The following is a 49,754-nucleotide window of genomic DNA, read 5'->3' as shown; positions in this document are numbered from 1 at the left end:
TTCCCCCGCAGTTGAAACTCAAAATCCGACTGTTTCGGAAATTCCTAATTCCGAGACGACTTCGGCTGAGACAGAAACCGAAAATTCCCCCGCCGTTGAAGAGAAAAATCCGACTGTTTCGGAAATTCCTAATTCCGAGACGACTTCGGCTGAGACAGAAACCGAAAATTCCCCCGCAGTAGAAGAGAAAAATCCGACTGTTTCGGAAATTCCCAATTCCGAGACGACTTCGGCTGAAACAGAAATCGAAAATTCCCCCGCAGTAGAAGACAAACAGCCGACTGTTTCCGAAATCCCCAATTCCCAGACTAATTCGACTGAAACAACAACCGAAAATTCCCCAGCGACAGAAACTCAAAACCCGACTGTTTCCGAAATTCCCAATTTCCCAACAAATCCTGTTGAGACAGAAATCGACTTCATCACAGGTGACAAAATCGAAACACCCGTCTTTTTCCAACCCGACAAACCAGAAATACCCGCAATACCCGCAGAATCTACAGACATTCTAACTGGGGAAAGTGAAAACATCTCCCCAACTCTTATCGATACCCCCGAAATTGCCAGCGAAACTGCTGAAAATTTCCCGCTAATTTCTCCGGAAGAAATTTCCCAACTGTGGGAAAGCCTCAACAGCATATTCGCCCAACAATTCCCTCTCATTCCCGAAACAGAATCCAGCCAAAATCATCAACCATCCGCATCAGAATATATAGTTACCGACGCCCAAACTATTATTCCCGAAATTGCCGTCACTGAAAATCATCACTCGCAACAATCGGAAAATATCACCGCCGACAGCGACAATCAGCCACCAACCACCATCGATGAATATGTAAACCCCGACTTCGACTCCGAAAACATCACAATTACTCCCGAAATACCATCCGAGGAAAACAATCAGCCAGACAATTCACTTCATATCATCGCCGACTCCGAAATCGCAACTGCAACTGACAGCGACTCCGAAACAACCATCAACGAATACACAATCACCGACACAGAAACCCAACCAGAAATAACCCCCAACCTCCCCCAACAAAACCAACCATTAATCGGAATCATCGACACCGGCTTTGTCGCCAACAATCCCAACATCGACTACAGCCAAATCATCCTCGGAAAAGACTTAATCGAGGGCGACAACAATCCCCTACTCCAACCAAATCAAGAAAACCAACACGGCGACGCAATTTTAGACATTATTAACGACTCCAGCAATCAAAGCGACACCAAAAAATCGACTCCGATTTGGTTAGGACGAGCAACTGGCAGCGGCAACTGGCATCAATCCCTGATAGAATTTGTAGACGCAGCCATTGCCTCAAAACAACCCAACGCCGTCGTCAACCTCAGCTTCGACTTAACCCAAATCAATCCCGACGGCACACAAACCACACGCTACCAACTCACACCAGAAGAAAAATCAGCACTTAAATACGCTCAGGACAACAACATCCTGATTGTAGCAGCGGCCGGTAATGAAGGAACTCTCATCTCTGCCCTCGGACAAGCCTCAACAGAATTCGACAACATCATCACCGTCGGCGCATCCGACAACAACCGCAGCGCCTATTCCAGCTACGGATTCGGCTTAGATATCCTAGCACCAACAAACACTCAAAAAACCGCAGAACAGTCAACAACCGAAACAAAACAAGGCACATCAATAGCAGCAGCCTTCGTCACAAACACCATCTCCCAAATGTGGGCAGCCAACCCATCACTGAACCGCCAACAAATCAAAAACATCCTCCTAAAAACAGCCAGCGACATCGACGTACCAGGATCGGACGAAAGAACAGGATACGGAATCTTAAATCCCCAATTAGCAATTGCTACCGCCACAGAAACAATCCCCGCAATACCAGTATTAGCAGCCACCAAACAATTGACAAAATCGCTGATTGATGCCGATGCAAATGTCAGTAACTCTCCGAATAGTACAGCCAAACCCTCAGAAAGACCGACCGCAACCAACGCCCCAGGCACACCAAAAACTACCAGCACCTCAACCGGAGACTACAACTCTGGCACCAGCTCCTATACCACAGAATTAGCGCCATATACAACTACCTCTACCAGTAGTTCCAACGGCACAACCACCACAAACACTCAAACTAATAGCAACTTCTCAAACACCGAATCAAGCTGGGATCAAAACGCCGTCAACACCAACAGCAAGAGCAACTCTTTTAACGAATACACCAGCGATTCCAGCACAAATGCTGCTACCTACACCAGCAAAAACTTTTCCCAAAACTCAGTCGAAAACACAAATCAATCGCAGCAAAACTACAGCCGAGTTAAATACGAAGGCACTCGCAACGACCAAAGCTCATATCTTCAAAAATCCCGCTCTTCTAGCAATTATACCAGTCCCGAACAAACTACAAACACCACTGCCGACAGTTACCGAAACAGTTTTTCCCAATCAGAAAGTCAATACGGAACCGACTATGCAATGAATAACGGCAACCGCCAAGACGATTGGGGTTCAAAATCAACTTCAAACACTCACTATACTAGCAGCACCGGAAGTTCTCTCAACAACAGTTCAACTCAAATTCAAGGCAAAGCCGATTGGACGAATAGCAGCAATGGTAATAGTTCCATCAACACTCACAGCGGGGAAGAAAGCCAAGTAAATCGCTCGAACTATGAGAGTAGCAGTAGCAGCGGTTTTTACAAAAATGGCAACAGCATCGACAACTATTCAGTAATCAATTCAACTTGGGACAACACTACAACTGACGGCAAAACAGTCGGCAGCAACAGCCGCGATACTTATTCAGAAGCCAATAGTAATTATCACAGCAGTTACGATGACGGCCCGTCAAAAAATACCAGCAATCAATCCACTTACACCGTCAATCAATCTCAAGAAACCAACAGCAGCAACGGCCCCTTATACTGGCACAACAACCGCAATAACAATTATTCTGTAAGTCAAGGGAATGACACGCAAAGTTACAAAAACGGGCCGTCAACTAGCAGCCACAATCGGGATACTTATTCTCTCAGCAAGTCGAACTCTTCCAGCAGCAACAGTGAGGGCCAAGTCAGTTCTAATTCCGAACTTGAAAATTATTCAGAAAATAATGCTCAGTGGGAGAGCGAGTATAAGGCTGATACTTATACTACTCAAAGCAACAGCGATGAATCGACAATAACCGCTAGCAAAAGTAACAGCAGCACCTCGGGCAGTAATTCCACCTCATCTAACAGTAGCGACACCTCCCGTACTTGGAATTCACAGACAGTCACAACTTATAAAGATGGCCAAAGAACAGAAAATGGCAGTTCGAGTTACGAGAAATGGTCGAGTGAAAGCAGTTACGATAGTAACGGCGTAGCTAGTTCGGTGTCCAAGTATTCTAGCTGGAGTTCAAGTTACAGCAAGTATTATTTTAAGGGAGGTTACAGTTGGACGGAAACTGTGAGCGGTTACGATTCGGAATCGGTGACGAAAGAGGGTGTTTCGACGAGTAATGGCAGCAGTTGGAGTTGGACTCGCAGCGGGACTGAGTATGATGATGGCAGGAATAGTTGGAGTGAAAGTTGGTCGAAGTCTAGTTGGGAAGATGGCGAGTATTTGCCGGGTGAATATGAGGTGACGGGGGGGTCATTTGACCCAGAAGGAACTGGGACGCAGACGAATAATTTGCCTGAATTTGGGGAGGCGCCGCGGTTGAATAAGGCGCCGAAACAACAGGTGCCGGTGGATTTTCAGAAGCCTCCCAAGCCTAGTGATGATATTTGGCGGCTACCGAGTGTTATTCTGATTAAAGAGCCTGAGTTTAAAAAGGTTTTTGGTAGTAGTGGTTCTGATTCCCCTTCAGGTGAGAGTGGGAATGATTATTTAGCTAATAATCCGTCTGGTGGTTCTGGTGCTCCTGGTGGAAAATTACCTGAAAACAAACGTTCTGCACTGGCAGAAGTTATTCAACAATTGTTGAATTTTTTTAGACCTCTTGGGATGTTTGTTGCTGGCGCAGTATATCAGTATCTACGTAATATCGGAGATTCAACTAAATGGTTATTCCAGGTCTTCAACCCTTACTGGGATGGACAGGAACAAGATGTGGAACGAGGGCTTAAAGGGCTTCCCGACTACAATTATTTTTGGTGGGGACAACGGTTAGGAGATGGGGCAGCAATTGTCACAGGAATTTTGGAAATCATAGCAGGCGGTGGTGCTGCCGCTGGAGGTGGATTTTTATGTATAGCAGGATTCACTTGCATCGGAGGTGCTCCGGCCATAGTAGCAGGTGCAGCTTTGGGACTACACGGAACAACTACGTTGGCCGCTGGTGTAAGAAATATAGTTCAGGAACTTGGAGTATTATATTCTCAAGGAACAGGCGGTACAGGGAGTCAACTTTACCAAAAGATGACAACACCTCAATTGGAGAAAGCCCGAAACTCCTATCAAGACCTAATCCAAGAACACGAGAAAAAGCTCAATGACTACATAGCAAATCCCGATGCTTATGATAACGATGGCAGGCTTAAAAACGCACCAAATCCACAAATAAGGCAACAAATTATACAGGGGCGTATTAATGCACTTCAAAAACAAATCAAGAAGCAAAGAGATGAGTTAATCAAAATAGAACAAGAACTTAATCGCAGATAGAGAGGATAAATCGATGAATGTGACGGTTGGTGAACTACGGATATTGTTTGATAAACTCATGAATAAAATGGAACAAGAGGGCATTCTATCATTAGATATTAATGATATAGATTACTATTGGATAGTTTCGTCTGATGAATGGACAAACTTTGAAACTGATGTTAGTCTAGATGTAGGTTCACTGATAGATGATTGGAAAAGCCTGCAAAAAGTTATATCCGAAGAACATATCCCCACATATGTTGATTTCGATCGCCTCGCCTCAATATTAAGAGCTGTAGCGGAGACGATTGTCCCACTAAAAGAGGGATAATATGACAAGCTCAAATAATCGACGTGGCGGGCGATTAGTTTTGTTCGATCGAATGATTATCAATAGTTTTACACCCTCCGGGCGATCGCACACCGGGTACAATTTCCTTTGAGTCGATCAACTTTACAAGCTAGTTGTTTTGTGCGATCGAATGATTGTTGATAGTTTTACACCCCTCGGACGATCGCACATCGCCCGTACAATTTCCTCTGAGTCGATCGCCCCATCTGATTGAACAAACGGGCGTTCTCACTTTTGTACAGGCCTCCGGATCGATCGTGCAGGCGAGCGATCGGCTTGAAAAAGCTGTTGTACGTGCGATCGTATCCTCTGATTTTTGTGTCACATCCTTCAGGGGAAATCGGTACGCAGCCCTGTCTGGCCTGCGATCGACACGGCACTAATTCTTGGATGAACACGGATCTCCCCCCAATCTAGGATACAACGAGGCAAGAAAACCCGCCCTAGCTTGTAAACTAGGGATAACAGAATACGCAGGAAAGATTTATGCCGTCGGAAAACCAAGACTTGCTCAAAACTCAAACACCTAGTCCAAAGTTGCCGGTTCCCTCAGAAATTTTATTGAGCTTGGTCGCCTTACCCATGCTGGGCGGGCTGGTGGTGGCTAAAGCTGCTGCTGAGTTTGTTGCGTCGATCGGCGTTGAAAGCGAAGAAGTCTTTCGGGGTTCGCGCCTTCCCGTACTCAACTTTCCTCAATCACAGGATTAGAAAGCCCAAGGAAGGATGCTGCTGCTAGAAGTTAAATTTTTTGACCCCGCCCAAAAACGGATACCAGCCCGCGACTTCTGTCTTGGAGAGATAAAAATTTTCGACCCTAGTTCAACTTCCCAGATTCATCTTGGGAGTAAATCTAAAATCGTTCGACTTAGCGCGACTCGACGCTCGCGCTCGCCGAACGTCTCACGCCGATCGTCTAAAATCTAAAATCGCAAGTAAAGTGATATGAAAGCTTGACAATAAGTACAATCCGTGCTGTAAGAATTAATCTTTCCTTATACTTTGTACATAAGTGCCTTCTACTTTCTACGTTGCAAAAAGAGTCTCAAATTTGACTGCAAACAAAAGTGTTTTAGGCGAAACTAAACCATACAATTTTCTTGACACCCGCAGCTATTGAGGAACAGCCCGATGAGTTCAGTCCTCCAGTCTTCAGAACAGGCTATTGATGCAACATCTATTTCCCATTCTCCCGCTTACTCAAAATCAGACCTGTTTCTGCGAAATCGCCTCAAAGTTGTAGAGGACTTGTGGGAATCGGTGCTGCGACAGGAGTGCGGACAGGAATTGGTGGATTTGCTCCAACAAATGCGATCGGTCAATTCCGCCGAGGGACAAGCCACTCACTTTCGCGAGTCGAATGTCGTACAGCTAATCGAAAAGCTCGACCTCAACGCCGCCATCCGCGCCGCTAGGGCTTTTGCACTGTATTTCCAGTTGATCAACATTGTCGAACAGCACTACGAACAGCGAGACCAACAGCTAGCTTACGCTAGCAGCAACGATGCTGGTGGGCGGATGTTTTCTAAGCTGCCAGGACAAGCAACTGATGCCCCCGATCGCCCCCGCCACCGGGAAGGCCCAGTCCCCGCCCAAATGGCTCCTCGCGGTGCAGACAGCGGCGAGACGATCGCCCGAGATGCGGGAACTTTTCACCAACTGTTCCCGATGCTGCTGCGCTTGAACGTACCCAGCCAGCAAATCCAGCGCTTGATCGATCAGTTAGACATCCGCTTGGTATTTACAGCTCACCCGACGGAAATTGTTCGCCACACGATCCGCACCAAACAGCGACGAATGGCGAAGATTCTCCAACAGCTAGACCAAGTTGACGAGAAATTTCAGGTGATCGGAACCGACTCTCAAAGCCCCTACCCGGTGTCTTGCTGGGAAGCAGCCGCTCTCCAAGAGCAACTGATGGAAGAAATTCGCCTCTGGTGGCGCACTGACGAACTGCACCAGTTCAAGCCGACTGTACTTGACGAGGTGGAGTACACTCTCCACTACTTCGAGGAAGTTCTGTTTGATGCTATTCCCGAACTCTACCACCGCTTAAAGCAAGCTTTGCACGCTTCTTACCCTTATCTGAAACCGCCTAGTTACAATTTTTGCAAGTTCGGTTCTTGGGTGGGATCGGACAGGGACGGCAATCCTTCGGTGACTCCGAAAGTTACTTGGCAAACTGCTTGCTATCAGCGCCACTTGGTGCTAGAGAAGTACATCAGCGCGGTGAAACGGCTAAACGAACTTTTGAGTTTGTCGCTGCACTGGAGCGATGTGCTGCCGGAATTGCTGGAATCTCTCGATCGCGACAAATCGGAATTCCCGGAGGTTTACGAGCAGTGGGCAATCCGCTACCGCCAAGAACCTTATCGGTTGAAGCTGGCCTACGTGCTGCAGCGGCTGGAAAATACGCGCGATCGTAATTGGCGGCTCTACAAAGGAGACGAATTGCAGCGGGAACGCGAAGCTTTGTCGGAACATCCCGGAATGACCGGCCTTTATCGATCGGGGGCTGAGTTTTTAGCCGAACTCAAGCTCATCGAACACAATTTAGTGGAAACAGGTTTGAGCTGTCGGGACTTGGAAAATCTGCTCTGCCAAGTAGAAATTTACGGGTTTAATTTGGCTTACCTAGATATTCGCCAAGAGTCAACAGTACACTCGGACGCTTTAAGGGAAATTGCTGAATACTTGCAAATTTTGCCCAAGCCTTACAATCAAATGTCGGAATGCGATCGCATTATTTGGCTGGCAACGGAACTGCAAACTCGCCGCCCTTTAATTCCAGCAGAATTGCCCTTTTCTCCCAAAACTTGCGAGACGATCAATACCTTCCGAATATTGCGGCAAATGCAGCAGGAGTTTGGCTCGGAAATTTGCCAAACTTACGTCATCAGCATGAGCCACGATGTCAGCGATTTGCTGGCGGTTTTGCTGTTAGCAAAAGAAGCGGGACTTTACGATCCGGCAACAGGAATTAGCAACATTCAAGTAGTTCCCCTGTTTGAAACGGTGGAAGATTTGAAAAAAGCGCCGGAAGTAATGCAAAAAATCTTTGATCTGCCGCTTTATCGAGCTTTGCTAGCAGGAGGATACGCGCAGGAACTAGCGGTAAAAAACGCCGAAAATCTCAAATGCCCCATCGAAAATCTCAAATTGCAAGAGGTAATGCTGGGCTATTCGGACAGCAATAAAGATTCTGGTTTCCTCAGCAGCAATTGGGAAATCCACAAAGCTCAAAAGGCTTTGCAAATGGTTGCGGAAAAACACGGTGTGGAGTTGCGAATTTTTCACGGCAGAGGCGGTTCTGTAGGGCGCGGTGGTGGGCCTGCTTACAAGGCAATTTTGGCTCAGCCTGGAAAGAGTATTAACGGGCGAATTAAGATTACTGAACAAGGCGAGGTTTTGGCTTCTAAATATTCTTTGCCGGAGTTGGCGCTTTACAATTTGGAAACTGTGGCGGCGGCGGTAATTCAAGCGAGTTTGCTGCACACTGGTTTTGATGGCATCGACCCTTGGAATGAGATTATGGAGGAGTTGTCGGTGAAATCGCGATCGCACTACCGCAATTTAATCTACGAACAGCCGGATTTAGTTGATTTCTTCCACCAAGTTACCCCGATTCAAGAAATCAGCCAGTTGCAAATTAGTTCTCGCCCGGCCCGTCGCGGTGGCAAAAAAGACATCAGCGGTTTGCGAGCAATTCCGTGGGTGTTTAGCTGGACTCAAAGCCGCTTTTTGCTGCCTTCTTGGTACGGTGTCGGTACAGCTTTGCAAGAGTTTTTGCTGGAGGAACCGGAAGAACACATGAAACTTTTGCAGTATTTTTACTTGAAATGGCCGTTTTTTAGAATGGTAATTTCTAAGGTGGAAATGACTTTATCTAAGGTGGATTTGCAGATTGCAGAACACTACGTGCAGGAGTTAGCTTTGCCAGCGGACAGGGAGCGTTTTAAGGCTTTATTCGATCAAATTGCTGCCGAATTTCACTTGATTCGCGATTTGGTTTTAACGATTACCGGACACCAACGTTTGTTGGACGAAGATCCATCGCTGCAGCGATCGGTGCAGTTGCGAAATGCGACGATTGTGCCTTTGGGTTTGTTGCAGGTTTCGCTGCTGAAACGCTTGCGGCAGCATGGTAGTGGCGGGGTTCCGGGGGTGATTCACTCGCGTTACAGCAAGGGTGAATTGTTGCGGGGAGCTCTGCTGACGATTAATGGAATTGCTGCGGGGATGCGGAATACCGGCTAGGCAAATAGTTTTGAGTTGTGAATTAGTGGTAAGGTGCGCGATAGAGCACCTTGCTACTGTTAGTTTCAGAATTCGGGCGATCGCCCATTGTATAGCAATCCTCGCATCATTTGTGTAATTATTGTAGGGGCAAACCCCCCGTGGTTGCCCCCATGAGACCGGGGTAGGCACTCTTAACACTACCCCTACATCTTTTTACGACTCCTGCAAGGATTGCTATAGTCACAGCCATAGGAAACTGTTCGCTATGCTAGCTGAGATTTTTTTATGTCTAAACGGAAACAGTCTCAAGGTTGTCGCCCGATGCTGCGGCGCACTTTTTTATTTTTAACGGGCATAGCTTTGGCGCGGGTTGCGGCTGACTATTTTGCGATCGCCCAAAACCGAGATAGTTTCTTGACTCTCATGGGTCAACTGTGGCAAAAGTCACTCGCTTTTTTATCAAGTATACAATCAAATCAAACTCCTAAACCTCTCCCTAGCAATCCCATTGTAAAATCGGCAAAAACAAATCAACCTCTGCCGAGTAATCCTATTGTAAAATCGCCCGAAAATCCTCCTGCTGTGCAGCCGTCTCAACCTAAAATTATCAAAAAACGTTCTGCTAAGCAAGCAAAACCTGTAGAAGTCAGCAGCAAAAATGTAGCTGGCGCAAGTTTTTATCTCACAACTATTGACCTCGCCGACCCAGAAAATTATATCACAATAGGGTTAGCTAATAATGCCGATTTTGCTAATACTTCTAAAGTAACGCGGGGCGACGAACCTTTTGAAAATATGGTAGCGCGTTACCGGGCTGCTGTTGTTGCTAACGGGACTTTTTTTGGTAAAGATGAGCAGAAATCTGTGCTAGGGAATATGGTGGCGGCGGGTAAGTTTCTGAAATATAGCCGATGGGAAAATTACGGCACGACTTTGGGAATTAAAGCCGGAAATCAATTGGAAATGGTGACGGCTAGAATCGAAGGTAAGCCGGATTGGAGTCAACATTGGTTTTCTCTGACCAAGAATTTCAAAGGTGGTACCCGCCACGTGATTTATCCGTGGAATCAATTCTTTAATCGAAAATCGAAAATCCTCAAGAAAGAGCATTTATCTCGCGCAAGTCAATCTAAAATCTAAAATCTAAAATCTAAAATCGATTGACTTGCGGGCCGAGATTGGTTAAAGCGGGGAAAGTTTGGCTGTCTCCTTTGTCGGAAGGTTTTAAAGATGCTGGTGTTTTGGGCGTGGGTTCGAGAACGGCGATCGGCTTTCCGGCTTCGAGAGATAAGTTATTTTTGGTGACTTTTCTTGATAGTTTGTCTTTGGAAGCAGAAGCTAATGTTATGCGGGCGATGGCGTCCCGCCCCGCAAGCTACGGCTGTTTTGAAGCGATGAATTTGGACGGGGGCGCTTCGGTGGGTTTGGCTCATCAAGGGCAGATTTTATTACCGCCGGGACGGAATTTGACGAATGTGCTGGTGGTTTACGATAAAGAATATCCGGCGCCGGCTTATTTAAAGCAGTCTTGGGAACTCTTTCAAAAGGGATCTCGACCTTCCCCCATCCGTCCGTTTTTTTTGAGTGAATTCACAATTGATATAATATTAAGTAAGCTTTTGCAGGCACAGATTATGACAGCAACAAGAGAAAAAATCTGGACAGTCGAAGAATATCACCGCATGATTGAAGCTGGGATTCTCAATGAAGATGATAAGATTGAATTGCTAGATGGGAGAATTGTTGAAATGAGTCCCCAAACACCAATCCATGCTGCTACAACCCAACGCAGCGATCGATATCTACAACATTTGCTAAGAGATTTAGCAGCAATTCGCGTGCAGTTGCCAATTAGTTTATAACAAGAAGAAGCCAAAGAAAATGTGAAATGCTATTAGCTGTTTCACCAGAAAGCTATAATTGAGGAAATTATTTGTAATGTTAGAATTCTCTTTAGAAAATCTTTCCGAAAAAATACATTACGGAAAGACAAAAGATTATTTTCAAGAAGTTCTATCTTCGTACCACAATGGCAACTATCGTTCCGCAGTGGTAATGCTTTGGTCTGTCGCTGTTTGTGACATAGTTTATAAACTTGAATATCTTGTTGATTTATATGAAGATTCAGGCGCGAAATCAATTCTTGATGGCATTACAAAATCACAAAAGGATAATCCAAAATCACCCTCTTGGGAATTTGAACTGATTCAGCATACCCATGAAAATACAAATCTGTTGGATCACTCAGAATATGCAAATCTGGTATATCTTCAACAGCAACGCCATCTATCCGCTCACCCTATATTAGACTCAGATAGACAATTACATACACCTAACAAAGAAACGGTGAGGGCGCTGATTAGAAATACTCTGGAGGATTTGCTTATAAAGCCACCTTTCTACACGAAAAAAATAATTGAGGAACTTTTAGAGAATATTGCGGAAGCAGCGCCAGCACTTAATACTAGAGAAAAAGTAAAAAAATATGTAGAAAGTCGATATTTAAGTAGACTTAAACCTGAAGTTCAACTTTCTATTTATAGAAGTTTGTGGAAGTTTGTATTTAAGCTGGACAACGAAGATTGCACAAAAAACAGAGATATCAATTTGCAAACACTTGAGGTAATCGGAAATCGGAATGCCGAAACTATTCTCAACCTAATAAGAGGAGATCAAGACTATTATAGTAATGTTTCATTGATTCCGCTCATTTTGGATTATTTAGTATTTTATCTGTCAAAAAATCCTAAAATTTATGCTCTTCTTAATGTAGATGCGAAACTTAAAATACAGCATAATGTTGAAACTACTCAGACAAGCAAAATCTGTGGATGGTTTGTAAAGGAGAATTTACAGGTACACTATGAAGACATCTTATCTTTAATAGAAAACGATATTGACTTCTATTTTAGGAAGGGACAATTAAAATTTTTGCTTGAGACACCTGATACAGAAGAGTGGCAACATTTATTTTGTCGCATACTATCTAGTTATTACTGTGCTAGCAGAAGATTTGATGAGGCAGACTATCGATTTCAGGAAGCCATATCTCCTTACCTTGAATTCTTTGATAAAGAGGCAATAGTGTTTTTGATTGAGCGAATTGAACAAAATGATCAGGTGTATGGGCGTCGAAAAGCAAAAGAAGAACACAAAGAAATCAAGAAAAAGCTTTTTCAATTACACGGACAGGAATTCGACTTGAACCGTTACCCAAATTTCAAGAAAACTGTGATGGAAGATGAATGCTAAGTCAGCTAACTAATCAAAAAATCTCCTCATCCGCTTTCGCGGGATACACCCACGACTCAATGAGCCCGCATAACGCCCCTACTCAAGAGTTTGTGGGTAAGTCCTGTGTTCGCTACGGAGAGTTTTCCCATTCGGCGGTAAGCTTGCGGAAATTGTATTGAGACGCGCCGGGGTGACAAGTAACGCAACTGCTGATATTTGCGGGTTGTGACATTTTGACTTTGGGGTGCAAAGCTTTGAAATAGCGAGAACTGGCGACTCGGTAGGCGATTTCTTCGTCTTTGGCTTGGGGACGGGAAAAAGTTTGCAGGTAGTTCCAGACTAGCAGGCGAGGCGGGTCTACTAGCAGTTTGAGGGTTTGTCCGTAGTGTTGGGAATCTTGCAGCAATCTGCGCCAAGTTTCTGTAGGTAATACTTGCGGCGGTAAAGCGATGTGACAGGTGGCGCAGTTTTCTAGGTACAGTTGCTGTCCGAGTTGGTAGCGTTCGGGGATACGATCGACCGTACCAGTATCCTCGATCGAAGAAACCTGAGCAAGTCGCGCGGGAGTGCGAGAATAGGCAGTCTGAGCTGCAACCCATCCGCCGCAGGTACAGCAGATAATTATCAACACTAGCAAAGTTGAGTAAAGCCCCCGCAAGCCTACTCTGCGACGTTTGCGGGGTTTTTCCTGTTTCATAATTCTGAATTTATTTTTGGTTAAATTACTGGTATGCTCATGCCTTCGCGGGCTAAGCAGCTATTGGCGAACGCTGCCTGCACCTCTGCTTCTGTACGATCGAGAAAATTGTCGTCGTGACCCGGATCGTGGTGAAACATCACGATTTTTTTGACTCCAGCAGCTTTGGCTATTTCTACTCCTGCTTGCCAAGTCGAGTGTCCCCAGCCGACTTTTGGGGTTTTGAAGTCATAATACTCTTCGTTGGTGTAGTTGGCGTCGTAAATCAGCACGTCGGCGTTGCGAGCAAGGTGTAACACGTTGTCGTCCAGCCGATCGGGAAAATGTTCTGTATCGGTGCAGTAGACGGCTGTGTGTCCCTCCCAAGTGACTCGATATCCGATCGCGGTGTTGGGATGGTTCAGCAGTGCCGTTTCTATTTTCACATCGTCGAGTTCGATAATATCCCCAGGGGTCAAATCGTTGAATTTGAGGTCTGACTGCATCACCTGGATGGGGACGGGAAAATTGGGGTGCACCATTTGGTCGGCAAGACGGTGTTTGATTGTAGTGCCGTTGGGGGCGATCGCACCGTAAATGTGAAAACAGTTCCCTGGGATAAAGGCGGGAGTAAAGAACGGAAAGCCTTGAATGTGATCCCAGTGAGTGTGGCTGAAAAACATATGGGCTTCCACCGGCATTTGCCGCAGCAGATTGAGGCCCAGAACTCGCAGGCCCGTACCGCCGTCAAAAATCAGGCGTTTTTTGCCCAAGCGCATTTCTACACAGGAGGTGTTCCCTCCGTAGCGAAGTGTTTTGCTGCCGGGGGTGGCGATGCTGCCCCGCACGCCCCAAAACTGAACGACAAACTCGGTCAAAGGACTATTTTCCATAGTGGCTTGGCGATCGGAAGGCTGTGGATTGGGTAGAGAGGGTGCGGAATCTGGCATTTTTTTTAGTTTTGGGGGCTGGAACTTGGGAGTTGAAATCTTAGTTTTTACTTTTTAGTTTTTAGCAATCTGTACTATAATAAAGCCCTCGATCGGGAAACTATTCGAGTGCCTAATACTTGGGCTGTTAGAATTCTCAACCTTACCGATTCGTGTAGGAGATGTCACGCTTGAGAGATGATTTGTTGCATCATCCGGGCAGCCCGCCGTGTTCTGTGTTCTGAGATTAAGATAGCGCCGATCGCTCTAAGTGTTAGGGTAAAACTTCCTCAAACGTAGAACGCATTCCTCTGGGGTAGAATTTGCGCTTCATCTTACTCTAGGAGTAGTATTTTTTTCAAGATTGGGGGCGGGGCGCGGTTTTGAGGAATGCTGTTCCGGTGAGTCGGCATTCACGACTGATTTGACATTCTAGCTACCCGTTCCTCGACTGCATCCCTAGACGTGCAGCGATCGCCTTATGTTCGGCCCCCTGAGTTTTTAGTCGGGTTGCAGTCGAGGAGTGCGGGCTAGGGGCTTATTTGCGATCGGCTGCGATGCACTTTTCCACTAAGGGCATGACTTGATCGACATCTTGCCAACCCAGAATTTCCGTGACTTTTTTCTCCAAATTTTTGTAGGTTCTAAAAAATTCGGCTATTTCGTCCAAGCGGTGGGGGGCTACGTCTTTGAGGGACTTATAGTGAGCGTAGCGGGGGTCTTTGTCGGGAACGCACAAAAGTTTTTCGTCCCTGTCGCCTCCGTCGATCATTTCCAGCATTCCGATCGGACGGGCTGCGATTATGCACCCTGGAAATGTGGGCTCATCCATCATCACCATGCCGTCGAGGGGGTCGCCATCATCGGCTAAGGTATTGGGTATGAAGCCGTAGTCGCACGGATATTGGACTGAGGAAGAAAGCACCCGATCGAGAGCAAAGGCTTGCAAGTCTTTATCAAATTCGTACTTGTTTTTGCTACCGGCGGTAATTTCGATGAGGACGTTGAGCAGTCCTGGTTTCGGCTGTGCCGGAATTAGCGATAAGTCCACAACAATATCTCCAAGTTAACAGATGATTGGGATGAGTGCTACTTGCCAAATCCCTTTGATAGCATTTTACGGGCGATCGGGCTCGATGCTGCATGAGATTGACCGAAAGCGGACGAGTGTGTCGCCCGCGGGGAGAATACACTGGAGGGGCGAGACGCCCATCCCACACAAGAGAGAGTGGACGGGCGGGACGCCCATCCCACAATTTGAGAGGTACGGGCGGGACGCCCATCCCACAGGTTGAGGGCGCAAAGCTTTGTTTTGGCAAAGGAGATATTTTCAGAACCATTTATTCTGTTTACCGTCTGTCAAAATTATTTTAATTTTCAAACCCAACCACTGGCTCAGTTCTGTTGCTAACCACTTGATTTCTGATTCACTTAGTCCCTCCTTCTCTCCTAACTGATATTTGTGGTTGCCTGCTTGAACTATCATCTGATAGACTTTCCCTAATCTCACTTCCGAGTAGCTCTTCTGCATAAGTAATGATGCCGTTTTATATAACCCTGTAGCTATTGATAAAGCAAAAATCATAACTTTTACACCAATACCGCTGTTTCTATATTCACGTTGTTGAATTTTCAACTGGCCAATCTCCTTCCTGGGAGATGGCTTGGCATGATTCCATCTCAACCCCAGCAGATTGCTTGTCTGGGAGATTTGCTGCCGATCGATTCTGAGACGCCTTTCCCGAAATAGTGCAAATATCAACTTTAGTCCTGCCATACATAACAAACTTCCTGATATTATTATAAAAAATTGGGAATTTATCTTTAACGCATCGCTCAACATATCCCTTGCTATAAATGAGACAGGACTCGCAGATACCAGAGCCGAAAGCGTGGCAATTAAACCAAAACCGATGCCTTTGGGCGGAATTACAATTTCTATAAATTCCGATTTTTTTGTAAGTTTAATATCGCTGCCTTGTGGCTGCAGCACCACCATAGGATTTTTGTTGATCGGGCGGGGATTTTTAAGCCCTCGCCATGCTTCCCTAGCCGAAGATAACCGTTTGGAAAAACTTGGTTCTGTCATCCACTCCAGCCAATCTATTAAATTAGGATTGAGCTGCGGTACCCGATCGGCAAATTGAATTTTCAAATCCTGCTGCGACAGTTCGGTGGGATGCAAACCCGTTACCAAATAAATTAAAGTTGCACCTAAACCGTAGAGGTCAGAAGCCGGAACCGAGCGCCCGCCAAATTGTTCGGGTGCCATATACCCGTAAGTTCCCACTACTGTAATTGTGCCGCCAAATTTTGCAGCTTGGTTCTGCACCGAACCGAAATCAACTAAATAAACTTGTCCGACCGAGTTACCCGATCTGCTGTGCAGTAAAATATTACTGGGTTTAATGTCACGGTGAATAACAGGCGGATTTTGCTTGTGCAAGTAATTCAAAATTGCTAACAGCGATTTAGCTAATTGTTTCACCTCGCTTTCGCTAAAAGTACGCCCCGATCGCAAATGCTCTTGCAAAGTTTTTCCCTCTACATAAGTCTGTACCAGCGCAAAGCTTTTACTGTTTAGTTCGTCAATTTCCAGGTAGTCGAGGTAGCGCGGAATTGCTGGGTGAGAAAGTGCTTTTAAAGTTTCCGCTTCCCGTTCAAATAGCTTGAGGTCTTGCCATTCAAAATCGCTGCCGAGGAATAGCTGTTTGATAACAACTAATTCGTGAGTTTGTAAGTCACGAGCTAGCAGCGTTTGGCGACCAGTTTGTTTTCCTAGTTGCCGCTGCACTTCGTAGCGTTCTGCTAATATTTTGCTGGTCATATTTTTTTACATGAATTTGAGTGTGAGGGGAGCGTCGGGGTTCAGAAACCGGGTTTTTTAGCGAGTCTGGCGGTTCTAACGCGTCTTTTCGTAAAAACCCGGTTTCTAGGAGTCGGAGTGCGTCCAGAACTGTAAATTTTAGATTAGAGTCCACTTTCTTTTTGATACCACCGGGCAATAGACTTGCTACTTGCCCCCATTGACAGTCCTGCAATTAGCGACGGTGCTAGCAAGAAAATAATCTCAACACTCAAGTCGTTTAGCTTATTCCAACCCATTATCCGAAAGTAGACGATGCTTATCGAGGTACAGAGTACAATACTAATTGCAGTTAAAACCTGTCGGTGAAGTTTGGGATTAGTTAGGGGAAAAAACCACAAGCGGGTCACAATTCCTACGATTATTCCGTTTCCCAACCCCAGCAGCAAGCCCAGAAAAAGACCGATAAATCCTCCGAGAATTGTCGCCACTACCGGCAAAAGAAAGGTGCCGTAAATTGCTGCACAAGCTCCTACACCTAGAGTGCCCATCCAAGTGCTGCGCCCGATCGCATTCTTGAACAACCTAGAGGTATCTAGCGTTTTTCCCAGTCTCAATGTCTGGGAATATTTATTTATTTCCTGTGGTTTTTCTAGAACTTCTTTAGCTATTTGGACTGAGGCGGGACGGCATTCTAAACTGGGATGCGTCATCCACTTCAGCCAATTGGTAAAACCGAAACTCAGTTGGGTGAATTGCTCGAATTCGATCTGCAAATCTTGCTGTGGCAAATCGGCTGGATGCTGCTTGGTGATTAAGGCGATTAAGGTGGCTCCCAAGCTGTACAAGTCGGAAGCTGGAACTGCTCTCCCGCCAAATTGTTCGGGCGGCATATAGCCATAAGTTCCAACAACGGTGACTGTTTTCCCTTGTTGCGTGGCTAGGGTTTGAACTGCACCGAAATCGACTAGGTAAACTTCGCCGACGCTGTTTCCCGATCGATTCTTGAGTAAAATATTGCTGGGTTTAATGTCGCGGTGAATGACGGGGGGCTGTCGCTGGTGCAGATAGGCGAGGATGTCTAATAATGCTGTGGCTAATTGTTTGACTTCTCTTTCGCTGAAGGTGCGGCCGTCTGAGAGATATTCTTGTAGGGATTTGGCTGCGATGTAAGTCTGAACTAGGGCGAATCCTTTGCGCTTGGGCGTGTCGATTTCAAAGGAGTCGAGATATCGGGGAATTGCGGGATGGGATAGGGATTTTAAGGTTTCGACTTCTCGCTGGAACAGTTTTAAGTCTTCCCAGTTAAAGTCGCTGCTGAAGGAGAGGAGTTTGACTACTACTTGCTGTTGGGTTTTTAAGTCGCGGGCGAGTAAGGTTTGCCTTCCTGCTTGCTTGCCGAGCCGCCGATCGCACTGATAGCGATCGGCTAATATTTCTTTTGACAAATCGCCGATGTTTTCTCCGCTCATCTTCTCTTGCCCTAGAACCGATTAAACCTAGTGTAGTTGACAAAAGTGCAATAATCGGAAATGTTTGGGCTAGGGCAAAAAAAATTTTATGTCAAATAGCAACCGCCTTTAAAAGCCAGCTTTCTCGCACAATCAAGAAGCGCCTGAGTTAAGCTGGAATTTAATTTTGGATTTGCTTGTAAATTGACTGCACTACGTCGAGCAGGCTCAAGACTTGCTGCCATTCGGGGGCATCGGGGTTGTAGCTTTTGGCGCGCTGAGTTTTCAAACTGTGGTGCAAGAGGGAAAGCAGCGCGTCTGGAGACTGTAAGGAATTGTCCTCTTCATCTGCTGGGGTTTGGGCTGCATTTTCTTCGATGTCTTCTTTAATTTTTTGTGCTCGATCGGCGAGGGCTAAAGATCGGCCTGCCAGGTTTTCCGGCATTTTGGGCTGTTCGGACAAAGACGCGCTGGTTAGTTCTACCAATAGTTGACAGACTCGATCGACCCATTCGTGATCGTTTACTGAAAAGGAACCTGATTTGAACACTTGCCCGTCAGGTCTTTGTTGAATGGTTTGTACCTTCTGGATCAGAGGAATAGCCTTAACAGTGATATTTTCCGGGATTCTGGGGATATCTGACAGGGAGCTCCGAGCAATCTCCAGCAATAGTTGGTAAACCTGATCTACCCACTCAACATCTCCCGATTGCGAATTCCAATTATTCATAACTGACGCTAGTGGTTTTCTATATCTAAGACTAGAACATTGACTATCTGCGAAGGAAGCTCTTTTTAGGAGCCACTAACGCTATTAAGACTTAGGCGGACGGGGTGATAAACCCGGTTTTTGAGCGGATGTTTCGTCGCCTTTCTCCAAGATTTTTCTCAGAAACCGGGTAACGCTGCCGCCAGTCATAACTATTTTTAAGCGCTTCAAATAATAGAAGTGCTAAGTTTGTTGCCGTAGGTAGTGCGAACGAAACACGTAGGGCGAAACCCCCGCATCTCGCTTGCAAATTCAAATCCCGTTATATAACCATAATACCTGTTGGAGCTTATTTACAATTATCTCAATAGGATATTAAGGTTAATTGGTGGTGGGATGGGAGGCGCACCCCCGATCGCGATCGCCCCCGCCCCGAACCTTGACGCTACCGCCCGCATTTGCTGTGGGCTACTGCTATTTTTCTGTGAGATTCCACACACCATCCCAGTTGAGTACGTCTGAAAACCCATGTTGAAATAACATACAGCGATCGACGTGCAATTTAGCTGCCTTGTTTTTCGGGTCAACTTCCAGAACGGCGTTAAATTCGCGTTCAGCGTCTTTAAAGGCTTGCTTGGCTTTTGGTTCTAAGGCTTTCTTAAACTCGCTCAGCAGTTTTTTCACTCGATCGAGTCCCAGGTTTTCAAATTCCTCATCTAACATTTCTGCAACTGTCTCGCAGGCTCGACTTTTAATTTTCGCCTGCAATAGCTGCCTGATCTCTCCTGGTTTCAACCGCTTGATTTGGGGATTTGATGGTTCTAAGATGTCTGCTTCCAACAGCTTTTTGACTTCGCCTTCTTGCAAGTATTTAATATCGTCTGCTGATAGGGGCTTGATTTTTGCTTGCAGCAGCATTTTGGCTTCGTCTTCCGAGAGGTTTTTGATGCCTTCCAATTTCAGCAGTTGGATTTCTGGCTGCAACAGCACGATGAGTTTGTCTGATTCGGACAGGTTTTTCGGGTCGTACTCTGACAGCTTTTTCAGTTGATATAACAGGTTTTTGAGTTCGTGTTCCAACTGTTGCTCTAAATTGTAGGAAAGTTTCTTAATCTCTGCCTCCGGCATTTCGGCGACATCCTTTAAGATGTTTTTCACCTCACTTTCTGAGAGTCTTTGGCTGACTGGAGATTTGTAATGTTCGCGCCCCTTCGTGTAATGTTCTATAATTTGTTGCTGTGTTTCGGTTAGTGACTTGCCCACTGGCGAGTATCCCTCGCGGATGCCGACGAGTTCGTAAACGATTACAGGTTCGCTTTTGCCTTTGACAGTAATAAAGTCGAGTTCTCGCACGTACAGCCGATCGGCATAATCTCTGTAAGTATTGTCGCTGATGATCAAGTCGGTGCCGTACTGCTTGCTAGCGCCTTCTAAGCGAGAGGCGAGGTTAACGCCGTCTCCGATCGAAGTCAATTCCATGCGTTTGCTACTACCGATGTTGCCGCTGACAACTTCATCGGAATGTACGCCCATACCAATGCCGATCGGCAGTTCGCCATGTGCCATACGATCTTGATTAAACTGGGCCAATTTTTCCCGCATTTTCACCGCCGTTTGCATCGCGCACCAAGCATGATCCTCTAGGGGCGCTGGAGAGCCAAAAACTGCCATCAGAGCGTCACCGATGTATTTGTCGAGAGTCCCACCGTACTCGAATACGACATCTACCATCACTTCAAAATATTTATTCAGCATCACTACCACTTCTTCGGCTTGCAATTTTTCCGTAAGTGTGGTATAGCTGCGAATATCTGAGAACAGCACCGAAACGTTTTTGCGCTTACCGCCCAATCCTGTATCGCCTGAAGCTAACAAAGCTTCGGCTACTTCTGGCGTCATGTAACGGTACATCAAGTTTTTGATTTGCTTGGCGCTGCTAATATCTTCCATGACGACTAACGCGCCGTTTACCTTGTTGGGGTCGGTAGCGTCAGTCATTGAATTAATCGAGAGATTGATACTCTGCCCCTCTCCTTCCAAAGTAAGCAAAACTTGATCGGGGTAATACTGCTGGCGATCCTTATCGTCTTCGGGAGACAAAGACGCATCAAACCATTTGGCAAAATCGCCTTTTTCTAACTTAATTAACTCGCGCAAAGATTGACCTTCGCCTAATTCTGCATCGCTGACACCCAGTAATTTTTTGGCACTGGGATTGGTCGCTACTATATTGCCTTTTTTATCTGTAGAAATCACGCCGTTAGTCAAGGCGTGCAGCATATCTTTTTGTCTTTGTTCTTGCTGTTTGACTTCGGCAAACAGTTTGGCGTTTTGCAGCGCGACTCCTGCTTGGATGTTAAACGCCTTCATAAATTCCATGTCGTTGCGATTGAAACTCGCTTTCCACTGTTCCGGGGCGTGAGGCCAATCTTCCGGGTTGTAGGGGGGGAATTCTCCTTGTCGTTTTTTATTAACTAATTGGGTGACGCCAATCAATTTTTTGTCCGAGTTAAATACGGGCATACAAAGCATACTGCAAGTGCGGTAGCCCGACTTTTGATCTACTTCTTTGGAAGTGGCGGCGCGGGGGTCGTCGTACACGTCAAAGGGAATCAGCAGCGGTTCGCTAGATTGGGCGACGATGCCTGCAAAACCTGCGGTTCTGGGTATGCGAATTTCTTTAAGGTTGCCCCCCATCGGGATTTTAGTCCACAGTTCGTCTTTCTCTTCGTCGATCAGCCACAGGGTGCTGCGATCGGCATTCATGAGTTCTTGGGCTTGATCCATCACCCTTTTTAGGGTATCTTCTAAGTCTAAACTGCTCTGAGAAAGAGCGTTGACGGCATTCATCAGCGCCGTTGCTGCTCGTTGTCTCTGAGTTGCTGCGTAGAAAGATTTGGAAGATTCTAGAATTAGGCGAATCGAGGGAGCAAATTCTTTAAAAACTTGTTCGTCTTCTTTAGTAAATCCGTGCCTGTCTATTTGTTCGTCTAAAGTCGGGTATTTTTCGTGATTTGGTCTTAGTTTATTAATCAGTTGAACAACTGCTACTAACTCTTTTGTATCTTCATTAATCAGGGGCATTGCCAGCATTGTATAAGTGCGGTAGCCCGTTTTTTCATCAGTTTTTTTGGCGTTAGCCGATCGTTCGTCGTTGTAAAAATCGTAAGGGATATTAACCACTTTTTGGAACGTGGCTACTTCTCCTGCAATGCCCACGTGGGCCGGAACTCGGATTTCTAGGTTTTTGCCATTTTCGTCTTTAGCGACGATCGCCCAGAGTTCATTTTTTTCGTCGTCTAATAAAAATATCGTGCTGCGATCGGCATTCAGCAATTCCCCTGTTTTGAGGGTAATCGACTGCAACATCTCGTTGAGTATGGCGTCAAATCCCTCGCTCTCCAGGATATTGTCGAGCATTCCCAGGGTTTGATTGACAACCTTAAGTTTGTCTTCTACTTCCTTAACTACTACTGTGAAACTTTGCTTATTTAGAAGGTCGAGAATGCCAGAGAGGTTTCCTTGGCGCGGGATAATTGCACTGCTCCTAATTTCCGGGGGAGAATAATGTTCCTGATGATGATTTTCACCGCCGACAACAGCGACATCAATCACGTTGTCCAGAGAAGAGTAATTGGTGGAAGATGCAGATTTCATAGACCTTTACAGAAGCTTAAGTGTAAGGGTTAGTCTCTAAGCGAAGAGAGCCGGGAAGTTGATTAGTGAGTCACCTGTCGCACAAGACTCAAGTATGTTTGATACTCCCCACTGATGAATCAGGGGGATTCTTGACTAAGACCATAAAGGGACTTTCAAAGGCGTTATCAATGCGCCTCTACTGACTTCTTTGAGACAAAGCCCCAAAGTTGCCGCTACTTTTCTACCGATATTGCCTGCCCCATTGCAATCAGCATTAATCAACAAACCTTCAAGAGTACGGTACAATCCGCGCTTAATTCTTTGACCGCAAGGTTGCCACCCTTCTGGTTTTTCGCAGAATTTAGGTAGCAAATCAAGATCGATAAAGGAAGCCTTCGACGTATACGACTCTTCGGTTTCCACAAACCGAATCCCGTACTGCTCGCATAACTGAGCAATACGGGATTTTAGCCTGCCAGTTGGAATCTGAACAAAATTTTGATTAGTTTTATTTCCTAAACTAATACCATTTTTCATGACAGCATTCCAGCCGAATACTACAGTACCAATTTTATTGAGCAAGCAATGATTTATTACTTTTCGAGCTGCTTTGTTGACAGCATCCCGCATGGTGCGATTGCGATTCTCAGTTAAACCCTCCAATCGTTTTGACCAGTAACCATTCGCTTTCCCTGACATCAAAAACGCAACACGCTTGTTATATCCTTGATTGATGGACTTCAGATGTCGTCCGTCAATTATTAAGCTAGTCCCCACATTGCTGATACAAGTCAACCAATTGTTCATCCCGTGGTCGATCATCAAGACCTTGGATTGGTCTACCTCTACTTGGACATCTTTCAGTTTGTAAATCAACTCTAAATAGAAGGCACCGTTTCGAGGTAGAATCCTATATTCTCTGATTGCTTTGTAGTCGAGATTGGTAGGCCGAGGAAGATAGAAAGCATCCAAGCCGAACCAAGTTTTAACCTTGCTGCCCAATGGGAATCTCAGTAGTCCATCCTTAAGCCGGACAGAGCGACCTGTATAAGTCACTAAAGCTAGACCGCCTTGTCGATAATTCGGTAATCTAGGTCTTTGGGTTACAGTGCCTTTGCCAATTCCTCTCAGTAGTCCAATGTAGGATTTAAAAGACTCAGCGACGGTAGTTAAAATCTGTTGCGCGGTATCCGAATAAAATGCTTTGTAATGCAAGTTCTGGTTTTCTGTACCAAGCACTTTGTGCAACTGGGCCCTACTCGGTATCTGGCCTGTCTTGAAGTACATTTGGCGAGCATAATATATTCCGCAGTTCGTCAACTTTGACGACTCGCTACAAAGGAATTCTAGAATTGCTTTTAAGTCTGTATTGGGACTTATTAGATTTTGTTGGCATCCAAACATATTCTCTTTCCTCCTTGTTAAATTATACTATCATAGTAGGATTTAATCCTGTCAAAAATAAACAATATAATTCTGTTTATGTTCATGATTTGACCCCTGCTGTAGATCGATCTACAGCAGGGGTCAAATCTGTCGTAGCCTATCTTCTGCTATGAAGGAATTAATTGAGGATAAAGATGTTAGGCGACGGTCGTCGCTGCCGCTTTCCTCCCCATGTCGGTAGCCCGGGGCTTCTCGCTCGTTTTTTGGTGAAAGTATTTCCCAGTTTACAGAACTCCGGCCACAAGGCAAGGGCAATTCAGTTGGCCTTGCTGCCCAAGGGAGGGTGGGAGAGTAACGAGGCGGTGGGAGTGCTGCAATCTTTTTAGAGAGCGCGAATCTTGTTTAAAAGGTTTATTAACTGATTTTGACATTGTGCGTGCCTGGTTTAAGTAAGTTCTGCCGATCTTTGAGCCGATCGCCCCCAGTAACATGAATGCGTACTGGCGGGAGGACTGCTGAAAGAGGGGTGGCCTTGTGGGACTAGCCGCAATTGTGACACTACCAGTTGCTAGTGATGTGTGCCCTTCTCTACACAATTGTGGTTTTTAACTAGAATTTCTCTCTATTTTGCTGCTCTTAGCTTTCATCCCACTAAATTCACGGGGTTTTCAGCTTTTTTTTGTAAAATTTGCGGTTGACATTTTTAGTGTAACCTCCGACTCGGAAAAAACTCCGCCTTTTAACCCCCCGATCGGCTTGAGGGTGTCATCAGGGTTTGGCGGACTGAGTTTGGCGCAATCCGGCGGCTTCGACAAGCAGGGATTCGGCGAAGGCGATAGCTTCTGTTGCTGACCGGCCACTGGCGAGTTGGGCGAGTTCTTCCCGCCGCTGCTCACTGTTGAGGGCGGCAACTCTGACTACTGTACGTTCGACTGGTTCGGAGTTGGCTGCGGGTTCCTCGATACTTGGTTCTGCTTCGATCGTCTGTTTGTTGACGCGAAAATGACAATCAGCCATGGCGGCGATCAGCGGCTGGTGGGTGACGCAGAGAACTTGGTGTTTGTCGGAGAGTTGGTAGAGTTTTTTGGCGATCGCCCCAGCGACTCTCCCGGAGACTCCGGCGTCGATTTCGTCAAAAATCAGCGTACCGGCGCTTTCAATTTGGGAAAAACAGGCTTTGATGGCCAGCAGAAAGCGGCTCATTTCTCCCCCGGAGGCGATCGCGCCCAGAGGTTGCAATGGTTCGCCCGGATTCGGGCTGAAACAAAAGGCGATTTGGTCGGCACCGGTAGCGGTTGGGGTACAAGGCGATATCTCGACTTGAAATTGCACTTTTTCCATTGCTAACGGCTTAAGTTCTCCTACGAGGTGCGTTTCTAGTTTGAGGGCTGCTTCGCGTCGCAGGGTGGTGAGGTGGCTGCAAGCGTCTTTTAATTGCTCTAAAGCGGTCTGATATGCGAGTTCTAAGGCTTCCATTGACTCGCCTCCTTCTAAAAGTTCGTTCAGTTCGTTTTGGATGCTTTGATAGTAGGCGATCGCTTCTTTGAGCGGCCCGTATTTGCGACAAATTTGTTTGAGTTCGCGAATCCGATCTTCTACTTCTTCGAGTCTTTCGGGATCTGCTTCTAATTGTTCGCCGTAGCTGCTAATTTGCCGGCTGGCTTCTGTGGCTTGAGCTAAAGCATCGCTGACCATTTCTAGGATTGGTTGCAACTGCACATCGTAAACCGCCATGTCGCTTAAAATTCCTTCGGCTTTGCTCAACAAGTCGGCGGCTGATGCGCTGTCGCCCTCGTTTTGGTACAGGGCTTGGTGGACTTGGTAACTCTGCTGCTGCAATTCGACGACGTGGCTCAGCCGGATTGATTCGTGTTCTAGCTGTTCGAGTTCGTCGGCGTCTTCGATGTGGGCTTCGCCGAGTTCTCGGACTTGGTATTCTAACAAATCAAGTCTTTGCAGTCGCTGCTGTTCCGACTGACGCCTGCGTTTGAGGGCGGTTTTGGCGCTGTTGGCTGCCAGCCACGCGGAGGTGATGCTCGATCGCGCTTCCGTGAGCTTTTTGCCGCCGTATAAATCGAGCCATTCTCGCTGGAGGGTTTCTTGTCCGAGGTGGACGGTTTGGCCTTGGGCGGTAATTTCGACCAGCCGATCGCGCAGTTGATCCATTAACTGGCGGTTGACGAGAATTCCGTTCAAGCGCGATCGGCTACGCAGAGCACCGCTAGAGGCGTTAATTTCCCGGCTGCAAACGGCTAAATTTCCGTCTATGGGTTCGATTTCTTGCTCGCCCAGCCATCTTGCGGAAGCTTTGTCCAATTCAAAGGTAGCTTCCAATATTGCCCGCGCTGCTCCGGTGCGAATCGATCGGCGATCGACTTTCCCGCCCAACACTGCATCGATCGCATCTAAGATAATCGATTTACCAGCGCCGGTTTCCCCTGTAAATACGTTCAAACTCGGGCCAAATTCTAGATCCAGGCAGTCAATTAAGGCAAAGTTTTCTATTCTGAGGGATATTAACATGGAAGATGGGGAATTGGGAATTGGGAATTGGGCATCGGGCATCGGGCATCGGGCATTGGCTCCTCCACTATCGGGCGCGTCGAATTTCCCTAGTCCAATTTTCATTTTTAATTAGAATACTTTTGATTTTGCCACGTTCTATGGAGTCTCAACATTAATGCAAAATAAATTTCTGGTTCCCATTGCTCTATTAAGTGTTGTCTTGATTGGAGCTTTTGGGTGGAATCTGCACCAAGACAAGCAGCGAGTCTATGAATTAACCCTGGCGACTGGAGCGAAAAGCGGGAATTATTATCCTTTCGGGCAGGCAATTGCTGAGGTAATTACGAAACAAAATCCGCGTCTGCGAATTCGAGTTATTGAGAGTCAAGGTGCTGAGGAAAATATGCGCTGGCTGGAGGCAAATGAGGTGCAGTTAGCGATCGTGCAGAACAATACAGAGGCGGTGCCTTCGGCGAGGGTAGTCGCTGCTTTGTTTAATGAGGTTTTTCACTTAATTGTTTCGGAAAAGTCTGGTATTCAAAATGTTGCTGATTTGCAGGGAAAAAATATTGCGCTGATGGCTGAAGGCAGCGGTTCTTATACTTCTTTTTGGTTAGTCAGCCGACATTACGGTTTGAAAGAAAGCGATTTTAAGTTTACTGCTGGCTCTTGGGATGACGCTACTAAGTTGTTTGCTAGCGGCGAGGTTGATGCTATTTTTAGGGTGCTACCTCCGGGGAGCAATGTTGTTAGCGATTTGTTGCAAAATACCCGTGGCAAGTTGGTGCCGATTGACCAAGGATCTGCGATGAGAATTAAAGTACCTTATCTGGAAGCTGATGTGATTCCCAAGGGTACTTACAAGGCAGAGCCTGCTGTTCCCGATGCGGATTTACCCAGCGTTGGAGTGCAGGCTAATCTGCTGGCTGGGGAGGATCTAGATCCGATAATTGTCAAGGAAATTACGCGAATTTTGTTCGAGCACCGCCGCAACTTGGTAGCTGCTAATTCCCTGGGAGCTATGATTAGTCAGCCGGGAGGCAGCGGGAGTTTGTCTTTGCCCGTTCATGAGGGAGCTCAGGCTTATTACGATCGCGAAAAGCCGGATTTTGTTGCTGCTAATTCTGATGCTATTGGCTTGTTTTTGTCCATCGGCACTCTTTTGGCTTCTTGGCTTTGGCAGTTGCGATCGCGCTTGTTGGAGAAACAAAAAAATCGAGCTGATAAATTTAATTTGGCTATTTTAAGTTTGATCCAACAAATTCGCCAAGCGAAAGCTTTGGAAGAAATCGATCGGTTGCAGGCAGAGTTATTTAATATTTTTAATCAAGTGATTGTGGACTTGGATGAAGATCGGATTGATTCTGAATCTTTTCAAGGTTTTACTTTTACTTGGGAAACTGCGATTAAGATTGCAAGCGAGCGAGAAAAAATGCTGCGGAATGTGCACTTTGTTTCCAATGGTTTAGAATCTGATGCCACTCTTATCAAAGAGCGGGAGATTTAATTTCTATTCCTCGTTGGCACTTGGGCTTGAGTGCCGGGAGGTTAGTAGTTGCGCTCTTTGCGCCCCAAAGTTTGTAGTTGAGTTCAACTCCTAAAGCGCAACTACAAACTGAATGGCTGCGTAATTCAGCAATTTCTACTCCTTTGAGCCGACGAAGCCTAAGTGTTTCCAAGCAGCGGCTGTGGCAATTCTGCCCCGACTTGTGCGCTGCAAAAATCCGATTTGCATTAAGTACGGTTCGTACACATCCTCAATTGTTTGAGTGTCTTCTCCTGTGGATGCTGCGAGAGTTTCTAAACCAACCGGGCCGCCGTTAAAGTTTTCGATCATTGCTGTCAAAAGGCATCGATCAGTCCAATCCAAACCTAGCGGATCTACGTTGAACAATTCGAGGGCCACTGAGGCAACTTCGGCATCAATTGGCTTTAAATTTTTGACTTCGCTGTAGTCTCTAACTCGCCGCAGCAAGCGGTTAGCGATCCGGGGGGTTCCGCGAGCTCGGCGGGCAATTTCTGTGGCTCCTTCTGGGGTGATTTGAGTGTCGAGAACTTGGGCGCTTCTTTGGACAATTAGACTAAGTTCGTCTATTTCGTAGTAGCGCAATCTTTGAATCAAGCCGAAGCGATCGCGCAATGGAGATGTCAGCGATCCGACTTTTGTGGTTGCTCCTACTAAGGTAAATGGTTTCAGGGGAATGCTGCGAATTTTGGCGCTTTTGCCTTGACCGATCGTAATATCTAACCGACAGTCTTCCATCGCCGGATAGAGGATTTCTTCTGTAACTTTAGATAAGCGGTGAATTTCGTCGATAAACAGCACGTCGCCTGCTTTGAGGTTGATCAGCAATCCGACAATATCTCGCGGTTTTTCTAACGCTGGGGCGGTGGTGATTTTGCATTCAACTTCCATTTCTGCTGCTAGAATTAGCGACATTGTGGTTTTTCCCAACCCTGGCGGCCCGTAGAGTAACAGGTGATCCATAGGTTCGCCGCGAGATTTGGCTGCTGCAATTGCGATCGCCAAAACTTCTCTTAAGTCTTTTTGCCCGATGTATTCAGCTAGCCGTTGGGGTCGAATTTTGTCGTCTTGTTTGCTGTTGATTTCGTCGGGTAGTTCTTGCGATTCTAGCAAAGATTCCGCCTGGGGTTTGGCGGCTTTTTTGCGACGGGCTGGGGCTATGTCTTCGGGTAGATTTGGGTCGGGGGGCTGTTGTTTGGAGGAGATAATAGCCATATTTATTTGCGATCGCGCAGCGGGAAGTGTTTACAATTGTTAGCAGAATCTTTAAAATTATTGAGTTCGTTATGAGTATTCCATCTTCTTTATTAGCATCGGAAAGCATAACTTTTGAGGGGGCGATCGAGCTGACTCAATCTTTACTGTCGTTCATGGAGGCCGATCGACTTTTACAAGCCGACATCCAGCAAGCTGTTACATCTCTGGTGAAAACACAGAACGGTGCTAGGGGGTTTTTTGTCACCTATCTAACGGACGATCGACCGGAGGCAGATCACCCGTCACCCGGAGTAGTCGAGGCGCTGCGATCGGCTCCTGAGATCGTAGCAGAACTGCTGGTGAAAAATTTGGCGATGTCGGCGGCAATGGTTGTACATCATTCGCGCCAGCAAAAGGAGGAAATGGCGGCTGATTCTGCTAGAGTGCAGGAGCGATCGCGCAATTTAATTCAAATGCTGCAAATGGCAGCGTGTCAAACTATAGCGTCGCAAATGCTAGAAAGTTTGCACAGTGCCAACGGCGAGTATGAAAAATTTTTCCGGCGGTGGGGCTACGATGACGAGCAAAAACGGGCGATCGGTTCGGCAGTGCGGGGTGCGATCGGCTAAAATAACCTCCCAAGGAAGGGGAAAGAAGAAAGAAACAAGAAGCCCAAGCCAGGGTGGCAGATCCTTGATCAAAACGACGGGGCTGTGGAATAATTGCGGTTTAGCAAAAGCTGCACAGTTGTAGCTTGAGTTGATTTAGGTGTGAAGGTAGTGAACGAGGGCGAAAAAATTGCAGAGAACTGTGAAAGAAGTTGCCCAAAAAGCCCGAAGGGTGGGCGGCAGGCCGCCCGCAAGTAGGCAGCGGTGGGCGAAGCTGAATCTGCTGGCAACATTGGTGCGCCGGGACTTGGAAGCTCAATACAAAGGCTCGATTCTGGGCAATTTTTGGCCGCTGCTGAATCAGCTATCGCAATTGGTGATTTACACTTATGTATTCTCGATCGTCCTCAAGGTAAAGCTCAGCCTTGCAGGCTTCCCAGAAAACAGCGACATTACATTTGGAGTCTGGTTGTTTGCAGGTTTGCTGCCTTGGACGGCCTTCACCAGCGGTTTGATCAAGTCGGGAGTATCCGTGGTGGGGCAGCCTAATTTAGTCAAAAAAGTGGTATTTCCTCTCGGTTTGCTGCCCCTAGTGCCGATTTTTACAGCTTTTATTGAAAGTTCTCTGGGTTTAGCAGCTTTGATTGTGATAGTTGCAGTGTCGTCGCAAAAGCTCAACGCTACTTTATGCTTACTGCCGTTGGTGTGGATACCTCAGTTGCTGATAACTGCTGGTTTGGGATATTTGACAGCCGGCTTGACTGTATTTTTGCGAGACATTCCTCAGACATTAGGTGTTATTCTAAATTTTTGGTTTTATTTGACGCCGATCGTCTACCCAGCATCAATCATCCCCCAAGAGTGGCGAGGGTGGGTATTTTGGCTAAATCCAATGGCCGCCATCTCGGAGGTTTATCGAGACCTCATACTGCTTGGAGAAGTTAAGCATTGGGGCGAATGGGGTGTCGCCACGCTAATTTCTGCTGCTATATTTTGTGGGGGTTGGGCGGTTTACCGGCGTTTGCGTCCCGCTTTTGCTGACGTGCTGTAAATTTGTTTGAGATATGCTGTAAATTTGTTTGAGATATAGAGCATATTCTATTTATATGTAGTACACACAATTTTCTAGCCCGTGTAAGGTGCGTCGCCACCCGTCAATCTGCAAGTTTTATCCAATATCTCGCAGCGACGCACCCTACAGATTAACACCACACAATAGAGCTGCTAATGTACTTTATGAACCACCGAATATGCTGTAAAGTCAATCTAAAATCTAAAATCTAAAATCTAAAATCTAAAATCTAAAATCTAAAATCGGATGACAGAAAATGTAATTTCACTAAAAAATGTTTCCAAATGCTTTAAGCGGTACGATCGTCCAGGAGACCGCTTAAAGGAAATTATTTACCCCACCAAAAAACTTGCTGACGAATTTTGGGCCCTACACGACATCAATCTGGAAATTCCTCAAGGACAAACTCTGGGAATCGTCGGTCGCAACGGTTCGGGGAAAAGCACTCTCCTGCAAATAATTGTGGGGACGCTGACTCCTACCGCAGGAAGCGTCGATGTTAAAGGCCGAGTCTCCGCTTTGTTGGAACTCGGAAGCGGGTTTAACCCGGAATTTACCGGGCGACAAAATGTGTTTTTTAACGCTCAGTTACTGGGATTCAATCAAAAAGAAACTGAAGAAAAGTTTGACGATATAGCTGCTTTTGCTGATATTGGCGATTTCATCGAACAGCCAGTCAAGACTTATTCTAGCGGTATGTTTGTCAGGCTAGCTTTTGCCGTTGCGACTAGCGTCGAGCCGGATATTTTAGTGGTTGACGAGGCGCTTTCGGTGGGGGACGAAGCTTTTCAACGCAAGTGTTTTGCCCGCTTGCAAAGCATTCAGGAAGGTGGCGGAACAATTTTATTTGTTTCTCACGCTGCTACTTCTGTGGTGCAACTTTGTACGTCGGCGATTTTAATGGATAGCGGTGAATTGCTGCTCGCTCACACGCCGAAGGTGGTAATTTCTAAGTATCAAAAGCTGATTTATGCCGATCCGGATCAGGTTCTGGGGTTGAAGTCAGATATTCGAGCTCTGAACCAACTGACAAAACAGGAAAGTCAAAACCAGCTTCAGGATGCTAATTTAGAAAGCACAAAGAGGGAAGTTAAACCGGAGCAACATCTCTCAAAACCGCAGGAATATTACGATGAATTTTACGATCCGGGGATGATACCGTCGAATACGGTAAGGTATCCGTCTCGTGGAGCGGAAATTATCAACCCCCACATCGAGACGCTGAAGGGAAATGTGGTAAATCACTTGCTCGGTCGTCAAGATTATATTTATACTTACTCTGTCACTTTTTCCCGGTCAACTTCCAAAGTTAGGTTTGGAATGTTGATTAAAACAATTAGTGGTTTTGAGTTGGCGGGTGCTTCTTTGAAGGCTTCTACTCAGTCAGTTAGGTATGTGGAAGCGGGAACGACAATTGTAGTGAAGTTTCATTTTAAATGTTTGCTGAATCCCGGTGTTTATTTTCTGAATGCTGGGGTTGTCGGAACGGTAGATGGAGATTTAACTTATCTGGATCGCTGTGTTGATGTGGCGATGTTTAGAGTTCAGTCTTGTACTGAGTCCTGCGGTAACGGCATCGTTGACTTGCTGATCGAACCGTGTTTAACTGTTGTTAATGCTGATTCTCTAGTTAAAGAGCAGTCAACAGAGGTTATCTAAAATTCTGTAAAAAAAATGAGCGATATCAATTTAGATTTAGTCGAAAATCCCGTAATCAAAGCATTTATTCAAGATCAAACTAAGTTTCCCGAAAATTTTAAACTGAATATCTGCGAAGACGATGAAATGTATTTGTTCAGCTTGAACAACGTCAAAGACGATCGCGATCGGGCTTTGGTGCGCTATTATTCGATCGGGCGTCGCATCTTGGATACGGTTAAACAAGTTGTGGAATGGCATTTTGGCAGTTTTGAAAATGTACCTTCTTTTCTAGATTTTGCCTGCGGTTACGGTCGATTTACCAGGTTTTTGATTCAGGAAATACCGCCGGAACGAATTTGGGTTTCTGATATTTATGCTAACGCGGTTAAGTTTCAAACTGAATACTTGGGCGTCAACGGTATTGTCTCAACTGGAAAACCCGAAAATTATTTAATTGACCGCAAGTTTGACAGCATTCTGGCTAATTCTTTTTTCAGCCATATGCCGGAAAGAACTTTTACAAGTTGGTTGCAAAATTTGTACGATTTGTTGACTCCTAACGGCATTTTGATGTTCAGCGTTCACGATGAGTGTTTGCGCCTAGCAAATATAGAAATGCCGGCTAATGGTATTTTGTTTAGTGCTCAAAGCGAAAGCCAGTCTTTAGATAAGGAGGAATATGGCACAACTTATGTAACTGAAAAGTTTGTGAGAGAATGTGTCGAGAGAGTTAGCGGTGGCAAAGCTTTTGTTCACCGCATCAAAAAAGGTATATGCAGATTTCAGGATTTGTATGTTGTCACAAATGAGCTAGTTAGAGATTTTTCGGAGTTGAATTTCAATCACCACCCAGAAGGATATATTGATGTTGCTGCTTTTACGAATAAGGAGAATTTGTATCTGGAAGGATGGGTAGCTGATGTGAATCTCAACGGTCGAGTTGAGGATCTGCAAGTGCTGGTAAACGGGGAGGTTGTACAGAGGTGCGAGCCTTTTTACGATCGCCCGGATGTGGCTGGATATTTTGAAACTGATGGGGCTCTGCAGTCGGGTTGGAGCTGTTATTTACCCAAAAACACTGTAGGGTTGCAGGATGTGTTAATAGTCAAAGCAATCAACAACTATGGTTGGGAATGGATTCTGGAAACTTGCACTGTAAAATCGCTGATTAACCAAAGACAATCGCAGTCTTTATTGGGTTCTACTCAGACAAAACTCAAATTACTTGAGACTCAGTTAGAGTCGGCTAGGATTGAATGGGATCAAAATCAAAGTAAGTTAATGATTACTGAAACAAAGTTGGAAGAATCTCAAACAAATTTGCAAGAAACTCAAAGTCAATTAGTTGCAGCTCAAATGCAATTGGAGCAAACTCAACATCAGTTAGTATCTGTGCAAACGCAGTTGGAAAAAACCGAAAATCAGCTAATTAATCTGAAGCAAGAACTAGAGCAAGCGAAGTGTAGGGTTTTGGCAATGGAAAGCAGCAAGTTCTGGAAGCTCAGAAGCGCGTGGTTTCAAGTCAGGCGAAAGCTGGGCTTAGCGGGAGATTAGTGAGTAAATTTGGTTGGTGTGGGAATTAGGGCGAGGGAGAAGGGAGATAAATTGTGAGTACAAATGACAGCAAACCGTCGGTTTTTATTGTTACCGGAATGCACCGTTCCGGTACGTCTTTAACAGCTTCTTTGTTTCAGAAAGTTGGGGTTGATATTGGCAAAAAGTTAGTGGGCCCGGCCGACGGAAATGTGAAAGGTCATTTCGAGAATGTTGATTTTGTGGAGTTCCACAAAAGTGTTTTGCGATCGCACGGTATTGATGAACTAGGCTGTACGTTTGAAAAAACGATTCCGGTAGCAGCAGAATACGTGGAAATCGCTAAAAGGGCGATCGAGCAAAATCAACTTCCTCACAAACATTGGGGTTGGAAAGACCCGCGAACAGCCCTTTTTTGGGATTTTTGGCTGAATTTGCTCCCCGAAGCTAATTTTATCTGTGTTTATCGATCGCCCTGGGAAGTAGTCGATTCCCTTTACCGCCGGGGAACCGATGTCAGCTTGCTGCAAAATCCCGAAATGGCAGTAAAAATGTGGATTCACTACAATCAAAAAGTTTTAGAACTTTACGAACGTTTTCCCGATCGCTGTCTGCTAGCAAACGTTTACCCGATCGGCAACACTCCTGAACTTTTCCTCGATCGAGTCAACGAAAAATTTAATGTTAACTTAGGTGCGATACCGGCCGACAATTTTGAAGAATCTTTATTAGTCAACGATATTGTCAAAAGTCACAGACCGAGTTTAATAGAAAAATATTTTCCCGAAGCATTAGAACTATATCAACTTTTGGAAACCCAAGCGGGCAATCTCAGCAGCGAATCCAAAGGTGCGATCGATCGAGTTATTCATTTCCCAGCCTCTCCAGTCTGGCCATTTGAAGATTGGCTAAAAATCCGCTTGCTGGAAAAACAGCAAAAAACCAGCTATTCCGAACTCAAACAGTGGCAAGAACAATTTCACCAGGCCCAGGCGAAAGTGTTGGGCTTAGAGACTGAATTAGGAGCAACTCAAGTACAGCTTGCAGGCAAAGAATCAAATTTTCAAGAAGCTTTAGCAAAACTCCTCGGATTAGAAACAGAATTAGGACAAACTCAAGTACAGCTTGCCGGCAAAGAATCGCAATTTCAAGAAGCTTTAACAAAAGTCTTAAAATTAGAAGCAGACTTAGGGGAAACTCAGGTACAGCTTGCCGGCAAAGAATCGCAATTTCAAGAAGCTTTAGCAAAACTCCTCGGATTAGAAACAGAATTAGGACAAACTCAGGTACAGCTTGCCGGCAAAGAATCGCAATTTCAAACAGCTTTAGCAAAAGTATTAGAATTAGAAGCAGACTTAGGGCAAACTCAGGTACAATTTGAAGAAACTGAATTTATATTGCAGCAAAAGTTAGCTGAGTTAATTCAGTTAGAAACAGCACAAAGTCAAAATCAGGAAAGATTAAAGGATACTCAGGAAAAATTAGAACACTCCCGCCTGGAAAATGAAAAGTTTCTGGCAGAACTTGCTATCATCAAGTCTTCAATAGGGTGGCAACTGAGAGAAAAGTTGTGGGAAGTTCAGCGCCAAATCCGCGACTTGTTCCCTAAATTTATTTTTTCCTTAGATCGACCAACTACTTGGCAAGTTTGTGATTCCAAGCTGCTAATTGTGGGCTGGGTTTTTAACCAAAAAAGAGAGACTACAGCAGTCCGCGCCAGAATTAAAGACCAGAGTTTTGCGGGCATTTACGGCCTAGATAGAAGTGATATAGCGCTAGCACACTCTAATATTCCGGCTGCAAATAAATCAGGTTTTACAATTGAATTGGAAGCGCCTGCGGGACGACACGAAGTGTTACTGGAAGCGCAAGATGAGCGAGGTAAATGGCATTTGTTGGCAGCTTATCCGTTGTTAGTTTCAACGATTCAAGCATCGTTAGATGTACCGGTGGTGTGGGAACAGCGTCAGGGTCAAATTTTGTTTGCAGGTTGGTGCTGCCACCACGATCGCAAAATTGCTAAATTAAGCTTGTTGTGCGGCGATACTTCTGTAGAATGCGCCTACGGTTTACGGCGAAAAGATGTCGGCGAAGTGTTTCCCGACTGGGTTAACAGTTCGGAAAGCGGTTTTGAGGCCCTTGTCGATTTGCCGCCAGGGGAATGGCACGTTTCTCTGCAAGCTGAGTTAGAAACCGGGGAAATTTTGTCTTTTCAAGCGCCGAAAAAATTGACAGTGCGGCGCTACCATATCTGGCAGCGAAGTGCAGATAAGTTTGAGGAGTTATCAAGGTTGACAGCCGCCATTCAGCAGCGGGCGAGGGAGAGAAAACAGCGTCTTGGGAGAATTGTGCCCTTGCCCTGGGAAATGGTGAAAGTGCTCCGCCAGTTGGGGAAGATTTATCGGCAGCAAAAACAGTTTACTGCGCCGGGAGATTTATTGCCACCTGCGGGTTTTGTGGTGCCTCAACCTATTGATAGATATGACGCATGGCTGGAGGTGAATCAGTGGAACGATCGCGCCCGCGATTATTTGATTTCTCGGTTAAAATCCTGCCGGGAGCCCCTGCCAAAAATTTCGGTAGTAATGCCAGTTTACAACCCGCAGATAGATTTTCTCGAAAGTGCGATCGACAGCGTAATCAATCAAGTTTATCCAAACTGGGAACTCTGCATTGCCGATGATTGCAGCACCGATTTCACTGTTGCTGACACTTTGAAAAACTGGGTTCAAAAGAACGATCGTATCCGCATCACATTTCGTACCGAAAACGGCAACATCAGCGCAGCAACTAACAGCGCCGCCGCCCTCGCAACAGGCGACATCATCCTGTTTTTAGACAACGACGACGAACTCACTCCCGACGCATTAGGCGAAGTCGCCTTATATTTTGCCGCGCATCCAGCCACCGATTTCCTATACTCAGACGACGACAAAATCGACACCAAAGGTCGCCGATTCGCCCCGCAATTCAAACCGGAATGGTCGCCGGAACTGCTGCTTTCCTATATGTATCTCGGTCATTTGTGCGCTGTCAGAAGACACATTTTTGAAGAAATAGGCGGTTTACGGATAGGTTTTGAAGGCTCGCAAGATTACGATTTTGCCTTGAGAGCCACCGAAATTTCTCGCCACGTCGCCCACCTGCCGCTAGTGCTGTATCACTGGCGAACTGCACCCGGTTCTACAGCCATATCTGGGGCCGCGAAACCAGCCAGTTTTTCCGCAGGTCAAAAAGCTATTCAAGACGCACTAAACCGCCGCCAAATTAACGGCAATGTCGCTCAGCACGCATGGGCGATTAAAGAAAATTTGGGCATATTTGCCCAGGATTTCCCGGATAACGGCCCATCAGTAACGGTAATTATTCCTACTAAAAATCAGCTAAAATTGCTGAAAGCCTGTCTGGATTCTCTGGAAACTACAACATACAAAAATTATCAAGTTGCCGTTATCGACAACGAAAGCGACGATCCGAAAACTCTGGAATACTTAAAGGAATTAAATTGCCAAGTTTTGCATATAAAAAATCCTGGAGGAAAGTTTAGTTTTGCAGCAATTAACAACCGGGCTGCCGAACAAGTTGATAGCGAATATGTTTTGTTTTTGAACAACGATACTGAAGTAATTAACCCCCGCTGGCTGAGTCAAATGGTGGGATACGCTCAAATTCCCGCTGTGGGTGCAGTCGGCGCGCGGCTGTTATATCCCGACGGCAGAATTCAGCACGCGGGCGTAATTCACGGGCTGCATCACGGTTTGGCGGGTCATGCTTTTAAGCTGATGGACAAGAATAATCGAGGCTATCTTTCTCAAGCGATGGTAACGCGAAATTACTCTGCGGTAACAGCCGCTTGCACGATTACTCCACGTCAATTGTTCTTAGAATTGGGCGGTTTTGATGAGGAGAATTTTGCTGTTGCTTACAATGATGTAGATTACGGATACCGATTGTTAGAACGGGGTTATCGGTGCGTATATTGTCCCGATGCGGAGTTATTGCACAAAGAGGGAACTTCTAGGGGTTTTACCGACAATCCTCAAGAAGTAGCGGCTTTTAGGCGTAAGTATGCGGGCAAAAATGACAGTTTTTACAGTCCTCATTTGTCTTTAGAAGATGAGTATTTTCATATTCAACCTCGACGGGTTTTTATGAAGGAAGAAGGTTCGGCAACGGATTTTGTAACGGATGTAACGGATGTAACGGATGTAACAGATAAGGAAGAAGTAAAATTTAATGATTCTGGTTTGTTGGTAGCAGAAGCAGAGAATTTGATTCATCCTATCAGAGTTTTGATGTGCAGCAATTCGCTGGATTTTACTGGGGCGCCGCTGCATCAGTACGAAATCGCGGTGAAATTGGCGGCTGAGGGTGTGGTTAAGCCGATCGTACTTTGCGTAACAGACGGGCCCCTGCGTCAAGCTTACGAACAGCAGGGAATTGAAGTAATTGTGCGCGACAATCCTCTCGAACACATCTATCAGCGCGATGCTTATGATGAAGCCATCCGCAGTTTTAGCACAGAAATTGCCAGTTTAAAAGTAGATGCAATTTATGCCAATACTTTAGAAAACTTTTTTGTAGTTGATGCGGCGAGGCAAGTCGGAATTCCTGTGGTGTGGAACGTGCACGAAAGCGAACCTTGGCAAACTTATTTTAACAGGTTTGGTTCGGAGATTGCGGCGAGAGCTTTAGAGTGTTTTAGGTTTCCTTACAAGGTGATTTTTGTGGCGGATGCCACGCGGGACAGGTATTTGCCTCTCAACAGCCACCACAATTTTACAGTGATTCACAACGGCTTAGATTTGAGCAAATTGGAAAATTCGGAGAATTCTGAATTGGCTAGAAAAACTTTAGGTGTTGCAGCGGAAGATGTGGTAATTTTGCTGCTGGGAACGGTATGCGAACGCAAAGGCCAGCAGGATTTAGTTAAAGCACTTTCACTTTTGCCTGAGAAATGGCACAATAAAATTAGGTGTTTTATTGTGGGCGATCGCCCCAGTATTTACAGCAATAAATTAGCCGATTTGGTGGGGGAATTGCCAGCAGAGTTGCGGGAAAGGGTGACAGTAGTCCCGGAAACTGGGGAAACGGGAAAATATTACAAAGCGGCTGATATTTTTGTGTGCACTTCTCGCGTCGAAAGTTTCCCAAGAGTGATTTTGGAGGCGATGGCCTGCGATTTGCCAATTGTTACATCGCCGGTTTTTGGGATTAAAGAACAAGTGCGGCCGGGAATTAATGGTTTGTTTTATACGCCCGATCGCCCGGACGAATTAGTTGCAGCTTTGATTAGTTTATTGGAGGATAAATCTTTGCGGCAGCAGTTAGCTGAAAACGCTAAATATGTCTTGGATTCACTTAATACTTTTGAGGAAATGACTCAAGCTTATGCAGAGATTTTCTGCGAAGCATATTTCAGCCGTCATTAGTCATTTTACAGTGCCAGCGTCCCCCCCAGTGAAGGGCAGTAACTCACCTCGTAGACTTTTGGCAGGATTTAATATAATTTGCCAAGAATTGCGGAACATATTGAAAATTGAGCCATCAATACTATAAAATAATCAAAAATGAACGATGATAAAATGACCGATCGCCCAAGAGTAGATTATGAAAGGGCCTGGGACAGTTACGCCCAACAGTGGCAAAAAACTAATGCCGAACTTGCCCATATTGGCGACGAATGGATAGGTAAAGCTGCCGGTGCCGCCAACTCCTTAGCCGAATACGAAGCGCTAATAGAACAGCAATTTATTGCACCGTACATCAAAAAAGAACATACGGTTTTAGAAATTGGTATCGGAGGCGGAAAAACCGGTTCGCTGCTGCTGAAATATTGCGATCGACTAATTTGTGCCGACATTTCCAGTCAAATGCTGCAAGCAGCCCGATCGCGCTTGGGAGACGATCGTGTTTCTTACGTCAAACTCGACGGTTTAACATTAGATGGCATCGCCCCAGGTTCAGCCGATGTCTGCTTTTGTTACGATACAATGGTACACGTAGAGCCGGTAGATATATTCAACTACCTGACTCGCATTCCCAAACTGCTGCGGGGCGATCGAATTTGCGTGTTTCACCACACAAATATTTTTAGTGAATTAGGGTGGCAAAAATTCGCCAGCGAGTGGGACAAAAACTTGCTAGGGCACAGAGATGGCACAGCATTTTCAGTTATGACTGATACAATTATGGAAAAATTTCTCCATCATTTAAACTATGAAATCATCCTGAAAAATACATCTTCAGTACCGCGAGATTGTGTCTGGATCTGCAAAGCACCAACCCCCAATGAATAAAATCAAAGCTTTTTAGCCGCCTCAAAATATTTTATTCCAACAGTCAACAGACAACAGTCAACAGACAACAATCAACAGACAACAATCAACAGTCAACAGTCAACAGTCAACAGTCAACAGACAACTGACAATGAAAGCATTATTTCTCCATCCCAACTTCCCCGCCCAATACCGCCACATTATCACGGCATTAGGCGCAGATCCCAAAAATCAAATTGTTTTCGGCACTAAAAACGAGCGCCCAGAGTGGAACATTCCCGGCGTTCGCAAAGCAGCATTTACCCCCAGCCGAGAACCCCACGCGCAGACTCACCAATACGTCCGCCCTTTAGAAAGTGCCGTCATCTACGGACAAGCCGTATTTAGAATGGCAGAACAACTCAAAGCAGACGGTTTCGTACCTGATATTATCTGCGGACATTCCGGTTGGGGGCCGACATTATTTGTCAAAGAAGCTTTTCCAAATACGCCCCTTCTGTGCTATTTCGAGTGGTTTTATCATGCTATTGGTTCCGACGCAGATTTTGACCCAGCGGAACCTTTAACAGTTGACGATATGGCCAGAATTAGAATCAAAAATGCGCCGATTCTGATCGATTTATACTCTTGCGATTGGGGTTTATCACCAACTTATTGGCAGCGATCGCAATTTCCGCCAGAATTACAACAAAAATTATCCACACTCCACGACGGCGTAGATACCGATTACTTCAAACCAGACCCCGGTGCTAAACTAATTTTGCCTAACTTAGACTTGTCTGGCGTGGATGAAATTGTCACCTACGTATCGCGGGGAATGGAACCTTACCGGGGCTTTCCCGAATTCATTGAGTCGATCGCCTATGTGCAAGAACGCCGCCCCAACTGTCACGTCGTAATCGTTGGTTCAGAAAGAGTTTGTTACGGTCGTTCTTTACCCAACGGCGAGTCTTACAAAGACTATATGCTCAAAAAAGTACCCCTAGATTTGTCGCGAGTTCACTTTGTCGGCCCCCTACCTTACGGACTGTATTTAAAAGTAATTCAAGCATCCGACGTACACGTTTATTTGACCAGACCTTTTGTGCTATCTTGGTCGATGATTGAATCTCTATCAACCGGATGTTTAGTAATCGGTTCCGACACAGGGCCAGTCAGAGAAGTTATCCGCGACGGAGAAAACGGTTTGCTAGTCGATTACTTCTCACCGAAACAAGTAGCCGATCGTATTGATGAAGTTTTAGACCATCCTACCCGCATGGCAGACATTCGCATCAAAGCCCGTCAAACCGCCCTAGAACGCTACAGTTTAGCTAAAATGCTGCCGCAACATTTACAACTGATCGAGCAAGTAGCAAATCGTTCCATGCCGCCTACAGTTGGTATGGAACCCGAACGGGAATTAGCATCATCTTTTGCAGTGAGAATTTAGCAATAAAGGGTAGTCCTGCATAGTCAGGACTACGCCAATTTTAACAGGAAGAAATGGCTGTACTTGCTTGAAAGTAACCATTTTTGTTACTATTGTTAAAACCCAAATAAATTCCCATGAAATCAACTACTAGGGCGCTGAAAGAATGGAATGTAGCAGTTAATGCTTTGGAACAAGGTCAAACCATTGTGCTGTTGCGGAAGGGGGGAATTCGCGAGCAAGCAGGACAGTTCAATGTCACTGACAAACAGGTTTTGCTGTATCCAACTTTTGAACACCAACAGCCGGATTTATTAAAGCCGGAGTTTGCACATCAAGTCCAGACAGTTGAATCTGGTTGGCATCCTGAAGTTATTAGAATTGGTAGTTGGGCGGAGATTACTGATGTTTTTTTGGTAGCTTGGGAACCGGCAATTACTGCGCTATTTCCGTACCATATTTGGAATGAAAAATTTGTAAGCGATCGCCTGAAATGGAAACAAACTCAGCCAATTTATATTTTATTGCTGCGGGCTTATCGCCTTGCAGAAATCCGCGAAATTCCCTACATTCCTGAATACGGCGGTTGCCGTTCTTGGATCGATTTGGCAGATGCTATTTCGCTGGAGGGAAGCCAAGCTGTTTTGAGCGATCGCGAGTACATTGAACGCTCAAATCAAATCCGCAATCTGATAGCAAATCCTGCGAATGCTTCTGGTTAGCAGAGAGTGACAACGCTGACGGAAGGTAGTCAGGATTTTAGTCCTCATTAATAGTTTTTAATGTACTTTTCGAGAGGCGCGCTTCTACCAAACCCAGCCCAAAATCCGCAACTAATGCCATTAAAGCGGCCGGAATTGCCCCAGCCAAAAGTAACTGATTGTTGACGGTAGCAACGCCCCGGAAAATAAACACCCCCAAGCCACCGGCACCAATTGCAGCGGCGATTGTAGCGAGTCCGATCGCAATTACCGCAGCAACTCGCACCCCCGCCAGAATCACGCCTAGTGCCAGGGGAATTTCCACTTGCCATAACAGTTGCATATCCGTCATCCCCATGCCTCTTCCCGCTTCCGTAATCGCTGGATCGACGCCGACAATCCCAGTATAAGTATTGCGGATAATTGGCAGTAAAGAATACAGAGTGAGGGCGATAATTGCCGTGCGATCGCCTATTCCACCCAATACCGGCACCGGGATTAGCAAGCCAAACAAAGCTAAACTGGGAATTGTTTGCATAATATTAGCAAATCCCAAAATTGGCTTTTTCAATTTTGGTTTTCTCGTGGCTAAAATTCCCAGGGGCATCCCCACAAGAATAGCGATAAAAATTGCAACAGTTACTAAATATAAGTGTTCAGTTGCGCGCTGAATTATCTCAGCGCCATAGCGGTTGATAAAAATTATCATTGGGGAATTGGTTAGTGTTGATTGCTGTCAACCTTATAAATCATTTTCTATTTCAGGACTTGGTTCACCAGGATAGAAGCGAGAATCCAGAATTTCCTCTAAGCTGTAAAGGCAATTTTGAGGAAATGTTTTGAGAGGTAAATCGGTTTCTCCTACTGCCAAATCTCTACCGTTTTGATAAGCTTCTTGGAAAGCTTCTTGCAAGTAAGGTTTCAGACTTGGGTTCTCCTGTATCAGTCTCTGAGTATCCCGCCGCTGCACTCGAATTGTAGACAGCCAGCTACGACTCCGCTGCTGGGGCTGATATTGCCACTTCAGCAAATGTCCCAGCAAAATGCTCAAACGATTTCTAAGTTCTTGACGTTCCTGTTTGCCCAAAGATTCAATCTCCTCAATTAAATTTGGCAAGTCAAGTTGACTCCACTGACACTTGCGAAGTAACTTGGCTTGTTCTTGCGTCCAAGCATAGAAGTCGCTCTCGTAAAGACTGTGCATCGTTTGATTATCAGCTTAGTTACTAAAACTATATTATCAAATTTTAGCTAAATTATTCAAATTTAGCTACTTGCAAACATTCAATAAATGCCCCAGCTTCTGGATGCTGAGATTTGATAAAATCATCAGGTGTTGCCAATTCAACCAACCGTCCATCTTGCATCAAACCAATTCTCGAAGCTAACAAAAAAGCTTCTTGAATGCCGTGAGTCACAAAAATCACAGTTTTGCCAAGTTGCTGCTGCAATTGACCGAATTCCCGCTGTAATTCCAGACGAGTAATCGGGTCTAAAGCACCAAATGGTTCGTCCATTAACAATATCGGAGGGTCAGCCGCCAGTGCTCTAGCGACGCCTACCCGCTGCCGCTGTCCGCCGGATAACTGATGGGGATAGCGTTTGGCGAAGTGCTGGGGGTTGAGGTTGACTAATTCTAACAGTTGGCGGACGCGAGATTGAATACGATCGCCCTCCCAACCTTCTAATTTCGGCACTAAACCGACGTTTTGCTCGACTGTAAAATGGGGAAATAAACCGATTTCTTGAATCACATAACCAATTTTTCGGCGCAGTTGAATTGGGTTCCACTGAGTTGTCGGTTTTCCCATGACAAGAACTTCGCCGCTGCTTGGCGTTAGTAAATTGTTAAGCAATTTCATGGTAGTAGTTTTGCCACTCCCGCTGCGTCCCAGCAATACTAAAACTTCTCCTTGCAGCACTTTGAAATTGAGTTTGTCTACTAAATGCCTGCGGTTGAGGCGATATGTCACGTCGAGGCATTCGACAGCAACTTCATTATTGAGAGGCATGATTAGTTCTGGTGATTTGGGTTTTCAGCAAGTTAAAATCGGCGACCCTCGGAAAACAATTCCTAATCTAAAATCTAAAATCTAAAATCGACTTGATTTTGCCATTCTAGCAGTAAGGCTCGACATTGGAGGCAAGTTAATTTTTTGAGCAAGTCGCGAATTCCGTCTGGGGTGACAGGATATGCAGCACCGATAAATTCGGGGTTTACTGTTGCTGTCGGGTGCAATTCTGCAACAAAACCGTAGAGTTTTTGATTGGAGAATGAGCTGTTTATCGCCCAGCCGATATTGTTAATCGGTTCGAGGCGGGCGATCGCACTTTCGGTCACGCCTAGTTCTTTCTTGATTATAGCTGGAACGGCTGCTGCTGGCGTGGCTTCGGCTGGTACGCGACCGCCGGGAAAATCCAGGGTTGATTCTGCCACGCCGGGGCGATACATCGGTCGGGGAAACAGCAATTTGTCAGCTTGAATGGTCAAGATTACAACTGAATCCGCTCTTTCTACTCGCCAATATTCTACTGTTTTTCCTTCGGTTGTTTCGAGATGTTCGGCGATTAGTTTTACCCAATGAGACTTGATCTCTACAAAGCGATCTAGAGTTTTCCACTGGGATTTTGCAGTTTGGTTCATGTGGGAATTTTTGGAATAAATCAGATGTTGTTTGCTATGGTAGGCGATTGTTAGCGAGCGCAACAATAGCCGATCGACCTTTTCAGCTTTGAGCCAGTTTTTTCCTCTCGATTGTAAATTTTTGCTACAACCCTACACATTCGCCTAGATAATTCGGTAACATAGACTACATAATCAAAGTTTATCTGCGCCGTCGCTCTGGGTTGTTGCAACCCCGACCTGGTTCAGAGTCTTAGCCCAAAAGGAGTTGTGATGAAACTGCAAACAGATATTCGTACTTGGCAATCCCAACCAACGCCCGGAAGCTTCGCCAATGTCCGCGACTGGGAAAGATTTGGCTGCGCCGTACCTGCACCAAAATTGACTCCTTCTATGTGGGTTAAATTGTTCAACCCGCCAACCGCATTCAGCTTTGACGAAGCGTGGCTGTTGTGTGAATCTTCGGAAGAACAGTGGCTAGCTTGGATTCCTGATTATGGCGAAATTTTACTGAGTACACATGAATTTTGCGCTCCTAAATCGTGAATTACGCAGACAAACTTTGATAAACCAGGTTTTCAAATCCATATCCCTAGGGTTCCACGGGATTTTTGGGAAAAAATCTGGTTTCTGCCTAATTATGTCGTTTGCAGTGAGGAATGCAAGTCCTTATCACCGTTTAAGGACTTGCATTCCTCACTACAAACCTCTTATATGATGTCGTTTCAGCCGATATCATATAAGTCCTAATAGATATTAATTGAAATTTCGCCAACAAAAAGAGCAATAGAAAACCTATTGCTCTTTTTGTTCAAAAACACTCTCTAGTTTTTATCTTTAGATAGCGGAAGTTATATCAACTGGCTTCGATTGACCCCAATATTGCTGCGGTGACGGGTTTACTGTATCGATGCTTGCATGGGAGATATTGGTGAACCCGCCCTTACAGCAATTACGGTCAATTTAGCCCATGTGATATTGCTGGCTTATTTGCAAACTGCACGGTTATTTGCGTTTCTGACAATCGTGCCTACTCTACCATTAATCTGAATCGGGTTCTTAGTGCTGGCTCGAATCAAGAGTGGTTGTTTTGCCAGACATTCTCTGATTGATGCTGCCCAGGCGGTGAGAGCTCCGGTGTATTCTGTACGACCCGCTGGGGCGCGAAACTGATCGGTAATTAGGAAATCCGAGGTGATGCTAGTGTCAGTACCAACATTGGTAATAATGGGAAAATCAAAGGCTCTGGGCAAGGTTCTGTCCTGGATTCTGCCCGGTACTAACTGGTATTTCTTCGATCCACCCCTGTAGTCAATACCTGCTTGAGGGCTGGTGGGAGGGCTGGTTTGAGCTAAGGCGGGAACAGGCAAGCTTGCTACCAAAACGGTGCAGACACTCCAAAATAATTTCGATTTCATTCGATTCATCTCCTCAACTTTATGACGATTAGCACTAATTTAGGTATGCTCAAAAGACACTAGCTTTTATTGAGAAAGCGCCTGATGATATTCAGCTTTTGAGTTTGAGTTCAACTTACCTAATTTATTACCAAACACCTTCAAAAATGTTAAAACTGGTTTGCCTGACCAACTGTAGAAAAGTTTCAGTTGAGTGAGATATGTACACATCTGAAGTTGTTACAGTATTGGGGAGTCGGTTTTACCAGAATGATTCATTTTTGAGCGATGTCATTGGAACTTTATCAAATTTTGTCTCAGATATCAAGTTTTGCCGATCGCGTATCCTGTTTTAACACTGGTTTGTGGCTCGATCGAGGTTTGAGTGTGGCGCGCTATACCAGGGCGAGAAAGATGCTACAGTGCATCGATGGGCGTTTGAGTATTTTCAGGCGACAATAGACAGAGAAGGGGCTTGAAAATAGGTGATTTTAGTGGAAGATAGTAAATTTATCGACGTATCGGGCATTATGGGTGTTCCCGCGGCTCCGGCGGGTTACAAATCCGGCTTTGTGGGTATTGTCGGACGCCCGAATGTCGGAAAATCAACGCTGATGAATCAGTTGGTGGGACAGAAAATTGCGATTACTTCGCCGGTGTCTCAGACGACGCGTAACAGGCTGCGAGGCATCCTAACGACACCGGAAGCACAAATTATTTTTGTAGATACTCCCGGAATTCACAAGCCACATCACGAATTGGGCAAGGTTTTGGTGCAGAATGCCCGCACAGCGATTCAGTCGGTGGATGTCGTGCTATTTGTGGTGGATGGTTCGGTGGAATCGGGAGGGGGCGATCGATATATTATCGAAATTCTCAGCAATTGCAAAGTTCCGGTGATTTTTGGGATGAATAAGTTGGACGAACAACCGGAGGATTCTGTGTTGATCGATCGAACTTACGAGCAAATTGTCAATCCTGAGTGGCCTGTAGTGAAATTTTCCGCTCTCACGGGCGAGGGTGTCGAGTCGCTGCAACAATTGTTAATCGAACATTTGGAGGTTGGGCCTTATTATTATCCGCCCGATTTGGTGACTGACCAGCCGGAACGCTTTATTATGGGCGAATTGATTCGGGAACAGATTTTGCTGCTGACGCGGGAAGAAGTGCCGCATTCGGTAGCAATTGCGATCGACATAGTTCAAGAAGAAGCAAAAATTACGCGCATTCTGGCGACAATTCACGTCGAACGAGATTCCCAAAAAGGTATTTTAATCGGTAAAAGCGGCAGTATGCTCAAGTCGATCGGCAGTGCGGCCCGCGAACAGATTCAAAAGTTAATTGAAGGCAAAGTGTATTTGGAGTTATTTGTCAAAGTGCAGCCGAAGTGGCGGCAGTCGCGCACTCGTTTGGCAGAATTGGGCTATCGGGTGGAAGAATAAAACTTTGGCAGTTGGCAGTTGGATTTCTTCGGTTCTTTAGACCTCTTGCAAAAAATCCTTTTCATCTATTGATGGGACGGGCAAGATGCCCATCCCACAAGATTTATTTTTTCTTGTGGGATGGGCATCTTGCCCGTCCTAATTATTTTTGCAAGAGGTCTTTTGAATCAAGAATCGAGCACGAATTTCGCTCATAGAGAGTTTCATCTGGTACCGAGAGTTACAAACCCCCGCTTAACAACTAAAACGCCATTCCAACAACCGTAAAGTAAACTGAGAGCAGCCCCATTCGCCCCAGTTGACCTATGCCACGTTGGTTCAATACTGCTGGCCCATGCCAAGAAGACATTCATTACGCACTGTCACCCACGGTACGCTTACCAAGCTTAGAACGGTTAATAGCTCAACGCAACTATTTCGTCATCCATGCACCCCGGCAAGTGGGGAAAACCACTGCTATGCTGGCGTTAGCCAAACAACTCACCGAAAGCGGACAATACACCGCCGTGATGCTGTCAGTTGAAGTAGGCGCACCCTTCAGTCAAGACATTGCTGGTGCAGAAGAGGCTATTTTGGGGGCTTGGCGAGATAACATTTCCGTCCGTCTCCCACTCGAACTGCAACCGCCTGACTGGACAGCGATACAATCGGGGGGACAGAAAATTCGGGCTGCTTTACAAGCTTGGGCACAATCTTCTCCTCGTCCTTTGGTGGTTTTCATCGATGAAATTGACGCACTACAAGACCAAGCGTTGATTTCTATCCTGCGACAACTGCGCGATGGTTATCCCAATCGCCCGAAAGCGTTTCCGCAATCGGTGGGTTTAATTGGTTTGCGGGATGTTCGCGATTACAAAGTGGCTGCGGGGGGAAGCGATCGACTCCATACATCCAGTCCGTTTAATATTAAAGTGCGATCGATTACTCTTAGAGATTTTAATGCCTCAGAAGTCGCCGAACTCTACGCGCAACATACCCAAGATACCGGACAAGTTTTTACACCTGAAGCCGTAGCCTTAGCTTTTGAACTGACTCAGGGACAACCTTGGTTAGTGAATGCTTTAGCTAAGGAAATTGTAGAAGAATTAGTGACAGATGAATCTATAGAAATTACACCACAACATATTTTAGAAGCCAAAGAAATTCTCATAAAACGACAAGATACGCATTTAGATAGTTTGGCAGAACGACTGCGAGAAAACCGAGTCAAAGCCATTATCGAGCCAATGTTAGCCGGACGAGAATTGCCAGAATCTTCTAATGACGATCGCCAATATCTGCTCGATTTAGGCTTGCTCAAACGCGATCCAGCCGGGGGTTTAGTTATCGCCAACCCGATTTATCGAGAAGTGTTGCCGCGAGTTTTGGCGCAAGGGCCGCAAGATAGTTTACCGATTATCAGTCCGAGTTGGTTGAACGATCGCGGCGAACTGATTCCAGAAGCACTCCTGCAAGCGTTTCTCGCATTTTGGCTACAGCATGGCGAACCGTTACTCAAAAGTGCATCTTATCCCGAAATAGCCCCGCATTTGGTGTTAATGGCGTTTCTGCATCGGGTGATTAATGGTGGGGGAACATTGGAACGGGAATATGCGATCGGACGCGACAGAATGGATTTATGTTTGCGTTATGGTGACGTAACATTGGGAATTGAACTGAAGGTTTGGCGAACTCGGAAAGTCGATCCGTTGAGTAAAGGGTTGGAACCAGAAGTGTTGAACGCTTATTGATAGGATTCTGAAAATAGACATACGAATCCTATAAAATGCTGATTTCAGCAAT

At 45.7% G+C, this 49,754-nt stretch carries 36 protein-coding genes; 20 read left to right on the top strand and 16 right to left on the bottom strand.

Going from position 1 to position 49,754, the window contains the following annotated elements; genetic code table 11:
* Positions 1 to 4,639 (top strand): S8 family serine peptidase (locus tag QUB20_RS11535; RefSeq protein ID WP_333246197.1); only part of this gene is annotated, 4,639 nt, incomplete at its 5' end.
* 13 nt (positions 4,640 to 4,652) lie between these two features.
* Positions 4,653 to 4,952, top strand: a complete 300-nt coding sequence (locus QUB20_RS11530) for a hypothetical protein (RefSeq protein WP_333209759.1) — start codon at positions 4,653 to 4,655, stop codon at positions 4,950 to 4,952.
* A 167-nt stretch (positions 4,953 to 5,119) separates the two neighbouring features.
* Here QUB20_RS11530 and QUB20_RS11525 read toward each other — a convergent pair whose 3' ends face one another.
* Positions 5,120 to 5,371, bottom strand: coding sequence for a hypothetical protein (locus tag QUB20_RS11525; protein ID WP_333246195.1), 252 nt, complete (start codon positions 5,369 to 5,371; stop codon positions 5,120 to 5,122).
* Between the two features lie 88 nt (positions 5,372 to 5,459).
* Here QUB20_RS11525 and QUB20_RS11520 point away from each other — a divergent pair, with 88 nt between their 5' ends.
* The 5 genes from QUB20_RS11520 (at position 5,460) to QUB20_RS11500 (ending at position 12,461) form a co-directional block, all read left to right on the top strand.
* Positions 5,460 to 5,681 (top strand): hypothetical protein, encoded by a 222-nt coding sequence (locus QUB20_RS11520; protein WP_333246193.1) that lies wholly within the window; start codon positions 5,460 to 5,462, stop codon positions 5,679 to 5,681.
* Between the two features lie 420 nt (positions 5,682 to 6,101).
* The gene (ppc, locus tag QUB20_RS11515; protein WP_333246191.1) at positions 6,102 to 9,227 is read left to right on the top strand and encodes a phosphoenolpyruvate carboxylase; all 3,126 of its coding nucleotides are present in this window, start codon (positions 6,102 to 6,104) and stop codon (positions 9,225 to 9,227) included.
* A 267-nt stretch (positions 9,228 to 9,494) separates the two neighbouring features.
* Complete coding sequence (locus QUB20_RS11510; RefSeq protein WP_333246189.1) at positions 9,495 to 10,349, top strand: hypothetical protein; 855 nt, start codon at positions 9,495 to 9,497, stop codon at positions 10,347 to 10,349.
* A 20-nt stretch (positions 10,350 to 10,369) separates the two neighbouring features.
* Positions 10,370 to 11,071 (top strand): phosphodiester glycosidase family protein, encoded by a 702-nt coding sequence (locus tag QUB20_RS11505; protein WP_333246187.1) that lies wholly within the window; start codon positions 10,370 to 10,372, stop codon positions 11,069 to 11,071.
* Between the two features lie 76 nt (positions 11,072 to 11,147).
* The gene (locus QUB20_RS11500; RefSeq protein ID WP_333246185.1) at positions 11,148 to 12,461 is read left to right on the top strand and encodes a hypothetical protein; all 1,314 of its coding nucleotides are present in this window, start codon (positions 11,148 to 11,150) and stop codon (positions 12,459 to 12,461) included.
* Between the two features lie 112 nt (positions 12,462 to 12,573).
* Here the strand turns inward: QUB20_RS11500 and QUB20_RS11495 are convergent, their stop codons facing one another.
* The 9 genes from QUB20_RS11495 to recN form a co-directional block, all read right to left on the bottom strand.
* Positions 12,574 to 13,140 (bottom strand): diheme cytochrome C, encoded by a 567-nt coding sequence (locus QUB20_RS11495; protein ID WP_333246183.1) that lies wholly within the window; start codon positions 13,138 to 13,140, stop codon positions 12,574 to 12,576.
* A 20-nt stretch (positions 13,141 to 13,160) separates the two neighbouring features.
* Complete coding sequence (locus tag QUB20_RS11490; RefSeq protein WP_333053496.1) at positions 13,161 to 14,069, bottom strand: MBL fold metallo-hydrolase; 909 nt, start codon at positions 14,067 to 14,069, stop codon at positions 13,161 to 13,163.
* A 517-nt stretch (positions 14,070 to 14,586) separates the two neighbouring features.
* On the bottom strand, positions 14,587 to 15,099 hold the full coding sequence (locus QUB20_RS11485; RefSeq protein WP_006634582.1) for an inorganic diphosphatase: 513 nt from the start codon (positions 15,097 to 15,099) through the stop codon (positions 14,587 to 14,589).
* Positions 15,100 to 15,378: 279 nt separating this feature from the next.
* Positions 15,379 to 16,875 carry a serine/threonine-protein kinase gene (locus tag QUB20_RS11480; protein ID WP_333246181.1) on the bottom strand — a complete coding sequence of 499 codons (1,497 nt, stop codon included), beginning with the start codon at positions 16,873 to 16,875 and terminating at the stop codon, positions 15,379 to 15,381.
* 143 nt (positions 16,876 to 17,018) lie between these two features.
* On the bottom strand, positions 17,019 to 18,326 hold the full coding sequence (locus QUB20_RS11475) for a serine/threonine-protein kinase (RefSeq protein ID WP_333246179.1): 1,308 nt from the start codon (positions 18,324 to 18,326) through the stop codon (positions 17,019 to 17,021).
* Positions 18,327 to 18,486: 160 nt separating this feature from the next.
* Positions 18,487 to 19,035: an inorganic pyrophosphatase gene (locus QUB20_RS11470; RefSeq protein WP_333053499.1), complete on the bottom strand. Its 549-nt coding sequence runs from the start codon at positions 19,033 to 19,035 to the stop codon at positions 18,487 to 18,489.
* 453 nt (positions 19,036 to 19,488) lie between these two features.
* The gene (locus QUB20_RS11465) at positions 19,489 to 22,671 is read right to left on the bottom strand and encodes a GAF domain-containing protein (RefSeq protein ID WP_333246177.1); all 3,183 of its coding nucleotides are present in this window, start codon (positions 22,669 to 22,671) and stop codon (positions 19,489 to 19,491) included.
* A gap of 135 nt (positions 22,672 to 22,806) precedes the next feature.
* On the bottom strand, positions 22,807 to 24,057 hold the full coding sequence (locus tag QUB20_RS11460) for a transposase (protein WP_333246175.1): 1,251 nt from the start codon (positions 24,055 to 24,057) through the stop codon (positions 22,807 to 22,809).
* Between the two features lie 750 nt (positions 24,058 to 24,807).
* Entirely contained in the window at positions 24,808 to 26,562 is a 1,755-nt protein-coding gene (gene recN / locus QUB20_RS11455; RefSeq protein WP_333246209.1) for a DNA repair protein RecN, read from the bottom strand.
* Positions 26,563 to 26,719: 157 nt separating this feature from the next.
* On the opposite strand from recN, the gene QUB20_RS11450 reads away from it, so the two are divergent.
* Positions 26,720 to 28,051: a TAXI family TRAP transporter solute-binding subunit gene (locus QUB20_RS11450; RefSeq protein WP_333246172.1), complete on the top strand. Its 1,332-nt coding sequence runs from the start codon at positions 26,720 to 26,722 to the stop codon at positions 28,049 to 28,051.
* Between the two features lie 135 nt (positions 28,052 to 28,186).
* Here the strand turns inward: QUB20_RS11450 and ruvB are convergent, their stop codons facing one another.
* A complete protein-coding gene (gene ruvB / locus QUB20_RS11445) occupies positions 28,187 to 29,284 on the bottom strand; it encodes a Holliday junction branch migration DNA helicase RuvB (RefSeq protein WP_333245018.1) in 1,098 nt (365 codons plus the stop codon).
* 71 nt (positions 29,285 to 29,355) lie between these two features.
* On the opposite strand from ruvB, the gene QUB20_RS11440 reads away from it, so the two are divergent.
* The 8 genes from QUB20_RS11440 to QUB20_RS11405 all read left to right on the top strand — a co-directional run bounded on the left by QUB20_RS11440 (position 29,356) and on the right by QUB20_RS11405 (position 42,531).
* Positions 29,356 to 29,895: a hypothetical protein gene (locus QUB20_RS11440; RefSeq protein ID WP_333246170.1), complete on the top strand. Its 540-nt coding sequence runs from the start codon at positions 29,356 to 29,358 to the stop codon at positions 29,893 to 29,895.
* A gap of 181 nt (positions 29,896 to 30,076) precedes the next feature.
* The gene (locus tag QUB20_RS11435; RefSeq protein ID WP_445299393.1) at positions 30,077 to 30,925 is read left to right on the top strand and encodes an ABC transporter permease; all 849 of its coding nucleotides are present in this window, start codon (positions 30,077 to 30,079) and stop codon (positions 30,923 to 30,925) included.
* Between the two features lie 267 nt (positions 30,926 to 31,192).
* On the top strand, positions 31,193 to 32,605 hold the full coding sequence (locus tag QUB20_RS11430; RefSeq protein WP_333246168.1) for an ABC transporter ATP-binding protein: 1,413 nt from the start codon (positions 31,193 to 31,195) through the stop codon (positions 32,603 to 32,605).
* 15 nt (positions 32,606 to 32,620) lie between these two features.
* The gene (locus tag QUB20_RS11425; RefSeq protein WP_333246166.1) at positions 32,621 to 34,141 is read left to right on the top strand and encodes a methyltransferase; all 1,521 of its coding nucleotides are present in this window, start codon (positions 32,621 to 32,623) and stop codon (positions 34,139 to 34,141) included.
* 53 nt (positions 34,142 to 34,194) lie between these two features.
* Positions 34,195 to 39,552, top strand: a complete 5,358-nt coding sequence (locus tag QUB20_RS11420) for a glycosyltransferase (protein WP_333246164.1) — start codon at positions 34,195 to 34,197, stop codon at positions 39,550 to 39,552.
* A gap of 138 nt (positions 39,553 to 39,690) precedes the next feature.
* On the top strand, positions 39,691 to 40,419 hold the full coding sequence (locus QUB20_RS11415; protein WP_333245035.1) for a class I SAM-dependent methyltransferase: 729 nt from the start codon (positions 39,691 to 39,693) through the stop codon (positions 40,417 to 40,419).
* 130 nt (positions 40,420 to 40,549) lie between these two features.
* On the top strand, positions 40,550 to 41,830 hold the full coding sequence (locus QUB20_RS11410) for a glycosyltransferase family 4 protein (protein WP_333246162.1): 1,281 nt from the start codon (positions 40,550 to 40,552) through the stop codon (positions 41,828 to 41,830).
* 116 nt (positions 41,831 to 41,946) lie between these two features.
* Positions 41,947 to 42,531, top strand: a complete 585-nt coding sequence (locus tag QUB20_RS11405) for a DUF1802 family protein (RefSeq protein ID WP_333246160.1) — start codon at positions 41,947 to 41,949, stop codon at positions 42,529 to 42,531.
* A 37-nt stretch (positions 42,532 to 42,568) separates the two neighbouring features.
* On the opposite strand, the gene QUB20_RS11400 is transcribed toward QUB20_RS11405, so the two are convergent.
* From QUB20_RS11400 to QUB20_RS11385, 4 genes are all read right to left on the bottom strand, one after another.
* Positions 42,569 to 43,219, bottom strand: a complete 651-nt coding sequence (locus QUB20_RS11400) for an ABC transporter permease (protein WP_333246158.1) — start codon at positions 43,217 to 43,219, stop codon at positions 42,569 to 42,571.
* A gap of 33 nt (positions 43,220 to 43,252) precedes the next feature.
* On the bottom strand, positions 43,253 to 43,714 hold the full coding sequence (locus tag QUB20_RS11395; protein ID WP_333246156.1) for a DUF29 domain-containing protein: 462 nt from the start codon (positions 43,712 to 43,714) through the stop codon (positions 43,253 to 43,255).
* Positions 43,715 to 43,766: 52 nt separating this feature from the next.
* A complete protein-coding gene (locus tag QUB20_RS11390) occupies positions 43,767 to 44,522 on the bottom strand; it encodes an ATP-binding cassette domain-containing protein (protein ID WP_333246154.1) in 756 nt (251 codons plus the stop codon).
* Positions 44,523 to 44,596: 74 nt separating this feature from the next.
* Positions 44,597 to 45,154 (bottom strand): NUDIX hydrolase, encoded by a 558-nt coding sequence (locus tag QUB20_RS11385; RefSeq protein WP_333246153.1) that lies wholly within the window; start codon positions 45,152 to 45,154, stop codon positions 44,597 to 44,599.
* 252 nt (positions 45,155 to 45,406) lie between these two features.
* On the opposite strand from QUB20_RS11385, the gene QUB20_RS11380 reads away from it, so the two are divergent.
* Positions 45,407 to 45,679: a hypothetical protein gene (locus tag QUB20_RS11380; protein WP_333053531.1), complete on the top strand. Its 273-nt coding sequence runs from the start codon at positions 45,407 to 45,409 to the stop codon at positions 45,677 to 45,679.
* A gap of 440 nt (positions 45,680 to 46,119) precedes the next feature.
* On the opposite strand, the gene QUB20_RS11375 is transcribed toward QUB20_RS11380, so the two are convergent.
* Positions 46,120 to 46,551, bottom strand: coding sequence for a hypothetical protein (locus QUB20_RS11375; RefSeq protein WP_333246151.1), 432 nt, complete (start codon positions 46,549 to 46,551; stop codon positions 46,120 to 46,122).
* Between the two features lie 267 nt (positions 46,552 to 46,818).
* On the opposite strand from QUB20_RS11375, the gene QUB20_RS11370 reads away from it, so the two are divergent.
* The 3 genes from QUB20_RS11370 to QUB20_RS11360 all read left to right on the top strand — a co-directional run bounded on the left by QUB20_RS11370 (position 46,819) and on the right by QUB20_RS11360 (position 49,702).
* Positions 46,819 to 46,992 (top strand): hypothetical protein, encoded by a 174-nt coding sequence (locus tag QUB20_RS11370; RefSeq protein WP_333053533.1) that lies wholly within the window; start codon positions 46,819 to 46,821, stop codon positions 46,990 to 46,992.
* A gap of 68 nt (positions 46,993 to 47,060) precedes the next feature.
* Positions 47,061 to 47,972 carry a GTPase Era gene (gene era / locus QUB20_RS11365; protein WP_333246205.1) on the top strand — a complete coding sequence of 304 codons (912 nt, stop codon included), beginning with the start codon at positions 47,061 to 47,063 and terminating at the stop codon, positions 47,970 to 47,972.
* A 305-nt stretch (positions 47,973 to 48,277) separates the two neighbouring features.
* Positions 48,278 to 49,702 (top strand): ATP-binding protein, encoded by a 1,425-nt coding sequence (locus QUB20_RS11360; RefSeq protein WP_333246149.1) that lies wholly within the window; start codon positions 48,278 to 48,280, stop codon positions 49,700 to 49,702.
* Positions 49,703 to 49,754: the final 52 nt, after the last annotated feature.

Origin of the sequence: Microcoleus sp. B4-C2 (assembly GCF_036705265.1) — a bacterium.
Taxonomy (GTDB): domain Bacteria; phylum Cyanobacteriota; class Cyanobacteriia; order Cyanobacteriales; family Microcoleaceae; genus Microcoleus.
The sequence above is the reverse complement of the archived record's forward strand: the minus strand, read 5'-3'. Positions and strand labels throughout refer to the sequence as shown.

Bases quoted from the DNA above. Each gene is read 5' to 3' on its own strand.
- QUB20_RS11530 (WP_333209759.1), top strand. From the start codon at position 4,653: ATGAATGTGACGGTTGGTGAACTACGGATATTGTTTGATAAACTCATG.
- QUB20_RS11520 (WP_333246193.1), top strand. From the start codon at position 5,460: ATGCCGTCGGAAAACCAAGACTTGCTCAAAACTCAAACACCTAGTCCA.
- ppc (WP_333246191.1), top strand. From the start codon at position 6,102: ATGAGTTCAGTCCTCCAGTCTTCAGAACAGGCTATTGATGCAACATCT.
- QUB20_RS11510 (WP_333246189.1), top strand. From the start codon at position 9,495: ATGTCTAAACGGAAACAGTCTCAAGGTTGTCGCCCGATGCTGCGGCGC.
- QUB20_RS11500 (WP_333246185.1), top strand. From the start codon at position 11,148: ATGTTAGAATTCTCTTTAGAAAATCTTTCCGAAAAAATACATTACGGA.
- QUB20_RS11495 (WP_333246183.1), bottom strand. From the start codon at position 13,140: ATGAAACAGGAAAAACCCCGCAAACGTCGCAGAGTAGGCTTGCGGGGG.
- QUB20_RS11490 (WP_333053496.1), bottom strand. From the start codon at position 14,069: ATGCCAGATTCCGCACCCTCTCTACCCAATCCACAGCCTTCCGATCGC.
- QUB20_RS11480 (WP_333246181.1), bottom strand. From the start codon at position 16,875: ATGACCAGCAAAATATTAGCAGAACGCTACGAAGTGCAGCGGCAACTA.
- QUB20_RS11475 (WP_333246179.1), bottom strand. From the start codon at position 18,326: ATGAGCGGAGAAAACATCGGCGATTTGTCAAAAGAAATATTAGCCGAT.
- QUB20_RS11470 (WP_333053499.1), bottom strand. From the start codon at position 19,035: ATGAATAATTGGAATTCGCAATCGGGAGATGTTGAGTGGGTAGATCAG.
- QUB20_RS11465 (WP_333246177.1), bottom strand. From the start codon at position 22,671: ATGAAATCTGCATCTTCCACCAATTACTCTTCTCTGGACAACGTGATT.
- QUB20_RS11460 (WP_333246175.1), bottom strand. From the start codon at position 24,057: ATGTTTGGATGCCAACAAAATCTAATAAGTCCCAATACAGACTTAAAA.
- recN (WP_333246209.1), bottom strand. From the start codon at position 26,562: ATGTTAATATCCCTCAGAATAGAAAACTTTGCCTTAATTGACTGCCTG.
- QUB20_RS11450 (WP_333246172.1), top strand. From the start codon at position 26,720: ATGCAAAATAAATTTCTGGTTCCCATTGCTCTATTAAGTGTTGTCTTG.
- ruvB (WP_333245018.1), bottom strand. From the start codon at position 29,284: ATGGCTATTATCTCCTCCAAACAACAGCCCCCCGACCCAAATCTACCC.
- QUB20_RS11440 (WP_333246170.1), top strand. From the start codon at position 29,356: ATGAGTATTCCATCTTCTTTATTAGCATCGGAAAGCATAACTTTTGAG.
- QUB20_RS11430 (WP_333246168.1), top strand. From the start codon at position 31,193: ATGACAGAAAATGTAATTTCACTAAAAAATGTTTCCAAATGCTTTAAG.
- QUB20_RS11425 (WP_333246166.1), top strand. From the start codon at position 32,621: ATGAGCGATATCAATTTAGATTTAGTCGAAAATCCCGTAATCAAAGCA.
- QUB20_RS11415 (WP_333245035.1), top strand. From the start codon at position 39,691: ATGAACGATGATAAAATGACCGATCGCCCAAGAGTAGATTATGAAAGG.
- QUB20_RS11410 (WP_333246162.1), top strand. From the start codon at position 40,550: ATGAAAGCATTATTTCTCCATCCCAACTTCCCCGCCCAATACCGCCAC.
- QUB20_RS11405 (WP_333246160.1), top strand. From the start codon at position 41,947: ATGAAATCAACTACTAGGGCGCTGAAAGAATGGAATGTAGCAGTTAAT.
- QUB20_RS11400 (WP_333246158.1), bottom strand. From the start codon at position 43,219: ATGATAATTTTTATCAACCGCTATGGCGCTGAGATAATTCAGCGCGCA.
- QUB20_RS11395 (WP_333246156.1), bottom strand. From the start codon at position 43,714: ATGCACAGTCTTTACGAGAGCGACTTCTATGCTTGGACGCAAGAACAA.
- QUB20_RS11390 (WP_333246154.1), bottom strand. From the start codon at position 44,522: ATGCCTCTCAATAATGAAGTTGCTGTCGAATGCCTCGACGTGACATAT.
- QUB20_RS11385 (WP_333246153.1), bottom strand. From the start codon at position 45,154: ATGAACCAAACTGCAAAATCCCAGTGGAAAACTCTAGATCGCTTTGTA.
- QUB20_RS11380 (WP_333053531.1), top strand. From the start codon at position 45,407: ATGAAACTGCAAACAGATATTCGTACTTGGCAATCCCAACCAACGCCC.
- QUB20_RS11375 (WP_333246151.1), bottom strand. From the start codon at position 46,551: ATGAAATCGAAATTATTTTGGAGTGTCTGCACCGTTTTGGTAGCAAGC.
- QUB20_RS11370 (WP_333053533.1), top strand. From the start codon at position 46,819: ATGTCATTGGAACTTTATCAAATTTTGTCTCAGATATCAAGTTTTGCC.
- era (WP_333246205.1), top strand. From the start codon at position 47,061: ATGGGTGTTCCCGCGGCTCCGGCGGGTTACAAATCCGGCTTTGTGGGT.
- QUB20_RS11360 (WP_333246149.1), top strand. From the start codon at position 48,278: ATGCCACGTTGGTTCAATACTGCTGGCCCATGCCAAGAAGACATTCAT.